Annotated in this window: 54 protein-coding genes and 1 tRNA gene (2 of these 55 only partly in view); 31 read left to right on the forward strand and 24 right to left on the reverse strand. The window is 67.4% G+C overall.

Translation table 11 applies throughout. The features are described from left to right. A protein-coding gene (gene hrcA / locus GGR33_RS01935; protein ID WP_183501682.1) for a heat-inducible transcriptional repressor HrcA crosses the window boundary here: on the forward strand, positions 1-620 show its 3' portion. It extends 475 nt beyond the left edge of the window; the window shows 620 of its 1,095 coding nt (coding positions 476-1,095); its start codon lies beyond the left edge, outside the window; it ends in the stop codon at positions 618-620. Here hrcA and GGR33_RS01940 read toward each other — a convergent pair. After that, a complete protein-coding gene (locus GGR33_RS01940; protein WP_183501683.1) occupies positions 617-1,441 on the reverse strand; it encodes a helix-turn-helix transcriptional regulator in 825 nt (274 codons plus the stop codon). The two genes, hrcA and GGR33_RS01940, sit on opposite strands and share 4 nt — an antisense overlap. Before the next feature lie 100 nt (positions 1,442-1,541). Between GGR33_RS01940 and GGR33_RS01945 the strand changes: the two genes are divergently transcribed. Beyond that, complete coding sequence (locus GGR33_RS01945) at positions 1,542-2,438, forward strand: SDR family oxidoreductase (RefSeq protein ID WP_183501684.1); 897 nt, start codon at positions 1,542-1,544, stop codon at positions 2,436-2,438. Between the two features lie 51 nt (positions 2,439-2,489). Here the strand turns inward: GGR33_RS01945 and GGR33_RS01950 are convergent, their stop codons facing one another. From GGR33_RS01950 to GGR33_RS01965, 4 genes are all read right to left on the reverse strand, one after another. After that, positions 2,490-4,661, reverse strand: a complete 2,172-nt coding sequence (locus GGR33_RS01950) for a malate synthase G (RefSeq protein ID WP_183501685.1) — start codon at positions 4,659-4,661, stop codon at positions 2,490-2,492. Positions 4,662-4,990: 329 nt separating this feature from the next. Next, the gene (locus GGR33_RS01955; protein WP_183501686.1) at positions 4,991-5,785 is read right to left on the reverse strand and encodes a DUF1236 domain-containing protein; all 795 of its coding nucleotides are present in this window, start codon (positions 5,783-5,785) and stop codon (positions 4,991-4,993) included. A gap of 231 nt (positions 5,786-6,016) precedes the next feature. Further along, entirely contained in the window at positions 6,017-6,397 is a 381-nt protein-coding gene (locus tag GGR33_RS01960; RefSeq protein WP_183501687.1) for a DUF6180 family protein, read from the reverse strand. Between the two features lie 111 nt (positions 6,398-6,508). Next, the gene (locus GGR33_RS01965; protein ID WP_343068372.1) at positions 6,509-6,937 is read right to left on the reverse strand and encodes a VOC family protein; all 429 of its coding nucleotides are present in this window, start codon (positions 6,935-6,937) and stop codon (positions 6,509-6,511) included. Between the two features lie 201 nt (positions 6,938-7,138). On the opposite strand from GGR33_RS01965, the gene GGR33_RS01970 reads away from it, so the two are divergent. Continuing rightward, positions 7,139-8,500: an MFS family transporter gene (locus GGR33_RS01970; RefSeq protein ID WP_183501689.1), complete on the forward strand. Its 1,362-nt coding sequence runs from the start codon at positions 7,139-7,141 to the stop codon at positions 8,498-8,500. Between the two features lie 63 nt (positions 8,501-8,563). On the opposite strand, the gene GGR33_RS01975 is transcribed toward GGR33_RS01970, so the two are convergent. Then, positions 8,564-9,388, reverse strand: coding sequence for a 3-oxoadipate:acetyl-CoA acetyltransferase (locus GGR33_RS01975; RefSeq protein ID WP_183501690.1), 825 nt, complete (start codon positions 9,386-9,388; stop codon positions 8,564-8,566). Positions 9,389-9,697: 309 nt separating this feature from the next. On the opposite strand from GGR33_RS01975, the gene GGR33_RS01980 reads away from it, so the two are divergent. Continuing rightward, positions 9,698-10,309 (forward strand): glutathione S-transferase family protein, encoded by a 612-nt coding sequence (locus GGR33_RS01980; RefSeq protein WP_183501691.1) that lies wholly within the window; start codon positions 9,698-9,700, stop codon positions 10,307-10,309. 19 nt (positions 10,310-10,328) lie between these two features. On the opposite strand, the gene GGR33_RS01985 is transcribed toward GGR33_RS01980, so the two are convergent. The 4 genes from GGR33_RS01985 to GGR33_RS02000 form a co-directional block, all read right to left on the reverse strand. Beyond that, positions 10,329-11,408, reverse strand: coding sequence for a tartrate dehydrogenase (locus GGR33_RS01985; protein WP_183501692.1), 1,080 nt, complete (start codon positions 11,406-11,408; stop codon positions 10,329-10,331). Positions 11,409-11,469: 61 nt separating this feature from the next. Then, positions 11,470-13,287: a chloride channel protein gene (locus GGR33_RS01990; protein WP_183501693.1), complete on the reverse strand. Its 1,818-nt coding sequence runs from the start codon at positions 13,285-13,287 to the stop codon at positions 11,470-11,472. Between the two features lie 104 nt (positions 13,288-13,391). Further along, positions 13,392-14,432: an NAD-dependent epimerase/dehydratase family protein gene (locus tag GGR33_RS01995; protein ID WP_183501694.1), complete on the reverse strand. Its 1,041-nt coding sequence runs from the start codon at positions 14,430-14,432 to the stop codon at positions 13,392-13,394. A gap of 115 nt (positions 14,433-14,547) precedes the next feature. Next, positions 14,548-16,185 carry an inorganic phosphate transporter gene (locus tag GGR33_RS02000; RefSeq protein ID WP_183501695.1) on the reverse strand — a complete coding sequence of 546 codons (1,638 nt, stop codon included), beginning with the start codon at positions 16,183-16,185 and terminating at the stop codon, positions 14,548-14,550. Positions 16,186-16,619: 434 nt separating this feature from the next. Between GGR33_RS02000 and GGR33_RS02005 the strand changes: the two genes are divergently transcribed. Next, positions 16,620-16,853 (forward strand): hypothetical protein, encoded by a 234-nt coding sequence (locus GGR33_RS02005; RefSeq protein WP_183501696.1) that lies wholly within the window; start codon positions 16,620-16,622, stop codon positions 16,851-16,853. Positions 16,854-16,876: 23 nt separating this feature from the next. Here GGR33_RS02005 and GGR33_RS02010 read toward each other — a convergent pair whose 3' ends face one another. Then, positions 16,877-17,515: a hypothetical protein gene (locus GGR33_RS02010; protein ID WP_183501697.1), complete on the reverse strand. Its 639-nt coding sequence runs from the start codon at positions 17,513-17,515 to the stop codon at positions 16,877-16,879. A 330-nt stretch (positions 17,516-17,845) separates the two neighbouring features. Between GGR33_RS02010 and GGR33_RS02015 the strand changes: the two genes are divergently transcribed. Then, positions 17,846-19,399 carry a CYTH and CHAD domain-containing protein gene (locus GGR33_RS02015; protein WP_183501698.1) on the forward strand — a complete coding sequence of 518 codons (1,554 nt, stop codon included), beginning with the start codon at positions 17,846-17,848 and terminating at the stop codon, positions 19,397-19,399. 125 nt (positions 19,400-19,524) lie between these two features. Further along, positions 19,525-21,408: a CHASE3 domain-containing protein gene (locus GGR33_RS02020; protein ID WP_284211943.1), complete on the forward strand. Its 1,884-nt coding sequence runs from the start codon at positions 19,525-19,527 to the stop codon at positions 21,406-21,408. 99 nt (positions 21,409-21,507) lie between these two features. Here the strand turns inward: GGR33_RS02020 and GGR33_RS02025 are convergent, their stop codons facing one another. Next, entirely contained in the window at positions 21,508-22,320 is an 813-nt protein-coding gene (locus GGR33_RS02025; protein WP_183501700.1) for a TrmH family RNA methyltransferase, read from the reverse strand. A gap of 142 nt (positions 22,321-22,462) precedes the next feature. Here GGR33_RS02025 and GGR33_RS02030 point away from each other — a divergent pair. From GGR33_RS02030 to GGR33_RS02090, 13 genes are all read left to right on the forward strand, one after another. Then, positions 22,463-22,537 (forward strand) — tRNA-Glu (locus GGR33_RS02030). A 479-nt stretch (positions 22,538-23,016) separates the two neighbouring features. Continuing rightward, positions 23,017-23,367 carry a gamma-butyrobetaine hydroxylase-like domain-containing protein gene (locus tag GGR33_RS02035; RefSeq protein WP_183501701.1) on the forward strand — a complete coding sequence of 117 codons (351 nt, stop codon included), beginning with the start codon at positions 23,017-23,019 and terminating at the stop codon, positions 23,365-23,367. Between the two features lie 72 nt (positions 23,368-23,439). Continuing rightward, positions 23,440-25,182 carry a fumarate reductase/succinate dehydrogenase flavoprotein subunit gene (locus GGR33_RS02040; RefSeq protein WP_183501702.1) on the forward strand — a complete coding sequence of 581 codons (1,743 nt, stop codon included), beginning with the start codon at positions 23,440-23,442 and terminating at the stop codon, positions 25,180-25,182. Positions 25,183-25,223: 41 nt separating this feature from the next. Beyond that, positions 25,224-25,457 carry a 4Fe-4S dicluster domain-containing protein gene (locus GGR33_RS02045; RefSeq protein WP_015952121.1) on the forward strand — a complete coding sequence of 78 codons (234 nt, stop codon included), beginning with the start codon at positions 25,224-25,226 and terminating at the stop codon, positions 25,455-25,457. 8 nt (positions 25,458-25,465) lie between these two features. Then, positions 25,466-26,431, forward strand: coding sequence for a HEAT repeat domain-containing protein (locus GGR33_RS02050; RefSeq protein WP_183501703.1), 966 nt, complete (start codon positions 25,466-25,468; stop codon positions 26,429-26,431). A 316-nt stretch (positions 26,432-26,747) separates the two neighbouring features. Then, on the forward strand, positions 26,748-27,446 hold the full coding sequence (locus tag GGR33_RS02055; RefSeq protein WP_246412726.1) for a Crp/Fnr family transcriptional regulator: 699 nt from the start codon (positions 26,748-26,750) through the stop codon (positions 27,444-27,446). A gap of 226 nt (positions 27,447-27,672) precedes the next feature. Further along, positions 27,673-29,037, forward strand: coding sequence for an ABC transporter substrate-binding protein (locus GGR33_RS02060; protein ID WP_246412795.1), 1,365 nt, complete (start codon positions 27,673-27,675; stop codon positions 29,035-29,037). A 4-nt stretch (positions 29,038-29,041) separates the two neighbouring features. Then, positions 29,042-29,944 (forward strand): ABC transporter permease, encoded by a 903-nt coding sequence (locus GGR33_RS02065; RefSeq protein WP_183501705.1) that lies wholly within the window; start codon positions 29,042-29,044, stop codon positions 29,942-29,944. A 50-nt stretch (positions 29,945-29,994) separates the two neighbouring features. After that, complete coding sequence (locus GGR33_RS02070; protein ID WP_183501706.1) at positions 29,995-30,855, forward strand: ABC transporter ATP-binding protein; 861 nt, start codon at positions 29,995-29,997, stop codon at positions 30,853-30,855. A 140-nt stretch (positions 30,856-30,995) separates the two neighbouring features. After that, positions 30,996-31,334: a ferredoxin FdxA gene (fdxA, locus tag GGR33_RS02075; protein ID WP_183501707.1), complete on the forward strand. Its 339-nt coding sequence runs from the start codon at positions 30,996-30,998 to the stop codon at positions 31,332-31,334. Between the two features lie 27 nt (positions 31,335-31,361). After that, positions 31,362-32,135 (forward strand): ferredoxin--NADP reductase, encoded by a 774-nt coding sequence (locus GGR33_RS02080; protein ID WP_183501708.1) that lies wholly within the window; start codon positions 31,362-31,364, stop codon positions 32,133-32,135. 81 nt (positions 32,136-32,216) lie between these two features. Next, entirely contained in the window at positions 32,217-32,639 is a 423-nt protein-coding gene (locus tag GGR33_RS02085) for a hypothetical protein (RefSeq protein ID WP_183501709.1), read from the forward strand. Between the two features lie 405 nt (positions 32,640-33,044). Further along, entirely contained in the window at positions 33,045-33,644 is a 600-nt protein-coding gene (locus GGR33_RS02090) for a hypothetical protein (RefSeq protein ID WP_183501710.1), read from the forward strand. 28 nt (positions 33,645-33,672) lie between these two features. Here the strand turns inward: GGR33_RS02090 and GGR33_RS02095 are convergent, their stop codons facing one another. Both GGR33_RS02095 and GGR33_RS02100 read right to left on the reverse strand, forming a co-directional pair. Then, complete coding sequence (locus tag GGR33_RS02095; RefSeq protein ID WP_183501711.1) at positions 33,673-35,058, reverse strand: sensor histidine kinase; 1,386 nt, start codon at positions 35,056-35,058, stop codon at positions 33,673-33,675. Then, positions 35,042-35,722, reverse strand: a complete 681-nt coding sequence (locus GGR33_RS02100) for a response regulator transcription factor (protein ID WP_183501712.1) — start codon at positions 35,720-35,722, stop codon at positions 35,042-35,044. The genes GGR33_RS02095 and GGR33_RS02100 overlap by 17 nt, the downstream gene beginning before the upstream one ends. 403 nt (positions 35,723-36,125) lie before the next feature. Here GGR33_RS02100 and GGR33_RS02105 point away from each other — a divergent pair, with 403 nt between their 5' ends. From GGR33_RS02105 to GGR33_RS02120, 4 genes are all read left to right on the forward strand, one after another. Next, the gene (locus tag GGR33_RS02105) at positions 36,126-38,315 is read left to right on the forward strand and encodes a TonB-dependent receptor (RefSeq protein ID WP_246412728.1); all 2,190 of its coding nucleotides are present in this window, start codon (positions 36,126-36,128) and stop codon (positions 38,313-38,315) included. A gap of 214 nt (positions 38,316-38,529) precedes the next feature. Then, entirely contained in the window at positions 38,530-39,588 is a 1,059-nt protein-coding gene (locus tag GGR33_RS02110; protein ID WP_183501713.1) for an ABC transporter ATP-binding protein, read from the forward strand. A 39-nt stretch (positions 39,589-39,627) separates the two neighbouring features. Next, positions 39,628-40,680, forward strand: coding sequence for an extracellular solute-binding protein (locus GGR33_RS02115; protein ID WP_183501714.1), 1,053 nt, complete (start codon positions 39,628-39,630; stop codon positions 40,678-40,680). A gap of 5 nt (positions 40,681-40,685) precedes the next feature. Then, on the forward strand, positions 40,686-42,356 hold the full coding sequence (locus tag GGR33_RS02120) for an ABC transporter permease (protein WP_246412729.1): 1,671 nt from the start codon (positions 40,686-40,688) through the stop codon (positions 42,354-42,356). 64 nt (positions 42,357-42,420) lie between these two features. On the opposite strand, the gene madM is transcribed toward GGR33_RS02120, so the two are convergent. Together madM and madL are read right to left on the reverse strand one after the other, a co-directional pair. Next, on the reverse strand, positions 42,421-43,188 hold the full coding sequence (gene madM / locus GGR33_RS02125; protein ID WP_183501715.1) for a malonate transporter subunit MadM: 768 nt from the start codon (positions 43,186-43,188) through the stop codon (positions 42,421-42,423). Between the two features lie 5 nt (positions 43,189-43,193). Further along, positions 43,194-43,670: a malonate transporter subunit MadL gene (gene madL / locus GGR33_RS02130; RefSeq protein ID WP_183501716.1), complete on the reverse strand. Its 477-nt coding sequence runs from the start codon at positions 43,668-43,670 to the stop codon at positions 43,194-43,196. 229 nt (positions 43,671-43,899) lie between these two features. Here madL and mdcA point away from each other — a divergent pair, with 229 nt between their 5' ends. The 7 genes from mdcA to GGR33_RS02165 all read left to right on the forward strand — a co-directional run bounded on the left by mdcA (position 43,900) and on the right by GGR33_RS02165 (position 50,333). Next, positions 43,900-45,546 (forward strand): malonate decarboxylase subunit alpha, encoded by a 1,647-nt coding sequence (gene mdcA, locus GGR33_RS02135; RefSeq protein ID WP_183501717.1) that lies wholly within the window; start codon positions 43,900-43,902, stop codon positions 45,544-45,546. Positions 45,547-45,695: 149 nt separating this feature from the next. Then, a complete protein-coding gene (gene mdcC / locus GGR33_RS02140; protein ID WP_183501718.1) occupies positions 45,696-46,004 on the forward strand; it encodes a malonate decarboxylase acyl carrier protein in 309 nt (102 codons plus the stop codon). Positions 46,005-46,007: 3 nt separating this feature from the next. Beyond that, complete coding sequence (locus tag GGR33_RS02145; protein WP_183501719.1) at positions 46,008-46,925, forward strand: biotin-independent malonate decarboxylase subunit beta; 918 nt, start codon at positions 46,008-46,010, stop codon at positions 46,923-46,925. After that, positions 46,912-47,625 (forward strand): biotin-independent malonate decarboxylase subunit gamma, encoded by a 714-nt coding sequence (mdcE, locus tag GGR33_RS02150; protein ID WP_183501720.1) that lies wholly within the window; start codon positions 46,912-46,914, stop codon positions 47,623-47,625. Before GGR33_RS02145 ends, mdcE begins: the two co-directional genes overlap by 14 nt. A gap of 193 nt (positions 47,626-47,818) precedes the next feature. Continuing rightward, positions 47,819-48,502: a malonate decarboxylase holo-[acyl-carrier-protein] synthase gene (mdcG, locus tag GGR33_RS02155; RefSeq protein ID WP_284211944.1), complete on the forward strand. Its 684-nt coding sequence runs from the start codon at positions 47,819-47,821 to the stop codon at positions 48,500-48,502. Next, positions 48,499-49,422 (forward strand): triphosphoribosyl-dephospho-CoA synthase MdcB, encoded by a 924-nt coding sequence (gene mdcB / locus GGR33_RS02160; RefSeq protein WP_183501721.1) that lies wholly within the window; start codon positions 48,499-48,501, stop codon positions 49,420-49,422. Before mdcG ends, mdcB begins: the two co-directional genes overlap by 4 nt. Further along, positions 49,416-50,333 (forward strand): malonate decarboxylase subunit epsilon, encoded by a 918-nt coding sequence (locus GGR33_RS02165; RefSeq protein WP_284212210.1) that lies wholly within the window; start codon positions 49,416-49,418, stop codon positions 50,331-50,333. The genes mdcB and GGR33_RS02165 overlap by 7 nt, the downstream gene beginning before the upstream one ends. Positions 50,334-50,456: 123 nt before the next feature. Here GGR33_RS02165 and GGR33_RS02170 read toward each other — a convergent pair whose 3' ends face one another. The 8 genes from GGR33_RS02170 to GGR33_RS02205 form a co-directional block, all read right to left on the reverse strand. Then, entirely contained in the window at positions 50,457-50,741 is a 285-nt protein-coding gene (locus tag GGR33_RS02170; protein ID WP_183501722.1) for a hypothetical protein, read from the reverse strand. Positions 50,742-50,795: 54 nt separating this feature from the next. Beyond that, positions 50,796-51,146: a lysozyme inhibitor LprI family protein gene (locus GGR33_RS02175; protein ID WP_183501723.1), complete on the reverse strand. Its 351-nt coding sequence runs from the start codon at positions 51,144-51,146 to the stop codon at positions 50,796-50,798. A gap of 10 nt (positions 51,147-51,156) precedes the next feature. Next, positions 51,157-52,125, reverse strand: a complete 969-nt coding sequence (locus GGR33_RS02180) for a hypothetical protein (RefSeq protein ID WP_183501724.1) — start codon at positions 52,123-52,125, stop codon at positions 51,157-51,159. Positions 52,126-52,155: 30 nt separating this feature from the next. Beyond that, entirely contained in the window at positions 52,156-53,010 is an 855-nt protein-coding gene (locus GGR33_RS02185; RefSeq protein ID WP_183501725.1) for an OmpA family protein, read from the reverse strand. Positions 53,011-53,110: 100 nt separating this feature from the next. Next, complete coding sequence (locus tag GGR33_RS02190) at positions 53,111-54,091, reverse strand: trypsin-like serine peptidase (RefSeq protein WP_183501726.1); 981 nt, start codon at positions 54,089-54,091, stop codon at positions 53,111-53,113. Between the two features lie 79 nt (positions 54,092-54,170). Next, positions 54,171-55,325 (reverse strand): hypothetical protein, encoded by a 1,155-nt coding sequence (locus GGR33_RS02195; protein ID WP_183501727.1) that lies wholly within the window; start codon positions 55,323-55,325, stop codon positions 54,171-54,173. A gap of 60 nt (positions 55,326-55,385) precedes the next feature. Continuing rightward, complete coding sequence (locus tag GGR33_RS02200; RefSeq protein WP_183501728.1) at positions 55,386-55,898, reverse strand: hypothetical protein; 513 nt, start codon at positions 55,896-55,898, stop codon at positions 55,386-55,388. Further along, positions 55,895-56,134, reverse strand: the 3' portion of a protein-coding gene (locus GGR33_RS02205; protein ID WP_183502146.1) for a hypothetical protein. 1,176 nt of this gene lie beyond the right edge of the window; the window shows 240 of its 1,416 coding nt (coding positions 1,177-1,416); the start codon falls outside the window, past its right edge — the gene reads right to left on this strand; it ends in the stop codon at positions 55,895-55,897. The genes GGR33_RS02200 and GGR33_RS02205 overlap by 4 nt, the downstream gene beginning before the upstream one ends.

A 56,134-nucleotide genomic window follows, 5' to 3' on the forward strand; every position in this document is an offset into this window, starting at 1 on the left:
TGCGCCTCGACCCCGCCCGCGCCCTCGTGGTGTTGGTCTCGACCGACGGCAGTGTCGAGAACCGCCTCGTGGACCTGCCGCCGGGCCTGCCGGCCGGCGCCCTGCAGGAAGCTTCGAACTACCTGAACGCCCGCTTGCACGGCCGCACCCTCGATATGCTGCGCAGCGAGATCGAGGCCGGGCGCCAAGCGATGAAGCGCGAGATCGACGCGCTGACCGAGCGTCTCGTCGATGCCGGCCTCGCCACGACGGTCGGTTCCTCGGAAGCGCGTCAGCTGATCGTGCGCGGCCAGGCCAACCTCCTCGACGACCTGCGCGCGGCGGAGGACCTGGAGCGCATCCGCCTGCTCTTCAACGACCTCGAGACGCAGAAGGACGTGATCGAACTCCTGTCGCGCGCCGAGGGCGGCGACGGGGTGCGGATCTTCATCGGCTCGGAGAACAAGCTGTTCTCTCTCTCCGGCTCCTCGCTGATCGCCGCGCCCTTCCGCGACGGCGACCAGAAAATCGTCGGCGTCGTCGGCGTGATCGGACCGACCCGCCTGAACTATTCGCGGATCGTGCCGATGGTCGACTATACCGCGCGGGTGGTCTCGGGGCTGCTCGAACGCGGGCGTTAGGACGCTCCTGCGACAAGCTTTCTGATCTCGCTGGCGACCCCGCCGGCCACCGGGTTGTAGACGATCATCCCGAGGTCCGGGCGGCCATCGACGGCGAAGGATGAGAATTCCAGCTCGATCGGGCCGAGGAGCGGGTGCCGCAGGCGCTTCACGCCGTCGCCGTGCGCGTGGACGTCGTTCTCCTGCCAAAGCGCCGCGAATTCGGGGCTCGCGCGCGCCAACTCGTCGACGAGGACCTGGACTTCGGAGGCCGCGCCGGCGCGGGCCGCGTCCGCCCGGAACGCGCCGACGACGAAACGCGCCAGGCCCTTCCAATCCTGCTGAGCCTCGCGGACACGCGGATCGCAGAAGACACGCCGCAGGATGTTGCGCTCGCTGAGAGGGACCTTGTCGAAATCGGTGAGCACGACCGCGGCGGCGCGGTTCCAGGCGACGACCTCCCAGGTCGCGGTCTTGATCAACGCTGGGCTGACTTCGAGCGCGTCAAGCAAGCGCTGCAGGCGGGGCTCGATACCCTGGAAAGGTGTGTAGCGAACCTCTGGAGGCCGCCCGAGGCCGAGCATGAACAGGTGCTCTCGCTCTGGCTCGGTCAGCATCAGGCCGCCGGCGATCCGGTTCAGCACGTCGGCCGAGGGCGCGCCGCCGCGTCCCTGCTCCAGCCACGTGTACCAAGTCGTGCTGATGTTCGAGCGCTGAGCGACTTCCTCTCGGCGCAGTCCGGGCGTCCGCCTGCGACCGGCAAACCCGAGAGCTGCCGGGTCGAGCTTCGCGCGCCTGTCCTTGAGATAGGCTCCAAGAAGATTCACGGCCTCTGCAGGCATCGCTCAACCTGTTAAAAATTATACCATGATAATGTCACTACTTTAACTGGATATAGGATGGGCCGATAGGGCGCTTGCGATCCATGACGGAGGACATCGCATGCGGATCTTTCTCACCGGCGCCACCGGATTCATCGGCTCGGCCATCGTGCCCGAGCTCCTGGCGGCAGGACACCAGGTTCTCGGCCTCACCCGCTCGGATGCCGGCGCACGAGCTCTCGCCGACGCCGGCGCGGAACCCCATCGCGGCGACATCGAAGACTTGGACAGCCTGCGACGGGGCGCGGCCAAGGTCGACGCCGTGATCCACACGGCCTTCGATCACGATTTCTCGAATTTCGCGGCCAATTGCGAGAAGGACAGGCGCGTCATCATGGCCATGGGCGAAGCGCTGGCGGGGAGCGACCGCCCGCTGCTGATCACCTCGGGAACCGGCATGGGCACGCCGGAGTCGGGTGGGCTCGCGACGGAAGACGTTTTCAACACAGGCCACCCGAACCCGCGTGTCGTCTCGGAGATCACCGGCGCGAGGCTCCTGGAGGGCGGCGTCAACGTCTCAGTCATGCGCCTTCCTCAGGTGCACGACACGGTCAAGCAGGGGCTGATCAGCCCGCTCATCGAGGTGACCCGGCAGAAGGGCGTCTCGGCCTATCTCGGCGAAGGCAACAATCGCTGGCCTTCCTGCCACGTCCTCGACGTCGCGCGCCTCTATCGGCTTGCCATCGAGCGGGGGGAGGCGGGAGCACGCTACCATGCCGTCGCAGAGGAGGGCGTCGCTGCCCGTGAGATCGCGGAGGTCGTTGGCCGAGGGCTGACGCTGCCAGTGGTCTCGCTTTTACCGGAAGAGGCACCGGGCCATTTCGGCTGGCTCGCGATGTTCGTCGGCCTCGACATGCCGGCATCGAGCGCGTGGACGCAGGCGACGCTCGGCTGGCAGCCGACCGGGCCCGGGCTGATCGCCGACCTCGCGGCGATGCGCTACGAGTTGCTCAACTGAGTTGTCGACTCCAAGACGGCGTTCGCGGCCGAGCTGCGAACGCCGTCTTGGTCAGGCCTCTTGCGCCTGCTTCTTCGCTTCACGACGGCGCGCGGTAAGCACCCATTCGGTGTAGCCGTTCGGCTGCTCGCGGCCCTTGAAGATCAGGTCGCAGGCCGCCTTGAAGGCCGGCCCTTCGAAGTCCGGCGCCATCGCCCGGTAGAGAGGATCGGCGGCGTTCTGGCGGTCGACGATCTTCGCCATCCGCTTCAGCGTCTCCATCACCTGTTCTTCGCTGACCACGCCGTGGTGCATCCAGTTCGCGATGTGCTGGGACGAGATGCGCAGGGTCGCCCGGTCCTCCATCAATCCGACGTCGTGGATGTCCGGAACCTTGGAGCAGCCGACGCCCTGATCGATCCAGCGCACGACGTAGCCGAGAATGCTCTGGGCGTTGTTGTCGATCTCCTGCTGGACGTCGTCGGGCGGGAAGTTCGAACTGGCGAGCGGGATCTGTAGGATCTCGGCCAGCGCCGATCGGGGCCTGCGGGCGAGCTCGGCCTGGCGGGCCGGCACGTCGATCTCGTGGTAGTGCAGCGCGTGGAGCGTTGCCGCGGTGGGCGAGGGCACCCAGGCGGTGCTGGCGCCGGCCTTCGGATGCGCGCCCTTCTGCATCAGCATGTCGGCCATGGCGTCGGGCGCCGCCCACATGCCCTTACCGATCTGCGCCCTGTCGAGCAGGCCGCAGGCGAGGCCGACATCGACGTTGTTCTCCTCGTAGCCCTTGATCCAGGCCGTCGCCTTCATGTCGTTCTTGCGGATGACGGGACCGGCTTCCATCGCGGTGTGGATCTCGTCGCCGGTGCGGTCGAGGAAGCCGGTATTGATGAACACCACCCGCTCGGCGGCCGCCCTGATGCAGGCGGCGAGGTTCACCGTGGTGCGGCGCTCCTCGTCCATGATGCCCATCTTGAGGGTGTTGGCATCGAGGCCGAGCATCGCCTCGACCCGGCCGAACAGCTCGACCGCGAAGGCCACCTCCTCCGGCCCGTGCATCTTCGGCTTGACGATGTAGACCGAACCCTTGCGGCTGTTGCGCAGGCCGGAATCGCCCTTCAAGTCGTGGATCGCGATGAGCGCCGTCACGCCGGCATCGAGCATGCCTTCGGGAATCTCGTTGCCCTCGGCGTCGAGCACCGCGTCCGTATCCATGTGGTGGCCGACGTTGCGCACCAGCATCAGCGAACGGCCGGGCACCACCACCTCGCCGCCATGCGGCGCGATGTAATGCTGATCGGGGTTGAGGCGCCGCTCCTGGGTCCGCCCGTCCTTGTTGAAGGAGGCCGTGAGGGTGCCCTTCATCAAGCCGAGCCAGTTGCGATAGACGACGACCTTGTCCTCGGCATCGACCGTCGCGACCGAGTCCTCGAGGTCCATGATCGTCGAGATCGCGGATTCGAGCAGGATGTCGGCGACGCCGGAGGCATCGAACCGGCCGATCCGATGGGTCCGGTCGATGACGACCTCGAGATGCAGGTTGTTGTGGCGCAGCAGCAGGGCCGAAGGCATGCTGGCCTTGCCGCGATAGCCGGCAAACGTCTCCGGCCGAGCCAGGGGCACCGTCTCGCCGGAATTCATGTTGCCGACCAGCGCGCCGTCCTCCACGGCATAGGTCACGACGTCGGCATGGCGGCCGCCGGCCAGCGGCACGAACCGGTCGAGATAGGCGCGGGCGCGGGTCACGACGCGGGCGCCGCGGGTGCGGTTGTAGCCCCCGCCCCGCACGGCGCCACCCTCTTCCGACACCGCGTCGGTGCCGTAGAGGGCATCGTAGAGCGAGCCCCAACGAGCGTTGGCGGCATTCAGCGCGTAGCGGGCGTTCGAGACCGGCACCACGAGCTGCGGACCGGGGATGCGGGCGATCTCGTCGTCGACGTTCTCCGTTCGGACCTGTACCGAGCCGGGATCGGGCAGTAGGTAGCCGATCTCGCGCAGGAAGGCCCCGTAGGCGGCTGCATCGAGCGGCTTGCCGGCACGCTCGCGGTGCCAGGCGTCGAGGCGCTCCTGCAAGGCGGCACGTTTGGCCAGGAGCGCGCGGTTCCTCGGTGTGAGATCTCGGACGATCGCTCCGAGGCCGCCCCAGAAGACCTCCGGTGAGATACCGGTGCCGGGAAGTGCTTCGTCGACGACGAAATCGTGAAGTTCACGCGCGACGCCGAGGCCACCAACGTTCAGACGATCCATGGTTTCGCTCGCAGCCCCGTCGAAGATCTCGGCGGCAAGGCATACCAAGCAAATTTTGAGAAGCCATCAAAGTTTTTTTGAAACAGAGCCGCAGTTCTGGCTTTTTGCATTCAAAACAGCAGGAGGATCGCAGGCCGAGCGGTAGGCGAACGAGCAATAGGCCGGCCTTTCCCGGTCATTCACCCAATTTCGTAGGCGTCCGACACCGGCATTCGACACTCCGTCCGGGTGGCTGTCGGTGACGAATGGAGCGTATCGCTGCCCGGACATGCGGAACGACGAGAGGGCAGGGCCGAAGCCCCGCCCTCTCTCGCGCTTCTTCAGGTCAATCAGGCCGGAATGACGTCGATGATCTCGTAGGTGTCGGGATCGATGATCACGATGTCGTCGCCAACCAGCACGTAGTCGTAGCCCCGATAGGCCGGGACCAGGGTGAGAATGGTCGCCGGTAGCGGGTTGAGCCGCACCGAGCGCGGAATGGCCGTGCCGACGCTGACGTTGAAGTTCACGTTGGTCAGTGGACGCGCGCCCGATCTGGTGATGGTCGAGCGGAACTCGGTGCGCTGGGTCGTGCTCAGGCTCTTCGAAGCGCCTGCAGCCTGGCCGCGGCCGCCGCGCTCGCCGCCGCCAGCACGTCCGCCGCCCTCGCCGCGACCGCCCTTCTCACCGGCTTCGCCCTTGCCTCGCTCGCCCGTTTCGCTCTTGCCCATCTTGCCGTCGCGCTCGCCCTGAGCATCGCGTCCGCCCTTCTCGCCGGCCATGCCGGGCTTGCCGCCTTTTTCGCCCGGCGCGCCGTCCTCACGGCCGGCTGCGCCGCCGCGCGCGCCGCCTTCCTCTCCGCGAGACGAAGCTCCCCCGGCGGCACCCCCACGGGCTCCCCCGCCTGCGCCGCCCATTTCACCGCCGCGCGCTCCGCCGGCAGCTCCGCCACCCATCTCGCCGCCTCCGCCGCCGCCGCGGGCACCGCCCGCTCCTCCGGCGGCGCCACCACCCGCACCACCGGCTCCCGCCCCGGCTCCCCCGCCGCCGCCCGCACCGCCGGCGCCACCGCCTTGCGCAAAGGCTGTCGTCGCACCGACTGCGATCAAGGCAGCCGTCATCGTGCCCCGAAAGAGCTTGTTCATCGCCGATGATCCTTTTCCAAGATGACGACGGCCACCTTCAGGCAACCGTTTCGAGGCTCGCAACGAAGACGTTGGAAAAACCGTTCCGAACAAAATTCTAAATAACGGGTGAGCGGCCGGCTAACTTGATCAAACTCATCGACATCTTGGTTCGTCTGGAAAGCTTTGCAGTCGATCCGGCGATGACGCCCCCGGTCCGCTGCCGAGCCAGGGGCGGGTTCCGGTCTGTCCTTACTCGCCGGCCTTCAGGGCATCGCGGATCTTGTCTGCGAAGGCGGCCGCCTCCGCCTTGCGGCCCCGGTAGTCGAGCGCCTGCACGACGTAGACCGTCTTGTCGTCGGAGGCGATGCAGTGGACGATGAAGGCGGAGCCGCCGGCCGAGGGACCGCCCGTGATGGTCACGAGCTTGCCGGCCTCGCGGTTGACCGACTGGACGTAGCCCGGCGTCTGCGTCGTGCGCTTCGTGATCTCCGCGCAGGTGTCGATGCTCAGCTTGTCCGCGCTGGCCGGCTCGACGCGGTAGTCGAAGCTGAAATCGCCGTCAGCCATAGCGGGCTGAGCGATCAGACCTACCGCGAAAGCGCCGATGACCAGTGCCGGATGTCGCTGCATGTGCTGTCGGAGCCCCGCTTTCGGTCGGTCGATGGCTTGGTGCGATACGCGCGAAGCGGCCATCTAGTGCGGGAAGCGTTGCCGTAAATCCGGCCGATGAGGCGACAGCGCTCAATAGTTCGCCCAGAGCCCGGGCGTCGCTAGTTCCAGCGCGTGTCCATCGGGATCTCGGAAGTAGAGGCTGGTCCCGCCCTTCGGCCAGGTAACCCGACTCTCGATGGGGATGCCGTGCCTGTCGAGCCGTTCGGCCCACGCCTCCAGGCTCTCGGCCGGGATCGCAAAAGCCATGTGCAGCGGCCCGGATCCGTCATGCGGTGGGACTACGCCGCCGGGCAGCGTCACCGGCGCGAGTGTGCTGCCACGCCGGAATAGCAGCAGGACGCTGCCCTGCGCGACCGGGTAGGCGACGAGCCGGCTGTCCTCGACCATCGGCTTCAGGCCGAGCACGTCCTCATAGAAGGCACGGGCGCGCGGCATGTCATCGACGTAGAGGGCTGTTTCGAGGACGCCGCCGAGTGGCGGAGTAGGCGTGGTCGACACGGCAAATCCTTCGAGCACCATGCTGATCGATGAGGCACCAGAATACTGCGTCGTCGAATGCGGGCCACAGTGCCGCAGCGATCATTTCCGCGATTGCATTCAAGATGCGGACTGCGACGGCTAAGGGCTTGTGCGGAGTGCCGGTTTGCGCAACCGTTCCGACAAAATAGCAACCGGCGCGAAGGCCGGCTTGGAGGAACGATGACCGACGCCATCTCGATCGCGCCGACCCAGCCTGACGATCCGGAAGACCGCCGCCGCCGCATCCTGGCCATCGTCGGTTCGTCTTCGGGCAATCTCGTCGAGTGGTACGACTTCTACTGCTACGCCTTCTTCGCGCTGTACTTCGCGCCGGTGTTCTTCCCGGCCAGCGACGGCACCAGCCAGCTCCTGAAATCCGCGGCGGTTTTCGCGGTCGGCTTCTTCATGCGGCCGGTCGGTGGCTGGCTGTTCGGCCGCCTCGCCGACCGGCTCGGCCGCAAGACCTCGATGATGATCTCGGTGCTGATGATGTGCGGCGGCTCGCTCGCCATCGCGGTGCTGCCGACCTACGCCACCGTTGGCGCCGCCGCGCCCGTGCTGTTGCTCATCGCCCGCATGATCCAGGGTCTCTCGGTCGGCGGCGAGTACGGCACCAGCGCGACCTACATGAGCGAGGTTGCCACCAAGGGCAGCCGCGGATTCTACGCCTCGTTCCAGTACGTCACGCTGATCGGCGGCCAGCTGCTCGCCTCACTGGTGCTCATCATCCTGCAGACCTTCATGACGAAGCAGGAATTGATGGATTACGGCTGGCGCATCCCGTTCGTGATCGGTGCCGCAGCCGCCCTGGTCGCGCTGTTCCTGCGCTCCTCGCTCGCGGAGACGGCTACCAAGAAGGACCTGGAATCGAAGGAATCCGGCACCTTCTCCGCCCTGTTCAAGCATTGGCGGGCCTTCGCCGTGGTGGTGGCCTACACCGCCGGCGGAAGCTTGAGCTTCTACACGTTCACCACCTACATGCAGAAATACCTCGTGAACTCGGCCCATATCGAGACCATCACGGCCTCGCGCATCATGACGGTTTGCCTGCTCGTCTACATGCTGATCCAGCCGATCTTCGGATGGCTTTCCGATAAGATCGGCCGCAAGGCCAACATGCTGCTCTATAGCGGCCTCGGCACCCTGATGGTGGTGCCGCTGATGACGGCGATCGGCGCCACGAAGGACCCCTACGCGTCCTTCGGCCTGATCATGATCGGCATGGCGGTGATCAGCTTCTACACCGGCATCAGCGGCATCGTGAAAGCCGAGCTGTTCCCGACCCATGTCCGCGCGCTCGGCGTCGGCCTGTCCTACGCGGTGGCCAACTCGCTCTTCGGCGGCACGGCCGAGGCGGTGGCGCTCTACCTGAAGGAGGTGGGCATGGAGAGCACGTTCTTCTGGTACGTGACCGGCATGCTTGCCATCGGCTTCATTGCCTCCGTGATCATGCCGAACCCGAAGAAACACGGCTATCTCGACGGCGACGGCACCGTCGAGGAGGCGCTCGGCCACAAACCGGGGAAGGTGGCCATCGCCTGAGGCGATCCGGCGGCGGTCCAAAAGATCAAAGGAGCGGCCTCCGCGGGCCGCTCCTTTTTTGTCTCAGTGCAGCCCCAGCATCCCCCGCGCCTCGCGGGGCGTCGCCGGGCGGGCGCCGTGCTGGGTGCAGAGCTCCACTGCGACGCGGACGAGATCGGCATTCCCGTCTGCGAGCTGTGTCTTCGAGAGACGGATGTTGTCCTCGAGCCCGGTGCGGACACCGTCGGCACCACGTTCGAGCGCCCAGCCCATCACCTCGCTCTGATGGCGGCCGATGCCGGCGGCGGTCCAGGTCGCCATCGGCAAAATGCGCTTCAGCTCGGCGAGCAGGATGTCGAGCAGACGCTTCTCTGCCGGTAGCGCGTTCTTTACGCCCATCACGAACTGCACGTGCGGCGAGCCGTCCATCAGGCCTTCGTCGAGCAGGCGCCGCGCGCCGTGGAGATGCGAAAGGTCGAAGATCTCGATCTCCGGGCGCACGCCGTGCTGCTTCATGCCCGTCGCGAGGTCGGTGACCAGCGCCGTCGGGTTCTCGTAGACGATCGTCGGAAAATTCACCGAGCCGGTGGAGAGCGAGGCCATGTCCGGCCGGTGCTGCAGCGAGAGGCCGCGCGTCGCCGGATCGCGTCCGCGTCCGCCGGTCGAGAACTGCACGATCATGTCCGGGCAATACTTGCGCACGCCCTCCTGGACCTGCGCGAACAGGTTCGGATCGGAGGAGGGCGACTCGTCCGGGTTGCGGACGTGGATGTGCACCAGCGAGGCGCCGGCCTCGTAGGCCGCATGCGTGGACTCGATCTGCTCGGCGGGCGTGACCGGCAGCGTCGGGTTGTCCTTCTTGCGCGGCACCGATCCGGTGATCGCGACGGCGACGACGACGGGTCTCATGGGCGTATCTCCTGCTGCTCGGGATCTAACGCCGGGGCCGCCGGCCGGGAAGCCGCGAGGGGCGGAGGTGCCGATCACATCCGCCGGCGCTCGGCGGCTGGAGATACGTGGCGACCGTTATTTCGGAATTGGCAGAACCAACAGAAACGAGCCGAGCGAGGCGGTAAAATCGGCGCCAATCGAACGCGGCAAGAGGCACTGTTCCGATTGGCGCAATGAATCATTGCCAGACATCGCTCTTATCGTTGCGATACGAAACGTTCAGTCTCTTCGCACTCGACGTACCGTCGCCCGATTTTGGAGACCGTCATGAAGCTTTATTTCGCGCCGCTCTCGGGCCACGCGCACAGGGCGCATCTGTTTCTATCTTTGGCGGGCATCCCGCACGAACTCGTCACGCTCAATCTCGCCCAGGGTGAGCACAAGACGGAGAGCTTCCTGAAGCTCAACCGGCTCGGACAGGTGCCGGTGCTGGTCGACGGGGATGTCGTCATCCCGGATTCGATTGCGATCATGGTCTATGCCGCGAAGAAGTTCGGGAAGACCGACTGGCTGCCGGAGGATCCGGCGGAGGCCGCCACCGTGCAGCGCTGGCTGTCGATTTCCACCGGTCAGATCTTCAACGGACCCTGCATGGCCCGGCTGATCACCCTGTTCGGAGCAAAGTCCAACCCTCCGGAGGCGATCGAGCGCGCGCACGCGATCCTGAAAGTCATCGACGCCGAATTGGCGGATCGCGACTGGATCGCGCTGTCACGTCCGACCGCAGCCGATGCCGCCTGCTACAGCTACATCGCCAACGCGCCTGAGGGGAATGTCGACCTGTCCGGCTACGCCAACGTCCTGGCCTGGCTGAAGCGGGTCGAGGCGCTGCCGGGCTTCGTCCCGTTCCAGCAGAGCCGCGTCGGCTTGAGGGCCTGACGCGGTCCCAAGATCGCCGTCAGCCCAGAGCCTGGACGACGGCCTCGCCGCAGCTCTCGGTATCGGCATTGCCGCCGAGGTCGCGCGTGCGCAGCGTCCGTTCGGCGAGCACGCGCTCGATCGCGGTAACGATCTCGGCCGCGGCATCCTTCTCGCCGAGATGCTCCAGCATCATCGCGCCCGACCAGATCTGGCCGATCGGGTTGGCGATGCCCTGGCCGGCAATGTCCGGGGCCGAGCCGTGCACGGGCTCGAAGACGGACGGATGGTGCCGCTCGGGATTGATGTTGCCCGAGGGCGCGATGCCGATCGTGCCGGTGCAGGCGGGGCCGAGATCGGACAGGATGTCGCCGAACAGGTTCGAGGCGACGACGACGTCGAACCGATCCGGATTCAGCACGAAATGCGCGGTCAGGATGTCGATATGGTATTGATCCCAGCGCACATCCGAGAAGTCGCGCGAGATCGCGTGAACGCGCTCGTCCCAGTACGGCATCGTGATCGAAATGCCGTTCGACTTCGTCGCCGAGGTGAGGTGCTTCTTCGGGCGTGACTGGGCGAGGTTGAAGGCGAAGCGCAGGATGCGGTCGACGCCGTAGCGCGTCATCACCGTCTCCTGCATGGCGAATTCGCGATCGGTGCCCGCGAACATGCGCCCGCCCGCATTCGAGTACTCGCCCTCGGTGTTCTCGCGGACCACCCAGAAGTCGATGTCGCCGGGCTTGCGGTCGGCGAGCGGGCATTTGACGCCCGGCATCAGGCGGACGGGTCGCAGGTTGGCGTACTGGTCGAACTCGCGGCGGAACTGGATCAGCGAGCCCCAGAGCGAAATGTGGTCGGGCACGCGCTCCGGCATGCCGACGGCGCCGAAGAAGATCGCGTCGTGGCCAGAGATCTGGGCCTTCCAGTCCTCCGGCATCATGCGGCCGTGCTTCTCGTAGTAATCGCAGGAGGCGAAATCGAACCAGTCCTGCTGCAGGCTGAAGCCATGGCGCTTGGCCACCGCCTCCAGCACTCGCACGCCCTCGGGCACGACCTCCTTGCCGATACCGTCGCCGGGGATCACCGCGATGCGGTAGCTGCGTGACGATGCGGCCATGGTCGGTCTCCGAAGTCGCTCCTGTCCCCCATGCGCGAAGTCGCGCCGCGAGGGCGTCAGGTCAAGACGTTTCGCCGACGACCGCCTGGCGTTGCCGGTCCAACTCCTCGGCGTAGCGGCGGAGCGTATGGCTCTCGGTGAGAAGGCCTACGACCTTGCGGCTGACCGTGCCGTCGACGACCACGAGCGCCTCGCTCTCGGTGCGGTCGAAGGTGGCCATCGCCTGCTTGGCGTTCATGTCGGCGAGCAGCAGGTCGTCGACGTGGCGCACGAGCTCGGAGAGGTGACCGGCGCCGTCCTCGCGGGCGCGGGCATGGGCCTCCGGGACCTGGACGATCCCGGCATAGCGCTCGCGGGAATCGGTCATCACGACGCGCGAGGGCGAGCCGAGGGGATGCTCGCGCAGGAAGACCTCGAACGGCGTGTCGACGGGGACGGTCTGCACTTCCTTGCGCATCAGCCGGCCCACCGTAAGGTTGCGGATCCAGCCGATATCGTGGGCGCTGCGAATGCTCTCACCGCGCAGGTGGAAACGCCAGGTTGCGAAGGAGTAGCCGAAGATCTTCCGCACGGTCAGCGAGGAGGCAATCACCGCCACCAGCACGAGGCCGGCGAGCGGGAAGCTGCCGGTCATTTCCAGAGCCAGGAAGGTCATGGTCAGCGGGCCGCCGACGATGGCTACGGCGAGGGCCGCCATGCCGACGATGGCGTAGGCGGTTGCCGTCATGTCGAAGGCGTTGATGCCGGGCGCGAGCACGTAGAACAGCTTCCCCGCGAGCGCGCCGAGCAAGAGCGAGGCGAAGAACAGGCCGCCGCGAAAGCCCGAGCCGATCGAGATGGCGGAAGCCGCGGCTTTGGCCGCGAAGAGGCTTGCAATGCTGAAGGCGCTGAACGCGGCCGCCGTCTCGGAGAGGTGGAAATGCAGGGCGCCATGGCCGCCCGAGAGCACCTGCGGCGTGCCGACGAGGGCGAGTGCGCCGGTGCAGAGGCCGCCGAGGGCCGGGCGCAGGGCGGTCGGCAGCGCGATCCAGCGGAATCCCTGCTCGACCAGCGTGACCCCGCGCATGATCGCGATGCCGCAGCCAGCGCAGATCAAGCCGAGCCCGAGACAGGGCAGGGTGTCCGCTGCGGTGATCCCGGGATGCACGGCACCGACCAGCGCCCTGACGTCGACGAAGGCCGCCTGCGAGACCAGGGCCTGCGCGACGAGGCTGCCGCAGAAGGCGGCGACCACCACCGGCGCCAGGGTGGCGATGGTGTAGGTGCCGATGATCAGCTCGTAGGCGTAGAAGGCGCCGGTCAGCGGCGAGCCGAAGGCGGCGGCGATTGCGGCGGCCGAGCCGCAGCCGACGAGGGTGCGCAGGTCCGAGCGCCTGAGGCCGAAGGCGATCCCGGCGCGGGAGGCGATGCCGCCGGCGATCTGGGTATAGCCCGCCTCGAGGCCGACCGAGGCACCGCATCCGTTGGAGATGATGTTCTGGACCGCGACATAGACCGAGTCGCGCAGCGACATCCGCCCGCCATGCAGGGCATTGGCCTCGATCGGATCGATCAGGGGGCGCCGGGCCTGACCGCCGCGCCGCCGCGCTACGACGTAGGTCAGCAGGCCGAAGACGGCGCCACCGATCGTCGGCCCGGCCAGCGCGACCATCGTCGGCAGCTCGGCCATGGCGCTGAGCCGGCTGCCGTGCGGGATCTGAAAGAGAACTTCGCGCAGAAGCTGCGTTGTCGCGCTCATCGCCGCGACGGCCGCGCCGCCGATGCAGCCGATGATCGCCGCGAGCGCAACGAGGCCCGCTTCGCTGCCGCGCACCAATGCGCGCAGCCGTTCCGGGACCGTCACTTTGGTCCGCGCGGCGGGAGCCGGCGCCGGAATCATGTGCGGGAAACGTCCATTCTGGGTTGGGCGGCGCTGCCAGCCATGCGCAGGGGAGTATCGGGCATCAGGATGGAGTCAATGCCAGGACGTCGGGAGCATGCGGCTCAGCGCGCCGGCGTGGCGATGGAGGCGGCGTCCGTCGGGTAGAAGTCGCGATACCAGCGCACGAAGGCCGGGATCCCGGTCTCGATCGGCGTTTCGGGCACGGTGCCGATCAGCGCCTGAAGCAATTCCGTGCTCGCCCGCGTGGCCGTGACGTCGCCTGGCGGCAGGGGCATGGGAATGCGCTCCGCGGACCGGCCCAAGGCCTCTTCCAGCACGTCGATCATCCGGCCGAGCTGCACCGGCCGTCCGCCGCCGATATTGACGAGGCGGTAGGGCGCGACCGGGCTTAGCGTGTCGGACTCGCCGACCGGGCCGCCCTCGCTAGGTTTCGGCGGCACGCAGTCCATCAGCCGCACCAGGCCTTCGACGAGATCGTCGATATAGGTGAAGTCGCGCTCCGCCGTGCCGCCGGAAAACACCTCGATCGGCTGGCCCGCAAGGATTTTCCGGGTGAACAGGAACAACGCCATGTCCGGCCGGCCCCAGGGCCCGTAGACCGTGAAGAAGCGAAGTGCTGTCGTCGGAACACCGAACAGGTGCGCGTAGGAATGCGCCATCGCCTCCGTGGCGAGCTTGGTGGCCGCGTAGAACGAGACCGGCGTCACCGCTCGATCGATCTCCCGGAACGGCGAGGTCGCGCCGCCGCCATAGGCCGAGCTGGTCGAGGCGAGCAGCAGGTGGCGCACCGGATGGGCCCGCACGGCCTCCAGCAGGTTCGCGGTGCCGACGATGTTCGCTTCGACATAGGCGCCCGGATTCTCGATGCTGTAGCGAACCCCGGCCTGGGCCGCGAGATGGACCACGATCTCGGGCTGCACGCGGGCCAGCGTGTCGAGGAGCGCGCCGGGCGTCTCGAGCCGGGCCTCCACCCCTTCGAAGGAAGGGAAACCGGCGAGGTCGGCGTGGCGGGCGCGCTTCAGGCCGACGTCGTAATAGTCGGAGAAGGCATCAAAGCCGGTGACGCTGTGCCTCTCGCTCAGCAGGCGGCGGCTTAGGGCGTGGCCGATGAAACCGGCCGAGCCGGTGACGAGGACGCGCATTCCGGTGCCGCTCCGACGCCGCGGGAGATGGCTTTTCATCCCTCACGTCGCGGCCAAAAGCAAAGGCCCCGGGGCGCGAACCCCGGGGCCTTCGTGTCTCAATGGGCGTCGATGCTTAGAAAACGTGGCGCAGGATGAAGAACAGGCCGCCGGCCAGCGTGATAGCGGCGGGCAGGGTGAGCACCCAGGCCAGCGCCATGTTGCGGACGGTGGAGGCCTGCAGGCCCGAGCCGTTGGCGGCCATTGAGCCGGCGACGCCGCTCGACAGGATGTGCGTCGTGGAGACCGGCAGGCCGTAGAGCTCGGCGAGGCCGATGGTGCCGGCGGCGACGAGCTCGGCCGAGGCGCCCTGAGCGTAGGTCAGGTGGGTCTTGCCGATCTTCTCGCCGACGGTGACGACGATGCGCTTCCAGCCGACCATGGTGCCGAGGCCGAGAGCGAGCGCCACGCAGACCTTGACCCAGGTCGGGATGTAGCGCGTGCCGTCGTTCAGCAGGGCGCCGTAGGACTTCAGCGTGCCCTTCTCCTCGTCCGACAGGGTGGCGCCGGAAGCTGGGAGGAGGCGGACGGCGTCGGAGGCGAGGTACATGTCGTTACGCACGTTCGAGGTCGCGGCAGCCGGGACCTGACGGATCGAGCCGTAGTTCTTCACCGAGTTCGCGATGTCGGTGGAGAGCGTCGACAGCGCAGCGAAGACGTCCGGCGTGTTCAGCTGCTTGGACTTCAGTGCTTCGCCGACGATTTTGCGAGCCGACTCTGCGTCGGCGGCGACCGAGGTGCCCTTGGCATGGCTCGCGAACAGGGTGCTCGCCGTCTGCGACTGCTGGACGAAGGCCGGGGTGGTGGCATCCGACATGGTGCGGTTGAGGGCGTAGGCGGTGGGCGCCGCGCCGATCAGGATCAGCATGATCAGGCCCATGCCCTTCTGACCGTCGTTGCCGCCGTGGAAGAACGAGACCAGCGTGCAGGTCAGGATCAGCAGGCCACGGATCCAGAGCGGGGGAGGGGTCTCGCCCTTCGGAGCCTCGTAGAGGTCCTTGCGCTTCACGGTGTATTTCAGTGCGAGCAGCAGCAGGGCCGCGAGCACGAAGCCGCAGATCGGCGAGAACAGCAAGGCCTGGAACACCTTGAAGGCCTGGCCCCAGTCGACGCCGGAGGTGCCGTCGCCGCCACCCATGAGCTGGTTGGCGAGGCCGACACCGAGCACCGAGCCGATCAGCGCATGCGAGGAGGAGTTCGGCAGGCCGAGGGCCCAGGTGCCGAGGTTCCACAGGATCGCGGCGATGAGCAGCGAGAAGATCATCGCGTAGCCCGCGCCCGAGCCGACCTGGAGGATCAGCTCCACCGGCAGCAGGGTAACGATGGCGTAGGCGACCGCGCCGCTCGACAGCATCACGCCGAGGAAGTTGAAGGTGCCCGACCAGACCACCGCGACCATCGGAGGCAGCGAGTGGGTGTAGATCACGGTGGCCACCGCGTTTGCGGTGTCGTGGAAGCCGTTCACGAACTCGAAGCCGAGCGCGATCAGGAGGGCGATGCCGAGGAGGACGAAGGCGCTGACGGCCAACGGCGATTCGCCGACGGCGTTCATGTCACTGACGAGGCTGAAGACCGCGTAGCTGAGGCCGGCGACCAGAATGAGAAGGAAGACGATGATTCCGGCTGGATGCGTGCCATGATCCAGGCGCGGACCGCCTTTGCTCTCAGAGTGTTGGGCCGCCAGTGGCGGTGGTGCTGCAATTGCGTCCGACATGATAGCCTACATCCCCTTGGGAAGACGGGCGATGCCTACAAGGGGCAGATATCAGTTCCGTGACGAAAACAGCTTCTGAACTCTTTTGCCGGGGATGAAAACTTTACGCGAATCGTGCTCGCAAAGACAGGGGCCGATCCGATACTCGAACGTCGGCTCACGGGGCTGCCATGCACATGGTGCGGCTCTTCGCCACTTTCCTCTGTGTGCACCGCACTCTTCCGCAACCGGGACTTGTTTCCCGAGCGAAGAATCCCAGCTATGACAGTAGCATGACTCCTGCGCGCCGGTTCTGCCGGTAGGGAGCCGTTAGGGTTCCGCGGCATTCACCAAGAACGCCGCAGATTCCCGTAACCGGCTTGGGGCAGGACGTACATTGTACGCGCCGCCGGATCGCCGGGGGCATTCCGGCACACCCCAAGAGTCCCAAGTTCATGAACCAGCTCGTCCGCATGTCGCAGATTAGCGAGGCCGATCCGATCGCGGAGCCGTCCTCGAAGTTGCGCGTCCCCTTCGCGCAGTCGGGCGCTTTCGTGTGCAAGTTCATCATCGGCGAGCCGAGCGATCAGGCCGTGTGCTGCGGCGCGCCTGTCGCCGACGGCAAGAGCTGGTGTGCCTTCCACCGCCGCATCGTGTTCGAGCCGGCGCGTCCGGGCCGCATCCGCTGATCCGCTGAGGAGACGCAGCGGTCTCAGTCGAGATCGCCTGGGCCACCACTGTCGAACGGTAGCAGAGGCTGGAAACGGGGTCCTTCGGGAGCCCCGTATGCCCGAATGCGCGTGAGCGTATAGCCGGCCTCGCGGGCGCGCGCCTCGCGACTCACCCGGTTCTCGTCGATCAAGTCGCCCCATCCCGCCAGACGCCGACGCGATCCGTACTCGGCGGCGTAGGCGAAATGCCGCCCCGATCTCCGTGCGATCCGGCGGTTCGGCCGATCGGCGACATGCACTCGCCGCCGCGCGATCACCATCGGGCGCTCGACCATCCGCGGCCGAACAACGGTGCGGCGGGTCTGCATCGCAAAATTGGATGCGGCAGGCTTGCCGGTCTCGACCGGTTTCACGCCGAGCGTCGTGGCTGCGCGTTCCGCGGGCGTCGCCTCCGGCTTCCGGGCGGATTGCGTGTCCGCAGGAGCCTTTTCCGCAATGGGCGCCGGAGTGCCGGGCTTGGCCTCGGCGGGCTTTGTCTCGGCGGGCTTCACGCCCTCCGCACCGCGCGCAGGCGGGTCCGTCCAGGAGGGGGGGGCCTGCGTGGTTTGCGCCAGGGCGGGAGCCGCCAGCAGCAGGCCGAACAGAAGGCTGACCGCTCCGCATCGCGTCACGACCGACATGGCCTTCCTCCCGACGATAGGGCGCGAGCTCCGAGCCTGACCGTCACGGACGGTTCGGCGCAGCACTCGGGCGGGAAACAAGCTAGTCGAATCCTAACCGCGAGCCCCGCTTTCGTCCATCGCATCGGGCCTCGTCCCGCATGAATTTCACGTATCCCTGCGCGCCGAGACGAGCGCCGAGACGCGGTCGTTTCCGGTCAAGAAAGGGAGCCTCGCGAAACGGCCGCGGTCCCGTTACAGATCAGATGACATTGCAGGCAGGCGAATCGATTGCAGCGGCGTTTAGGCCGCGCGACGGCCCGCGCACGCAAACGGAGAACGGACAACGGCATGAAGGCGCCGCGCGAGATCGAGCTGAAGCTGGTATGCGATGGGCCTGACCTCACGCCGCTTGCGGGCCATCCTCTGCTTCAGGCGGAGGACGCCGCGACCAGCCTCCTCGATACCACCTATTTCGACACGGCCGGCCGGGATCTCCACGCCGCCGGTCTCTCGTTGCGCCTGCGCCGCGAGGGCGATCGCACGATCCAGACCCTGAAATCGGCGGCCCCCGCCGCCATCGGCCTGTTCGACCGGGGCGAGTGGGAGTGGGACGTCGCGGGACCGGAGCCTGACCTCGCCCTGCTCGCCGACACGCCCGCTGCCGCCGTTCTCGACGACGCGAAGTCGTCCGCGCTGTCGCCGCTCTTTCGCACCGTGGTCGAGCGCAGCCGGCGGTCCATCCGGCACGGTGCGTCCAGCATCGTCGCGACGCTCGATACCGGCCGCGTCGAGACGGAGGCCGGCGATGCACCGCTCTGCGAAGTCGAGCTCGAGCTCGGGGACGGCAGCGCAGCCGAGCTATTCGCCTTGGCCAGCGCGCTCGGCGAGAGCGCGCCGCTTCGCCTCGGCGTTCTGAGTAAGGGCGAGCGCGGCTACGCTCTGATCGACGAGCGCCTGCACAAGCCGAGCAAGTCCGGCTCCTTCGCCCTCGATCCCGAGGTTAGCGCGGGCGAGGCCTTCGCCGCCGTCGCCAAGGCCTGCCTGCGGCACCTGCGCCTCAACGAGGACGTGTTTCGCCACGGTCGCGCGCCGGAGGCCCTTCACCAGATGCGCGTCGCCCTGCGGCGGCTGCGCTCGGCCTTCTCCCTGTTCAAGTCGCTGCTGGAGCAGGACGAGAAGGCCGAAGACCTGCGCGCGGCGATCAAGCGCGTCACCGAGCCGTTCGGCACCGCGCGCAATCTCGACGTCTTCCTCGGCGAGACGTTGCCCGGCGAGATCGAGCGGCGACCGGGCGAGGCCGGCCTCGACGAGCTGCGCGAGCGCCTCTCCGCCGAGCGCGAGGAGGCCTATGCGGCGGTCTTCGCGATTCTCGACGGGTCGGCCTGGCGCGGCCTGATCATCGACCTCGTCGTCTGGATCGAGACCGGCGCCTGGCGCGCCGGGCAGGGTGGGGATCGCCCAGCCCGCGACTTCGCCGCCACTGTGCTGGAGCGCCTGCGCCGCCGCCTGAAGAAGCGCGGCCATCACCTCGCCCGGCTCGAGCCCGAGGAGCGCCACCAAGTCCGGATCGTCGCGAAGAAGCTGCGCTACGGCGCCGAGTTCTTCGGTCCGCTCTTCCCCGAGAAGAAGGCCGCCAAGCGTCACAAGGCATTCGTCGGGGCGCTGTCGGATCTCCAGGACCATCTCGGAGCCCTGAACGACCTCTCCACCGCCCACCAGATCGCCGACCGCCTCGTGGCGGCCAGGGGCGGTGAAGCGGGAGAGCCGCCCTCGGGCGCGGCCCTCTTTGCGGCCGGCCTCACCACCGCCGACGCGGAGGCCGATGCCCGCGCCGGCAAACTCGTGGAGAAGGCGGATGCCGCTCAGGAGGCCCTCGTCGACATGAGGCCGTTCTGGCGCTGATCCGCCATGCCGGGCGACCACATCCCTAGCTTGAGATATTCGGACGAGGCCGCTACCCCTTCTTTCCGAATGCGCCCCGGATCGGCGGCGCCAGAGGTCTCATGCCCGAGATCGGGTCGCCTGCCGTGAGTGCCCGCCTCCGGCGTTCGACGGCAAAGGCTCTCGCGCCCCTGGTCGGCGGCTTCGCTCTGCTCGCCGCGATCGTTCTCGCGACGGCGTGGCTCGTGGTTACCCAGCAGCAGAGCGACAACGAGCTGCGCCGGCTGCTCGACGTGCGGGGCGACATCGTCAGCCTGTTCTCAGGTCTCCAGGACGCCGAGACCGGCCAGCGCGGCTATCTGCTGACCGGGGATGTCGGCTACCTCGCCCCCTACACCACCGCCATCGAGGCCCTGCAGAGCCGGTTCGACCGCGTCCGCGCCGGCCTCGCCGAGGAGCCGGACCAGGCCGCCGACCTCGCCGCCTTCGGCCGGACGATGAAGGACAAGCTCGCCGAGCTCGGCGCCACCGTCGAGATGCGCAAGGCGGGGCAGGTCGAGGCCAGCCTGCAACGCGTCCGTACCGGGCTCGGCAACGCGCTGATGGAGCGTGCCCGGGCGCTCGCCGACAAGCTCGACGCCCGCACGCGCCAGCACATCCTCGACCTGCGCCGGTCCGCCGCCGCGATGGCCTTGGTCGTCGAGGTCGCTATCGCCATCGCCGTCGGCCTCATCGTCGCGCTCGCGGCCTTCGTCGTCTCCGATGCGCGCCGCCGCAACACCCGCTTGACCAACGCGTACGAGGCCCTGCGCGAGAGCAACGGTGCCCTGGTCGTCGCCAACGCCAACCGCGACCGGCTGGAGGCGCAGCTGCGGCAGGCCCAGAAGATGGAGGCGATGGGCCAACTCACCGGCGGCCTCGCCCACGACTTCAACAACATGCTGGCGATCGTCGTCGGCAACCTGAACATGCTCAAGCGCCAGGCCGATCGCGGCGAGCCCGCGACGGGTCGGCATTTCGAACGCTACGTCGAGCAGGGTCTCGAGGGCGCGAACCGCGCCGCGACCCTCACCCACCGGCTGCTTGCCTTCGCCCGCAAGCAGCCACTCGCCCCCGAGTCGATCGAGCCGAACCGCCTCGTCTCCGGCATGTCGGAGCTGCTGCGCCGTACGCTCGGGGAAACCGTCCAGGTCGAGACGGTGCAGGCGGGAGGCCTCTGGCGCAGCCGCGCCGATCCGCACCAGCTCGAAAGCGCGCTGCTGAACCTCGCCATCAACGCGCGCGACGCCATGCCCTCCGGCGGCCGGCTGACCATCGAGACGGCCAACGCGCATATCGACGAGGGCTACGCCTCCGACAATCTCGGCATCACGCCGGGCCAGTACGTGATGATCGCGGTGACCGATACCGGCACCGGCATGACGCCGGACGTCGCGGCCAAGGCGTTCGAGCCGTTCTTCACCACCAAGGAGGTCGGCCAGGGCACCGGCCTCGGCCTCAGCCAGGTCTTCGGTTTCGTGCGCCAGTCCGATGGGTACGTGAAGATCTATTCCGAACTCGGCACCGGGACGACGGTGAAGATCTACCTGCCGCGCCTCGCCGGCCCGGCGGAGGCCGTGGCTCCAAAGGCAGCAGGCCGCGCCGCGTCAGTGCCCGAGGGGCGTCCGAACGAGATCATCCTCGTGGTGGAGGACGAGCCGGCGGTGCGCCGACTCACCGTCGAGGTGCTGCGTGACCTGAACTACACGGTGATCCATGCCGAGGGCGGCGCCGCGGCACTCCGCCTGCTCGATGCCCATCCGGAGATCGCCCTGCTCTTCACCGACGTGGTGATGCCGGAAATGAACGGGCGTCAGCTCGTCGACGCCGCCCGCCAGCGCCGTCCGGAACTCAAGGTGCTCTACACCACCGGCTACACCCGCAACGCCATCGTGCATAACGGCGTGATCGACGCGGACGTGAAGCTGATCGGCAAGCCCTTCACCCTCGAAGGCCTCGCCCACAAGGTCCGCGAGGCGATCGCGGCCTAGCGCCGTATCCGACCTGATTGCATCGGGCCGGCGGCTCTAGGTCTTTGAGTTGACGCGCTTTCCTTCGACGAACCGGCATCCACTTCGTCGGAAAGTGCTCTAGCCACTCCGGCCTCGCGTCAGCGCATAGAGGCTGATCGCGGCAGCATTGGAGACGTTCACGCTGCGGATCGCACCCGTGAAATCGATGCGGGCGAGCACGTCGCAGCATTCGCGGGTGCGCTGGCGCAGCCCCTTGCCCTCGGCACCGAGCACCACGACCATGCCCTCGCCGGTCTTCACGCCGTCGAGCGGCGTGTCCGCTTCGGAATCGAGGCCGATCCGGGTGAAGCCGCGCTCACCCAACGCGATCAGCGCTTCGGCAAGATTGCGCACCACGATCAGCGGCACGTGCTCCAGGCCCCCCGAGGCGGATTTCGCCATGACGCCGGTGGCGTTCGGCGCATGGCGCGCCGTGGTGACGATGGCCGTGACGCCGAAGGCCGCGGCCGTGCGCACGATCGCCCCGACATTGTGCGGATCGGTGATCTGGTCGAGCGCCACGAGCAGCGCGTCCTGCGGCACCGAGTCGATCCCTGGCGCCGGCAGATGCTCGGCTTCGAGATAGAGTCCCTGATGCACTGCGTCGGGGCCAAGCAACGCGTTGATGGCGCTCGGCTTGACCAGCTCCGGCTCGATGCGGAGCGTGCCCAGTTCCTCTCTGAGACGCGCCGCCCCGTTCTCGGTGGCGAGCAGCCGATGCAGGCCGCGGGCCTCGTTGGCCATCGCCTCGTAGACTGGGTGCCAACCATAGAGCACGACATGGTCGAGCCCCTCCCGGGCCGCCGGCCCGGCCGGCCGATGGCCCTGGGGCCGGTACCGGAACCGGCCGGGGCCGGAAGACCGGGGCGGGCCGTCGCGTCGGGAAGTCATGCACCGCTCGTGAAATTGAACTCGTCCGGCCTCAGACCGGCATCCGCCCGCCGCGTCAAGCCGCCCTCCCCTGCATCGACTTGCACGGAAGACCGTTGCCGTGACCGCCCGAGCCGACTATAGACCGACCCGCCTAGCGCAAGCGCCCTTCGTCTATCGGTTAGGACGTCAGCCTTTCACGCTGAAAAGGCGGGTTCGATTCCCGCAGGGCGCGCCAATTTTCCTGCCGTCCAGAATAGAAGCGCGAATACCGCGTTGAAGCAGTTGGTTTGCTTCTCGTGAGATCGCGCTTTTGCGAACGGTCCTCCGGGCGCTGGCTGTGAGCTTCCGTAGGTTGTCCATCCCGTCTGAACCGAGGGCGCTGGAGTTGCGAGGCTTCAGCCGTCTCGGAGAGACCGGATGACCATCCTTCGGAGTGCGCGTTTGACGCCGTCGGGTCGAAAACGGCGGGGTGCGGCTGTCCAGGAGGAGGCTTGCCCCGGAGACCGACGGGAAACTCGAACGCTTCGTCCAGACTGGCCTGCGCGAGTGGGCCTATGACACCGCCGACCAGCGCCACCCAATCGCTCGCACCAAAGCTCCGAACGCCCACCCGATCCGCTTTCGAACTCATCCGGCAACTAATTGCTATCAGCCGCCCAGTCGGCTGGCTCTAATCGACCTGCTTCCCAGCACCCGTCGATGATGGACGCGCCGATGAGACTCCCCCCCGAGCCGCCATTCGATCCCGAAGCAATCCCGACCGATGCCGTCGTCTCGCGCGGCGGCCGCGATCTGCGCCTGACCTGGGCGAATGGCGAGGAGGCCGTTCTGCCCGCCGAGACGCTGCGGCTGCGCTGCCGTTGTGCCTGGTGCACCCGGGATCGGCTCCAGGATCGTTTCCCGGTCACCTTCGAGGCCATCGCCGTCACCAAGATCGATTCGCTCGGCGGCTACGCCGTGAATCTCGGCTTTTCCGACGGCCATGCCCGCGGGATCTTTCCGTGGGTCTACCTGCGCGACCTCGCCCGCGAGACCGCCGAAGAGCGGACGCCCCAGGCGGCCTGATCGTCCCCCCCCTTTCTCCTCCCTCTCCGAGTGCGCGGCCCCTGGCCTGCGCCCGACCAGCGAGTGCCCACCATGAGCGACAGCAGCCCCAACGTCGAAATCATCGAGACCGACCTCCTCGTCATCGGCGGCGGCACCGGCGGCCCGATGGCCGCGATCAAGGCCAAGGAAGCCGACCCGAAGCTGCGCGTGCTGCTGATGGAGAAGGCGAACGTGAAGCGCTCCGGCGCGATCAGCATGGGCATGGACGGCCTGAACAACGCCGTCGTGCCGGGCTACGCGACGCCCGAGCAATACGTGAAGGAGATCACCGTTGCGAATGACGGCATCGTCAACCAGAAGGCGGTGATGGCGTATGCCCAGGGCTCCTTCCCGATGATCCAGTACCTCGACAAGCTCGGGGTCAAGTTCGAGAAGGACGGCTCGGGCGAGTACAACATGCGCAAGGTCCACCACATGGGGACCTACGTGCTGCCGATGCCCGAAGGGCACAACGTCAAGAAGGTGCTCTACCGCCAGCTGCGCCGCCTCCAGGTCGCCGTCACCAACCGCTACATGGCGACCCGGCTCCTGAAGGACGCGGACGGCCGCATCGCCGGTGCCATCGGCGTCAACACCCGCACATCCGAGTTTCTGGTGATCAAGGCGAAGGCCGTGGTGCTCGCCTGCGGCGCCGCAGGGCGTCTCGGCCTGCCGGCCTCGGGCTACCTGTTCGGCACCTACGAGAATGCTGCCAATTGCGGCGACGGCTACGCCATGGCCTACCATGCCGGCGCGCAGCTCGCGAACCTCGAATGCTACCAGATCAACCCGCTGATCAAGGACTATAACGGCCCGTCCTGCGCCTACGTGACCGGCCCGTTCGGCGGCTTCACCGCCAACAACAAGGGCGAGCGCTTCATCGAGTGCGACTACTGGTCGGGCCAGATGATGCTCGAGTTCTGGCGCGAGTTGCAGGGCGGCAACGGCCCGGTCTTCCTCAAGATGGACCACCTGCGCGAGGAGACGATCTCGGAGATCGAGACGATCCTGCACTCGAACGAGCGTCCGTCGCGCGGCCGCTTCCACGAGCGCCGCGGCACCAATTACCGCCAGCGCGCCGTCGAGATGCACATCTCCGAGATCGGCTTCTGCTCCGGCCACTCAGCCTCGGGCGTCTGGGTCGACGAATACGCCCAGACCACCGTGCCCGGCCTCTACGCCGTCGGCGACATGGCGGCCGTTCCGCACAATTACATGCTCGGTGCCTTCGTGAATGGCGGCATCGCCGGCGCCCATGCCGCCGCCTATTGCGCCTCGACGACGCTTGCCGCCTACGACGAGGCCGACGTCCTGGCCGAGCAGGAGCGCGTGATGGCGCCGACCCGCCGCGAGGACGGCATCACCCCCAACGAGATGGAGTTCAAGACCCGGCGCTTCGTGAACGACTATCTGGAGCCGCCGAAGGTCACCGCCAAGATGGAGCTCGGCCAGCGCCGCTTCGCGGAGATCCGCGAGGACCTCGGCCACCTCGTCGCCCGCGACCCGCACGAATTGCTGCGCGCGCTGGAGACCCAGACCATCCTCGACTGCGCCGACATGGCGGCCCACGCCTCGCTGTACCGCACCGAGAGCCGCTGGGGCTTCTACCACCTGCGCGTCGACCACCCGGAGACCGATCCGAACTGGGCCTGCCACACGGTCCTGTTCAAGGACGAGAAGGGCCGGATGGCCAGCGCCAAGCGCGAGGTCGACCCCTTCATCGTCCCCGTCGCCGAGGAAGAGATGAGCGCCTACCACCAGCTCCGCATCAAGACGCCGGCCGCCGCCGAGTAGCGCGCCGCGACGGCCCCCTTCCCAGGAATCGGAGAGATCCCATGCCCATCATCACCCAGGCAAAGAGCGCCGCGGTCGTCATCGACGACGACAAGTGCATCGCCGAGAAGGGCTGCCGCGTCTGCGTCGACGTCTGCCCGCTCGACATCCTCGCGATCGATGAGACTCGGCAGAAGGCCTACATGAAGTACGACGAGTGCTGGTACTGCATGCCCTGCGAAGTCGACTGCCCGACGAATGCAGTGAAGGTCAACATTCCCTACCTGCTGCGCTGAGGTCGACCATGGCACCGGTATTCGAAACCTTCGACGACGACCTCGACGATCTCGCCGAGCGTGCGGCCAGCCCCGATGCCGGCATCCGCCGCGTCGCGATGATGGAGCTGGCCGAGGCGGTCGGCGCCGAGGCCAAGGTCCTGCTGCTCAAGGGCCTCGCCGACGACGACGCCACCGTGCGCGCCGCCGCCGCCAAAGCGCTCGACGAGCATGACGGCCCCGACGTGGTCGAGGGCCTGGTGGCCTCGCTCGAGGATGCGGACGAGGACGTGCGCCGCACCGCCGCCGAGACGCTCTCCGAGAAGAAGGAGCCGGCCTGCGGGCCGCTGCTCATCGAACGGGCAGAGCATACTGATCCCTTCGTGCAGGCAGCGGCGCTCCGGGCGCTCCGGGAATTGGTCATTCCCGATGCCCTCTCCGCGGCCTTGAAGGCCCTGCAGAGCACGGCTCCGGAAGTGCGCCGCGAGGGCCTCGGCGTCATCGGCTACCTCAAGGCCGAGGAAGCCCTGCCGGCGCTTCTCGCGACTGCACGGGACTCCGACGCGACCGTTCGCCGGGCCACCATGTCTGCCCTCGTCTTCCTGCGCTCGGGCGGCCCCGGCGTCTCGACGCTGCTCGCCGGCCTGCAGGACGAGAATTGGCAGGTCCGCGAGGAGGCCGCCGTCTCCATCGCCAAGAGCCGGCTGCCCGAAGCTGTCGAGCCGCTGATCGCGGCGATGGCCGACCCGGTCTGGCAGGTGAAGACCAAGACCGCCAATGCGCTGGGCCGGATCAAGTCGACCGCCGCCATCGACGTGCTCGGTGCGGCGCTGGAATCGGAGATCAGCAACCTTCGCAAGGAGGCCGCGGCGTCGCTCGGCGAGATCGCTCATCCCCGCGCGCTGACCTACCTGGAAAAATCCTTCGACGATCCCGATCCGGATGTGCGCAAGCTGATCCGCTGGGCGATCGGACGCTGCCAGGCCGAGGCGTAGCGCAGAACGTTTCTTCTCCCCGATGTCGGGAGAAGAGTACGGGGCTCCACGGGCGTGTCGACCGATAGAGCGACATCCCTTTTTGACCTCCTGCACGACCTGCGGCGTCAGTCTCAAGTGACTGACGCCGTTTCCTTTTTTGGCGCCCTCAGTAGCCTGCGCGACCCGTCTAGTTTAGAGCTGGTACAGGCTTTGCTGCGCTGCCCTCGGTCACAGGCGAGGTTCAGCGATGCAGCCCATCCCCGTTCGGACGGAGACGGCCCACCTCTCATCGGGACTGTCGCTTCCGACTTGTTTCGGAGGCACGACGAGCCCGATGGAAGCCTTTCCTCAGCCCGCAGGTCCGCGGCCCCTGCTGGAAGGGCTCAGTGAATCCGAACGCAATCAGGTCCTGGAAAGAGGGCGCCGCCGCGTCCTCTACCGAGGCGCGACCTTGTTCACCCAGGAGACGCCGAACGACGGCATCTGGCTGATCGAGACTGGCCGCATCCGCGTCTTCTACGCCGCGCCGACCGGCCGCGAAATCACCCTGGCCTATTGGTATCCCGGCAACTTCGTCGGCGGCCCGGAGGTGTTCGGCACGGGCACCCACAGCTGGTCGGGCATGGCGGCGAGCAATTCCACGGTGCTGCACCTGCCGGGCACGGCCCTGCGCCAGCTCGTGACCAAGATCCCGTCGCTGGCTTTCGGCATCATCGATGGCCTGACCTTCAAGGGCCGCTGCTACTCGGCGCTTGCCCAGATGCTGGGCACTCGTTCGATCACCGATCGCCTCGCCTTCCTGCTGATGCACCTTTCGGGGCTCTACGGCGTCGAGGAGGATGGCGGCATCCTGATCGCGGCCGATTTCACCCATGCCGATCTCGCGCACATGGTCGGCGCCACGCGGCAGTGGGTCACGATCAGCCTCAAGCGCTTCGCCGAGCAGGGCATCGTCTCGACCAAGCGCTCGCAGATCCTGATCCAGCGTCCCGATATCCTCGCGCGCATGCCCGGAGGAAAGGACGACGCTTAATTCGAATGCTTCTCGCTCAAAAGTGCGTCACGTCCGCGGGCGGCGAGACTTTTTGAGCAACTAATCGACTCGACTTCGACCTCTCCATTTGATCGTGATCCGACAAGCGCCCGATCATGACCTCGATGTCGAAGCGACATTGCACAGGACGGAGCGCATGATGACGTCGACTTGGGTTGGACGAAGCGCAGCCTCGGCGATCGCGCTCCTGGCAGCCGCCGGCGCGATGATCGCAAGCCCCGCCATTGCCGAGACGGCCCTCACCGTGGGCATCGGCACGCAGGACACGACGACCAACACCGCCACGGTCGGCGTCGTGATCCGCCAGCTCAAGCTGATCGAGAAGCACCTGCCGAAGACCGGCAAGTATGCCGACATGAAGATCAGCCTCGACTGGCAGAACTTCACCTCCGGGCCGCCGGTCACCAACGGCATGATGGCCGGTAAGCTGCAGTTCGGCGCGATGGGCGACTATCCCCTCGTCGTGAACGGCTACACCTTCAAGAACAACCCCGAGAGCCAGTCCGAACTGATCTCGGTCGCCGCTTACAACCTCTACGGCTCCGGCAACGGCATCGTGGTCAACAAGGAGACCGACAACTTCTCCTTCGACGACCTCAAGGGCAAAGTGGTCAGCGTCCCCTTCGGCTCGGCCGCGCACGGCATGGTGCTCAAGGCGCTGCAGGACAAAGGCTATCCGCAGACCTTCTTCCGGCTGGTGAACCAGAGCCCCGAGGTCGGCTCGACCAACCTGCAGGAGAAGAAGATCGACGCGCATGCCGACTTCGTGCCCTTCGCCGAGCTGCTGCCGTTCCGCGGCTTCGCTCGCAAAGTGTTCGATGGCGTCGAGACCAACCTACCGACCTGGCACGGCGTCGTGGTGCGCACCGACTTCGCCAAGCAGTACCCCGAGATCGTCGACGCCTATCTTCAGGCGGTGCTCGACGCGCAGGCCTGGGTGAAGGCCGATCCGAAGCGCGCCGCCGAGCAGATCGCGGCCTGGACCGGCACCGACAAGGAAGTCGTCTACATCTTCCTCGGCCCGGGCGGGATCATGACCATCGACCCGACCATCAAGCCGCAACTCACGGACGCCGCCAAGGAAGACGTGAAGGTCCTACAGAAGCTCGACCGGGTGAAGGAGTTCGACGTCTCCACCTGGGTCAACGACAAGCCGCTCCGCAAGGCCTTCGCCGACCGTGGGCTCGACTACGACAAGCAACTCGCCAGCACCGCGAACTACGAGGTCTCCGGCGAGGACGGCTTCTGCAAGAAGCCGATCAGCGATCCGCGCAAGGCCGGTGAGATCTGGGTGAAGGGTGGCGACATCCTCCCCTATTCCAGCGCGGCCTGCACGCTCGGCGCGGTCAACGATCTCAAGGCCAAGGGCAAGGAGATCAACGTCGCCTATGTCTTCGACACCTCGCGCGGCATCAAGCTCTTCGCCAAGGAGGCCTTCTACGCGGTGGGCGGCAAGGGCGAGATCGCGCCGTACCTGCTGAAGCGGGACGCTGAGGCGGCGGCAGAAAAATCCGGAGCGAAGGTGATGCCCTACGACGAGGCCATCAAGGCCGCGGTGACGGGGGGCTGATCCGATGGAAGCCGCGCTTCGCAAACTCCCCGACACGGCGGCCCTCCCGGAGCCTGCCGTCGCACCGACGGCGGCGACCAGTCCGGCCGTGGCCAACGCTTTGCGGAAGGATCAGCTCGCCCGCTGGTTTCGCCTGCATCGTAGCCAACTGCGCGGGGCACTTCTCGGCCTGATCTCGCTCGCGATCTTCGTCGCGGTCTGGCAGCTGCTGACGGTGAACCGCGCCACCTTCTACGTGCGCTTCACCAACGTCCCGAGCCCGGAGGACGTGCTGGCGCGTGCGATCGTCGCCTTCCACAACCCGATGTTCGGCGACCACATCTGGATGAGCTGCCGGCGCATTCTCTACGGCTTCACCCTGGCCAGCGTGGTCGCGATCCCGCTCGGCCTGCTGATGGGCCGCTTCCAGATCCTGCGGGAGATCGTGTTTCCGATCTGCGAGGTGACGCGGCCGATCCCGGCCATCGCCTGGGTGCCGATGGCGATCATGCTCTGGCCGACGAACGAGGAATCGATCGTCTTCATCACCTTCCTCGGCTCGTTCTTCCCGATCCTGATCAACACGCTGCAGGGCATGGCGACCGTCGATCCGGTGCTCGTGCGGGCCGCGCGCTGCCTCGGAGCCAAGGAGGCCTCGGTCTTCCGCGAGGTCTACCTGCCGGCCTCGCTGCCGCAGATCTTCACGGGGCTGACCGTCGGCATGGGCGTCGCCTGGGTTTCGCTCATCGCCGCCGAGATGATCTCCGGCCAGTTCGGCATCGGCTACTTCACCTGGGAGGCCTACTCCCTGGTCCAGTACTCCGACATCGCACTCGGCATGATTACGATCGGCGTCCTCGGCCTCGCATCGAGCTTCGCCATCCGCCTGCTCGGCCGTCTCGCCATGCCATGGGGCGCGGCCCGCTAAAGGCCGCTCCCGACCCAACACAGTCGATCCATCCGCTGAAGGGACACGCCATGGCCGGGACGGCTCGGGGCCTGATCGAGGTCCAGGACTTCTGCCTGCGCTACGAGACCATGGAAGGCGCCGTCGAGGCCGTCTCGGATGTCTCGCTCAACGTCCAGCCCGGCGAGTTCGTCTCGATCGTCGGCCCATCGGGCTGCGGGAAGTCGACTCTGCTCAACGCGCTCGCCGGCTTCCTCACCCCCTCGGGCGGCAAGGTGACGGTGGACGGCGAGGCGATCTCGGGGCCGAGCGCCGATCGGGGCATGATCTTCCAGCAGTACTCGCTGTTTCCCTGGAAGACCGTGCGCGAGAACGTCGAGTTCGGGCTCAAGATGAGCGGCGTGTCGCGCAGTGAGCGCGAGCGCCGCGCCCGCACCCTGCTCGGCCTCGCCGGTCTCTCCCAGTTCGAGAACCATTACCCCGATCGTCTGTCCGGCGGCATGAAGCAGCGCGTCGGCATCGTGCGGGCGCTCGCCACCGGCCCGCGCATCCTGCTCCTCGACGAGCCGTTCGGGGCGCTCGACGCCCAGACCCGGCTGATCATGCAGCAGATCCTCACCAACATGTGGCAGCGGCTGAAGATCTCGGTCCTGTTCGTGACGCACGACATCGACGAGGCGATCTTCCTGTCGGACCGGATCTACGTGATGACCGCCCGTCCCGGCACCATCAAATCCGAGATCGTGGTGCCGCTGCCGCGGCCGCGCGAGCCTTCGATGACCCTGTCCTCGGAGTTCCTGGGCCTGCGCCGCGGGCTGATGTCGCTGATCCGCGAGGAGAGCATCCGCGCCATGGGCGGCGAGGTCAGCCTCGACTCCCTGAAGGGCCTCGCGATCAATCTCGAAGGACAAGATCTCGCGACAGTCCTCTAAGGCGCTTTCCGACGGCGTGGATGCCGGCCTGTCGACGGAAAGCGCGTGACATCAAAGATTGGGAGGTGCCGGGCCGACACGATCGGGCCAATGAGCGCTCTCGCCATGCCGGCATCCCATCAAAGCCAACAGGTTTCCACATGGCCTACGCCGTCACCGACAATTGCATCCGCTGCAAATACACCGATTGCGTCGAAGTCTGCCCGGTCGACTGCTTCTACGTCGGCGAGACGATGCTCGTCATCAATCCCGACGAGTGCATCGATTGCGGTGTCTGTGAGCCGGAATGCCCGGCCGACGCGATCAAGCCCGATACCGAGCCGGGCCTCGAAGGCTGGCTCGCCCTCAACGCCAAGTACGCCGCCCTCTGGCCGAACATCAGCGAGAAGCTCGACCCGTTGAGCGATGCCGCCGAATGGGACGGCCGCACCGGCAAGCTCGAAACCGTCTTCGGCGTCGCTGATCCGGCCGCCGCCTGATCTCATCCAGACCTCACAGGTGACATCATGAGCAAGTATCTCGAAGAGCGCGTGCTGTCGGTCCACCACTGGACGGACACGCTTTTCTCTTTCCGCACCACGCGCGATCCTTCGTTCCGCTTCCGCAACGGCGAGTTCACGATGATCGGGATCGAGGTCGAGGGCCGGCCTCTGCTGCGCGCCTATTCGGTGGTCTCGGCCAATTACGAGGAAGAGCTCGAGTTCTTCTCGATCAAGGTCGCCAACGGCCCGCTGACCTCGAAGCTCCAGCACCTCAAGGTCGGCGACCCGATCATGGTCGGCAAGAAGCCGACCGGAACGCTAGTGCTCGACAACCTGCTTCCGGGCAAGAACCTGTATCTCCTCGGCACCGGCACGGGGCTGGCGCCCTTCATGTCGATCATCAAGGACCCCGAGACCTACGAGCGCTTCGAGAAGGTCGTGCTGGTCCATGGCTGCCGGCAGGTGCAGGAGCTCGCCTATGGCGAGACCATCACCGAGGCGCTGCCGAACCACGAATTCCTCGGCGAGGTGATCTCGGCCGGGCTGATCTACTACCCGACCGTGACCCGCGAGCCCTTCCGCAACCGCGGCCGCATCACCGACCTGATGGTCTCGGGCAAGCTGTTCGAAGATATCGGCCTGCCGAACATGTCGATCGAGAACGACCGCTTCATGCTCTGCGGCTCGCCGGAGATGATCCGCGACACCCGCGAGCTACTCACGGGCCTGGGCTATGAGGAAGGCAACCACGGCGAGGCCGCCCACTACCTCATCGAGAAGGCCTTCGTGGAGAAGTGAGTCCTCCGCTCAGCGCCACTTGCAGCAAACCGCATAGGACGACAGGCTTCGTAGGAAAAATGAGCGCAGCCGATGATTCGAATGCTGATCCTCGCGGCAGCGGCCATCCATATTGTTGGCATGTCTCCGGCTGAGGCGCAGTCGAAGGCCGCGGCTTATCTCGTTAAGCAGGCGATTGCAGATGGGTGCGAAGGCCGGCCGGGCACAATCGGACTTTCTGGCGCAATCGAACGAGACCGCGACGGCGACGGACTGCCGGACCTGATCATCGCAGAGGACGAGATTCACTGCTCGGGCGAAAGCGCCCGCAGTATCAAATGTGGCATGCAGGTCTGCTCGGTGACGTTTTACCTGCGGCGCCGCCCAATCCTCCAGAAGGTTCACGATATGCTGGGCTCTGGTGTCTCGGTTGGGAACGAGCGCATTCCAAAAATCTCCATGTATGCCCATGGTGGCCGTCGAGGTTCGGTCCATTGGAACGGTCGGGGCTTCGCGTACCTCTAACGGCAACCGGAGCGTCGCGCCGTTCCGGGCCGCCCGCGCTACAGACCACCAACCGAGGACCATTCCGCCGAAACTTTGCGAGGAGACAGACTTCGACTGCCCGTGGCTCACATAGACGTGCTGTGTAAGCCGAAGGTCGTGTCGAACCGGGAGCTGAAAGCGGCGGCTCGCTCCACGCAGGCTGTCACGGTGCAGGTGATTGTTCAACTTTCGATAGTATTCCCCATGCATGTCTGCGATTTCTGGAAAATACTTATAATTTAGAATTGATAAAAACATTGATTTTTATCAATGTTTGCAGACTTCAAAATTCTACTTTGTTCTGACATAGACGGATGAACGGCGATGCCGTCGTCGGAGCCACTCGCCGACGCGTTCACGAAAAGGCAGACCGCTCCACCACCCATGTCGAAGGCCACGTCCACACAGACGAAGGTGCGCATCTCCTCTGATTTGGTGGAGAACGACACGGGCGACCCGGTGGGTCGGGAGCGCCCGCAGCGTCGCCGCATCCGCTGGGTGGCCAAGCCGCGGCATTCGAACGCCAGAAGCTTCGACACCGTTCTGCCCCTGTCGACCCGGGCCATCGCCTGCCTGGCACAACGCCTCCCGAGACGGCGCGGCCGGGATGGGGATCTCGAAGAACTGCTCCTGTTCGGAGGCCAGCTCTCACCCTCGAAGATGCTCCGGATCGCAGGGGGCTGCACGAGAGCGGAGCTTTTGGCGACGCGTGGCGTCGGCGTCGGCACGGTCGACGAGATCGAGCGATGGATCGAAGCCCACGGCTACCATTTCCGCCCGGAGCCCACCGGCGTTACGGCCGCGCTCGGAAAGGCCATCGAGCACCTCGAGGCGCTGGTCGAGACACGCGCGGAGGATGCCTACTTCCAGGCATTCCTGGCGCTCCCAGCTCTCAAGAAGGCTCTGCGGGCGGCGCCCGGGAAGCGGACACATCTCAGAAGCGTCTATCGGACCGCCCCTGCAGGACCTGCCGAGACGGACTGAGCGGTTCCGGGCCACCGAACAGTCTCCGTCACCGCCCCGGCTGCAGGCCGTCGGGCAGGGCAGCGAGAACGATGGTCACCCGAAGACCGGGCGCATTGTCGGAGAGCACGATCGGCGCGTCGTGCAGTTCGGCGACCGCGCCGACGAGGGTCAGACCCAGACCGTTTCCAACGGCGCCGCGGCTTTTGTCGACGCGGTAGAAGCGACGGAAGACCTTCTCCCGCTCCTCGGGCGGAATGCCCGGCCCGTCATCGGTGAACGTGATCTCGGCCCGTCCCGCGGTCGCGCTCAATTTGACGTCGATCGTCGCGCCGGCCGGCGTGTGCTGAAGTCCGTTCTCGCAGAGATTGGAAAACAGCTGCGTCAGGAGTTCCCTGTCGCCCTTCACAAACACGCGGTCCTCGATGCTGCAGACGAGGCGGCGATCGCTGTCCTCGATGGCGGGGGCGTAGGCTTCGGCAACCGTCCGCAGGGTCGAGGACAGATCCACCGAACGAAAGCCGGCCCGCCGGGCTCCAGCCTCGATCTGTGCGATGCGGAGAAGCCCGGAGAACACGTCCAGAATTTCGCCGATCTCCGCGGTGGCCCGGTCGATCGCTTTCCGAAAGTCCGCTTCGGTCGACGGCCGGCTCGCAGCCTGCTGCAAGCCGTGTTGGAGACGGGTCAGCGGCGTCCGAAGGTCGTGGGCGATGTCGTTGGAGACCTGCCGCACGTTCTCGATGAGACCGGAGATGCGGTCGAGCATCCGGTTCAGGGTCCGCGCGAGCCTGTCGAAATCGTCCTTCGTCCCTCCGACGTCGATCCGTCGGCCGAGATCGCCTGCGATGATCGCCTCGGCGGTCCTGTTGATGGCATCGACGCGTCTCAGAAAGGCTCCCGACAGAAGGGCGCCCAGCGCAACGCCGAGAACGGCCGACGCAAGGAGGGCCATCCCAAAGACCCGCCGGATCATGGCCCGGACGGCCCGAACGCCACTGAGATCATCGATGACGATCAGCCTCGTCCCGTCGCCTAAAGTCTGGGCGACCGCAACGACCGTTCTACTGGATCGATCCGCGCCGATGTCCTCGAATTCCTGGGCGCGGGTCTCCGCCTTCGTCTTGAACGATGCGAGACTCGCATCGCCCGTGATGCGGCCGTCCGTTTCGATGATCGCGTAGTGGCGACGGACCTCGCCCCGCTGCAATCGGCCCGCCAAGGCCGCATCCAGATCGGCGCGGCCGCCATGGACGAATTCGTCGACCAGGGCACCGATCTCGCCGTCGGCCCAGGAGCGAACCTGCCCGCGGAGGGCGTCGGAGACGGCCACTTCTACCAGCCAACCGATGGCGGCGACCGAGATCACGAAGGCGACCGTGTAGTAGAGCGCGAAGCGGAAGCCGGTGCTCCGAACGAGATTACGAAGATCGATCACGCAGGATGTACCCCGAGCCACGGACCGTTTCGATCAGCCAACTGTCGAAGTCGCGGTCGACCTTGGCGCGAAGGCGGCTCATATGCGTCTCTACGAGATTGGTCCTCGGCTCGAAATGAAATTCCCAGACGTTCTCCAGGAGCTGGCGTCGGGTGACCAGCGATCCCGCATTCCGCATAAGGTAGGCGAGCAGTTGAAACTCCCGCGCCTGTAGCTCGACCGTCTGGCCCGCGCGCTTCACCCGACGGGCGACGAGATCCATTTCGAGGTCGCCGACGCGCAGCACCGTTTCGACCTGGGCGAGGGGAGGGCGTCGCGCCAGGGCATTCAGGCGCGCGAGAAGCTCCGGAAAGGCGAACGGTTTGACCAGGTAGTCGTCGGCACCGGCCTCGAGCCCTTCCACCCGGTCGTCGATGCCCGACATCGTGGTCAGGAACAGCAACGGTGTCCGAACCGAGGATGCCCGCAGGCGTCTCGCAATCTCGAGCCCGTCGAGGCCCGGCAGCATCCTGTCGATGACGACGACGTCGAAGGCTGCCGTACGAGCACGCCGCAGGCCTTCGTTTCCATCGGCGACATGATCGACGAGGTGACCCGCCTCGACCAGCCCCTCGACGATCAGGTCCGCAGTCCGGCGATCGTCCTCGATGAGCAGGATTCTCACGGCTCTACTCGTGAATACGCGGCTCTGTGGACAACGAACTTCGACATGTTCTCAAGTGTGATGACGTGCGTCGTGTCTTTGACGCCACAACGCACGTGGCGAGCAGCAATGCCCGTTCTCAGTCGCAAAATATACAACCTGTGATAGAATAATGTTACTATTTATTGCCTTACGAGTTGACCGGTCAAGCAAGTATAATACTGATCGAAATTGGAGTAATTCCAGATTGTGAACATTGGGTCTTGGTAATTTGACCCTTCACCGATCGCCCGGCCTAGACATCATTCATCGGAAACCTGCGCGAAACGTCGCGGGACATCTTTGGTCGAACGGTTGGGGGTTGGTAATGGAGAAGAGTGCAGCGCGCGGGCGCTCTCGCGTCCTTTTGGCGCTTCTGGGATCCATGGCGACGATCGGAATGGCGGCCGCCGAGCCGGCACGGGAATCGAAGAGCGGACGGAGCGGCCCGGAACCCGAAACGACGGGCGCCGTGCAGGCCTTCGCAGCCCCCGGCGCGGCGACGCTGGAAGAGATCGCCGTCGCCGGCGATCTGTTCGGCAATCCGGGCGCACCGAAGGCCGGTCCGCAGGGCGGTGTCTCGGTCGGCTACCTGCAGAAGCAGACGCGCACGGCGTCGAAGACGGCCACCCCGCTGATCGACACGCCCAAGTCGGTCACGGTGGTGACGCAGGAGCAGATCCGGGACCAGAACTTCCAGAACCTCACGGATCAGCTGCGCTACGTGCCCGGCTTCATTCCGGCGCAGGGCGAGAACAACCGCGATCAGGCGATCATCCGAGGCCAGAGCACCAGCGCCGACTTCTTCGTCAACGGGATGCGCGACGACGTCCAATACTTCCGCGACGTCTACAACATCGAGCGCATCGAGGTGCTGAAGGGCCCCGATTCGCTGATCTTCGGCCGCGGCGGCGGCGGTGGCATCGTCAACCGCGTGTTGAAGGAGGCCGACGGTCTGCGGGTCCGTGAGATCGTGGCCGGCGGCGGACAGTTCGGCGACAAGCGCGTCGCCGTGGATGTCGGCGATCGGATCAGCGACAGCGCCTTCTTCCGCCTCAACGGCATGTTCGAAGACAGCGGGACGTACCGCCAGTTCGGAGAGCTGACCCGCTACGGCTTCAACCCGACGATGACCTTCCTCATCGATCCGCAGACGACCCTGAAGCTGTCCTACGAGTATTTCCACGACGACCGTTTCCCCGATCGCGGCATCCCATCCCAGTTCGGCCGTCCCTACAACTATCGGAACAACATCCGGACCTTCTTCGGCGACCCCTACGGCAACTTCACCAAGGTCGACGCCAACATCGCCACGGCGACCCTCGACCACAAGTTCGACAGTGGCGTGGAGATGCACAGCCAGCTGCGTTTCGCCGACTACAACCGCTTCTATCGGAACACGTTGCCGGGTGGCCCGGTCAACGCGGCCGGAACGGCGGTGTCCATCACCGGCTACCGGAACGAGACCGATCGTACCAACTACTTCAGCCAGAACGACTTCACCTACAAGTTCAACACCGGCTCCCTCAAGCATACGCTGCTCGGCGGATTCGAGCTCGGCTACCAGGAAGGCCTCGTCTTCCGTGAGACGGGTCTGTTCGGCTTTGGCAACAACCTCGTATCCAGCGTCACAGTGAACCCGCTCGCGCCCGTCACCCGTCTGCCGATCACCTTCCGCAACAACGGGACGACGGATGCGAACAGCCGCTACGATCTCGGTCTGGCTGCCGTCTACGCGCAGGATCAAGTCGAGATCACCGATTGGCTCCAGGTGGTGGGCGGCCTCCGCTACGACCATTTCGATTTCTCTTCGACCGACCAGCGCACACGTGTCACCCAGTCGCGCACAGACGACCTCGTCTCGCCCCGCGCCGGCATCGTTCTGAAGGCTCTCCCGAACCTGGCCTTCTATGGCAGCTACAGCGTCTCTTATCTGCCGAGCTCGGGCGATCAGATCGGCGCCTTCACGCCCGGTCTCGTGATCGCCAAGCCGGAGGAGTTCGAGAATACCGAGGTCGGCGTGAAGTACGACGTCAACCCGAGGCTCCAGCTCACTGCAGCCGCCTACAACCTGGATCGCAGGAACCAGCGGCTGGCGGACCCGAACAATCCTGGCTTCTTCATCCTGTCGGGCAAGACGAACACGCAGGGCATCGAGGTCGGCGCGAACGGCTACGTCACCGACTGGTGGCAGGTCGCGGGCGGCTACGCCCTCACCGATGCCAGGATCGACAGCGCAACGTCGGCAACGATCGTCAAGGGCAACACGGTCGGTCTCGTGCCGTTCAACTCGTTCTCGCTCTGGAACAAGTTCGCCGTCACCAACGAATTCTCGATCGGCATCGGCTACATCTACCAGACCCACACCTTCGCGAGTTCTGACAACACGGTCCGCCTGCCCGGTTACAACCGCTTCGACCTGGGCTTGTTCTACACGTTCAACGAAAACCTGCGGGCACAGCTGAATATCGAGAACATCTTCGACCGCGGCTATATCTACACGGCCGACAACAACAACAACATCACGCCCGGCGCACCGCGGACGATCAGGGGGCAGCTGATCTGGCGGTTCTGAGCGTCCGGATGGACCAGCATCCGCCCCATCCTCCGTAGGATGGGACGGATGAGAGACGGCCCTTCGAACGTTCAGACGTCGTGGGGCCGCTCGTTCGGCACCGGCAGGAGCGCTTCCGTCGCCGTCCCGCATATTCCTCCGACGAGCCCTTTCCGACCGGGCACGATGGTCAACCGGACCGCGTCGCCCCCGGCATCCCAAGCACGCAGGGTTCATGCTCGCACCGCAGCCGGGTCCCCGTCTCGAGCTCCGCGCGGTCTGCCGCCGTTTCGGCCATGCGATCGCGGTCGACGACGTCTCGATGTCGGTGATGTCCGGCGAGATCCTCGCCATCCTCGGCGCGTCCGGATGCGGGAAGACGACGCTGCTCCGGATCATTGCCGGCCTGGAGAGCGCCGGATCGGGCAGCATCCATATCGACGGCCATCGGGTCGCGGGCGAGGGCATCGACGTGCCGCCCGAAGCCCGCGGCGTCGGCCTGATGTTCCAGGACTACGCGTTGTTTCCCCACATGAGCCTTCTCGCCAACGTCTGCTTCGGGCTGCACGGGATTCCACGCCGGCAGGCAAGGGCGATCGGGCTCGACCGCCTGCGCGAGGTCGGCCTCGACCATCGCTCCGACAGCTATCCGCATGCCCTCTCGGGAGGCGAGGCGCAGCGTGTCGCCCTGGCGAGGGCGCTCGCCCCCGGGCCGCGGCTGCTGCTGCTCGACGAGCCCTTCTCGAATCTCGATCAGGACACGCGCGACAGGGTCCGGACCGACACGATCGAGCTTCTTCGCAAGAGCGGCACGACGGCGATGGTCGTCACCCACGATCCGTCGGAAGCGCTGCGGATCGCCGACCGGATCGTGTTGATGCGGGCCGGCCGGGTCGTTCAGGTCGGTACGCCCGAAGAGATCTATCGCAGTCCGGCGACACCGTTCGCGGCCGCCGCCCTCGGCGTCGTCCTTGCGTTACCCGGTAACGCGCGCGGCGACACGGTCGACACGCCCCTCGGATGCATTCCCGCCGGTCATTCGACGGCAACCCCCAAGGTTTGGGTCTGGCTCCGGCCGGAAGCCATCCGGATCGGGCCGTCGGGGAGCGGCACGCCTGCCCGGGTGCTTCGACGCGACTTCGACGGCGCGGGGCGCCGCCTGCATCTGGCCGTCGACGGGCTCGACGCGCCCCTCGTCCTATCGATCCCCGCCGGCGACGCAGCCGTTCTGGGGGACCGGATCGGTCTCACGCTGGACGCAGCGGAGCCCTGCCTCGTCACCGACGCGGACTGACATGTCGCGACCGACCCACCGCACCAGACAGGAGCTACGATGACCCGACCCGATTGCGTCACCCGGCCGCGCCGCCGCTCTCCCCTCGATCTTCGCGCGGCGCTCGCCATCTGCCTCTCGCTTGCGGCGACAGGCGTCGGCGCTGCCGAGCTGAACCTCTACACGACGCGCGAGCCCGGTCTGATCCGCCCCCTGCTCGATGCCTACACCGCCAAGAGCGGCACCAAGGTCAACACGGTCTTCGTCGAGAAGGGCCTGGCCGAACGCGTCGCCGCCGAGGGCAGCCGATCCCAGGCCGACATCCTGATGACGGTCGACATCGGCAACTTGATCGAGATCGTCGACAAGGGCCTGTCGCAGCCCGTGCGCTCGACGATCCTGGAGGCGGCCGTGCCGGCACAGCTCCGCGATCTCGACGGCCACTGGTACGCGCTCTCGATGCGCGCCCGCGTGCTCTACGCGGCCAAGGATGCCCCGGTGGAGACCGCCACCTACGAGTCGCTCGCCGATCCGAATTGGAAGGGCAAGATCTGCATCCGCTCGGGCCAGCACCCCTACAACACGGCGCTGGTCGCTGCCTTCCTGACCAGGCACGGACCCGAAAAGACCGAAACTTGGCTCAAGGGCCTCAAGGCCAACCTCGCCCGCAAGGCAGCCGGCGGCGACCGGGACGTCGCCCGCGACATTGCCGCGGACCTCTGCGACATCGGCGTCGGCAACTCCTACTATGTCGGCCTGATGAAATCCGGACGCGGCGGCCCGGAGCAGCAGAAATGGGCCGACGCCATCAAGGTCGTGATGCCAGCCTTCGAGGGCGGCGGCACGCATGTGAACATCTCGGGTGCGGTCGTCGCGAAGTCCGCCCCGAACCGTGACGAGGCCGTCAAACTGCTCGAATACCTCGTCTCCGACGAGGCGCAGGTGGTCTATGCCAAGACCGATTACGAGTACCCGGTGAAAGCTGGCGCCACGATCGATCCGCTGCTCGCCAGCCTCGGCAAGCTGACCATCGACACGACCCCGCTCGTCGAGATCGCCCGCAACCGCAAGGCGGCGAGCCTGCTCGCCGACAAGGTCGGCTTCGACAACTAAGCTGCATGCCTTCGATGGGGGTCGTCGCCGGCCGTACGGCGGCCATTCTGCTCGCGGCCGGCCTTCTGGCGCCGGTCCTCTCGCTCGCGGTCACCGCAGCCCAGGGAAACGGCGAGAACTGGCCGCATCTCTTCGCCTACGTGCTGCCGCAAGCGGTCTGGGACACCGTGCTGCTGCTGACGGGGGTGGGCGTCGTGGTGGTCGCGGTCGGCGTTGGCACGGCCTGGCTGGTGACGGCTTTCGATTTCCCCGGCCGGCGCTGGCTCGACGCCGCCCTGATCCTGCCGCTGGCGATCCCGACCTACGTCGTCGCCTACGCCTATCTCGACCTGCTCCATCCCCTCGGCCCGATCCAGGGCGGCCTGCGAACCCTTCTCGGGGTGACGCGACCGCGCGATCTCGCCTTCCCGGAATTGCGATCCCTGCCGGGCTGCATGCTGCTCCTCGGCCTCGTCCTTTATCCCTACGTCTATCTGCCGACGCGGGCGCTCTTCCTCATGCAGGCACGCAGCATGATCGAGGCTGCGCGGACCCTGGGAGCGCCGCCGGCGCGGGTGTTTTTCCGCGTCGTCGTACCGATCGCACGGCCCGCCATCGCGTTGGGCGCGAGCCTCGCCCTGATGGAAGCGCTGAACGATGTCGGGGCAGCGGAATTCCTCGGCGTCCGGACGCTCACGGTTCAGGTCTACGCCACCTGGGTGAACCGGTCCGACCTGCCCGGTGCCGCGCAGATCGCCCTGGCGATGCTCACGGGCGTGATCGCGCTGCTGGCCCTGGAACGCGCCGGACGGGCGATGCGGGGCCATGCCGGTTCGGGGCAGCGGAGCCCGCCGATGAGTCGGACGCGGCTCCAAGGCGGCAAGGCCTTCGGCGCCATGGCGCTCGGATGGCTGCCGGTGCTGTTCGGGTTCGCGCTGCCGGCAGGCTACCTGGCCGAGGCCGCGATCCGGCGCGTCCTCGCATCCGGCCTCCCGCCGACGCTCGGCCGGGAGATCGCACAGACCATGTTGTTCGCCGGTGGCGCGACGCTGGTCACGGCCGTGCTCGGTGTGTTCATCGCGGCGAATCCGGGCCGATGGCTCAGCCGGATCGCCGGTATCGGATACGCGTTGCCCGGCACCATCCTGGCTATCGGGCTGATGCCGCCGCTGGCTCTCATCGACTCGGCATCCGCCCATCTGCTCGAGGCGACCATCGGAGCCACTGCGGGCCTTTTCGGCGTAGGAACGGCCGCGGCCCTGGTGGCTGCCTACGTGATCCGCTTCCTGACCATCGCAACGGGCGCGACGGAGGCGGGGTTCGGCCGCATCCCCCCGTCCCTCACCGATGCGGCACGCATGCTTGGATCGGGTCGAATCGGCGCCTTGGTCCGAGTCCAGCTTCCTCTCGCGTGGCCGGCGATCCTGAGCGGCGGCCTGTTGGTCTTCGTCGACTGCGTGAAGGAGTTGCCCGCGACTCTCCTGCTGCGCCCCCTGAACGTGGAGACCCTCAGCACGCACCTGTACGGCGAGGCCGCCCGCGGGACCTACGAAGACGGGGCCGTCGCGGCCCTCTTGATCGTTCTGGTGGCCCTGCTCCCGGTCCTGCTTCTGCTGCGAACGAGCGGCGATGTCGCTCGGCGCCCGATGGCAGCCATCGGGCATGACGCTCCGGATGCGAGGGACGTCATGTCATAGTCCGGCGCGGAATCGTCTCACGCCTCGTCGCCCTCGTGGCCGCCCCGGAACGCTTCGCCGACCCTCAAGCGCCGACGATCGCCCGCACCGTCAGGAACAGAATCGACGGCCCGACGAGGCAGCCGATGCCGGTGTGGAAGGTCGCGGTGAGCGCGCCGTAGGGCACGAGCCGCGGGTCGGTGGCGGCCAGTCCTCCGGCGACGCCGCTGACCGTGCCCATCAGGCCGCCATAGGCCATGGCCGAGCGCGGGTTGTTTAGGCCGATGAGCTTCGCCACCAGCGGCGTTCCGACCATCACTATCACCGCCTTGGTGACGCCGGTCGCGATGGAGAGCGCCATGACGGTCGAATCCGCGCCGATCGCTGCACCCGTCACCGGGCCGACGATGTAGGTGATGGCTCCGGCCCCGATCGTCGTGATCGAGACGGCATCGTGGTAGCCGAAGGCCACCGCCGTCAGCGTGCCGACGATGAAGGGTAGGATGGTACCGAGCGCCAGCGCGATCACGCCGAGCAGTCCGGCGCGTCGGGCCTCGACCACGTCCACCTCGAAGGCCGTGGCGACGATGGCGAAGTCGCGCAGCATGGCGCCGCCCATCAGGCCGATGCCGGCGAGCGCCGGGATGTCGGCGACGCCCTTCTTGCCGCCCGTATAGAGCCCGGCGACGTAGGCGAGCACCAGCCCCAGCACGATGGCGATGGCCGAACCGTGGACCCGGCCGGCGGTGAGGTGCTTGGCGACGAAGTTTGAGAACAGCATCAGGCCGCCGACCACCGCGAAGGCGGCGACCAGGCTCTGTTCGACGAAGACGTGTTCGATCATGTGCAGCATGGCGCTCACTCCTTCGCAGCGGAGGCGGCGGGGATCGCGGGAGGCGGCGCGGGTCGAGCTTCCGGCTCGTCACTGGCTCCTCCGCCGACGATAGAGCCGCCATGCGCGAAGGCCTCGCTCGTCGCGTCGCCCGGGCTGAGTCGGCTGAGCAGGGCGACGGCGCCGAAACACAGTACCAGTGAACCGGTGGCGGCGATGAGCACGATCGGACCGCCGCTCGCCGCGGCAACCACGTTCTGCTGCGCTGCCATGGCGACGACGATCGGGATGTAGAGGCCCGCCCAAAACTCGACGCCGAAGACGATGCCCTTTCCGAGTCGGCCGTGGTTCTTCAGCCAGACGCGCGCCGCAATCAGCAGAATCATGGCGATGCCGACACCGCCGACATTGGCCTTCACGCCGAGCGCGACGCCAAGGAGATCGCCGAGGAACACGCCGATCAGCGTGCATACGGCGAGAAGAGCGACACCGAGGATGATCATGAGCGGAGTGCCTCCCGCTTGCGATCAATCGGGAAGCCGGGCCACGTGTATGCGCAATCCATGATGCATCTCCTTCCTGTATTCGTTTTGCTCTTCTTGATTCGTTTCAGTATGCAGGATATTGACAGATCCGCAAGTTGGCATACTTAGTGGCCATTGAAGCCGGCATCTGAATGCTGAAAGCGCGGGACCGACCCTATCGGTGTACGCAAACGCCCGGAGGCAGCGCATGACGGACTGGCGCAGCGAGAAGACGGCCCGCGACGCGCGCATTGCGGCCGGCCGCGCCCACGCGCAGGGCAAGGTGGTTCGGGCCGAGGCCGTCGTCGACCTGCTCGAAGCCGTGCTGAAGCCCGGCGACCGGGTCTGCCTGGAGGGCGACAACCAGAAGCAGGCGGATTGCCTCGCCCGCGGCCTCGCCGCCTGCGACCCGGCCAAGATCCACGACCTGCACATGGTCCAGTCTGGCATCGTGCTTCCCGAACATCTCGACGTGTTCGAGACGGGGATCGCCAAGCAGCTCGACTATTCCTATTCCGGTCCGCAGGGCAGCCGCATCGCCAAAATGCTGTATGGCGGGCAGATCGAGCTCGGGGCGGTCCACACCTACCTCGAACTCTTCGCGCGCTACTTCGTCGACCTCACGCCGAACGTCGCGCTGATCGCGGGCGTCTCGGCCGATCGCGAGGGCAACCTCTATACAGGGCCGAATACCGAGGACACGCCGACGGTGGTCGAGGCCACCGCCTTCAAGAACGGCGTGGTGATCGCCCAGGTCAACGAAATCGTCGACAAGGTGCCGCGCGTCGACATTCCCGGCGACCGGATCGACTTCGTCATCGAGGCCGACAAGCCGTTCTACGTCGAGCCGCTTTTCACCCGCGACCCGGCGGCGATGACCGAGACGCAGATCCTGATCGCGATGATGGCGATCAAGGGGATCTACGCCGAATACGGCGTGCGCCGGCTCAACCACGGCATCGGCTTCGGCACGGCGGCGATCGAACTGCTGCTGCCGACCTACGCCGAAAAGCTCGGGCTCAAGGGCAAGATCGCCACGCATTGGGCGCTCAACCCGCACCCGACTCTGATCCCGGCCATCGAGTCGGGCTGGGTGAAACAGGTCCATTGCTTCGGCTCGGAAGTCGGCATGGACCGCTACATCCGCGAGCGTTCGGACGTGTTCTTCACCGGCGCCGACGGGAGCCTGCGCTCCAACCGCGCCTTCTGCCAGACGGCCGGGCTCTATGCCTGCGACATGTTCATCGGCGCGACCCTGCAGATCGACCTCGCCGGCCATTCCTCGACGGTGACGCAGAACCGAGTCGCGGGCTTCGGCGGCGCGCCGAACATGGGCTCGGACCCGCATGGCCGCCGCCACCCCTCCGAGACCTGGATGAAGGCCGGCCACGAGGCCGAGGTCGTGGGCGATCCTGCCCTGATGCGCGGCCGCAAGCTCGTGGTGCAGCTCGTCGAGACCTTTGGCGACAAGCTGGTGCCGACCTTCGTCGAAAAGCTCGACGCGCTGGAGCTCGCCAAGAAGACTGGGCTCGAACTCGCGCCGGTGATGATCTACGGCGACGACGTCACCCACATCGTCACGGAGGAGGGCATCGCCAACCTCCTGCTCTGCCGCAACGCAGACGAGCGCGAGCAGGCGATCCGCGGTGTCGCCGGCTATACCGAGGTCGGGCGCGGGCGCGACCGGGCCATGGTTCAGCGTCTGCGCGAGCGCGGCGTGATCAGGCGGCCGGAAGACCTCGGCATCGAGCCGCTGGATGCAGACCGCTCCCTTCTCGCGGCCAAGTCGATCAAGGACCTCGTCCACTGGTCGGGCGGCCTCTACGAGCCACCGGCCCGGTTCCGGAACTGGTGAGCCATGCCTTTTCCGTCATTGCGAGCGCAGCGAAGCAATCCAGAGCCACACTCGCCGACGGTTGCCCGTTGGCCTGGATTGCTTCGCTGCGCTCGCAATAACGGGATGACCATTTGAACCCGAGAGACGCCCGAACGGAGTCGTCGCCCATGGAAACCCTTCACTTCCGCCACAGCACAAAGAAGCCGGCAGCCGGCTCCAAGCCCATGGCGGTCATCGGCGTAGTCGCCTCCGGAAATCTCGAAATCCTGCTGGAGCGGGTGCTGCCGCCCGATGCCTGTGAGGTCGCCATCGAGACGCCGATCGGCGGGTTCGGCGACGTCTGGGAAGCGGTGGTGGCGGACTTCGTCGCCCGCGCCCAGCCCGGCGGCCTGCGCATCAGCATCAACGATGGCGGGGCGCGCCCCGACACGGTCTCCCTGCGCCTCGCCCAGGGCGCCCGGCTGATGGAGGCGTAAGCCATGAGAATCGTCACCGATCCCGGCTCGCAGAGCTGGTACGAGGCCAGCGCCCGTCAGCGTGTCGCAGGTCTCGTCGACGAGGGCAGCTTCGCGGAATTCTTGGGTCCGGCCGAGCGGGCGATGAGCCCGCACCTGCCGCTCTTCGACCTGCCGCGCGCCTTCGACGATGGCATCGTCGTAGGACGGGCCCAGCTCGACGGCCGGCCGGTGCTCGTCGCCTCGCAGGAAGGCCGCTTCATGGGCGGGGCCTTCGGCGAGATCCACGGAGCGAAGCTCGTCGGCCTGCTGCGTGCGGCTATCGAGACGAAGCCAGCCGCCGTGCTGATCCTGTTCGATACCGGCGGCGTGCGCCTGCAGGAGGCCAATGCCGGCGAGACCGCGATCGCCGAGACCATGCGCGCCATCGCCGATGCGCGCGCCGCAGGCATCCCGGTGATCGGTCTGATCGGCGGCCGGGCCGGTTGCTATGGCGGCGGCGGACTCATCGCCGGCACCTGCTCGCGGCTCGCAGTCTCGGAATCCGGTCGCATCTCGGTTTCCGGTCCTGAGGTGATCGAGACCAACAAGGGTGCCGAGGAGTTCGATTCGCGCGACCGCGCCCTGGTCTGGCGCACCATGGGTGGCAAACATCGCCGGCTGACCGGCGGGGCGGATGCCTATTGCGCTGACACCGTCGCAGCCTTTCGCGAGGCGGCGATCCGGCTGATCGGCGCGGCGCCCGCCTTCGACCTTGCCATGCTGGAGGCCGAGCAATCACGTCTCGAAGCCCGCGTAAAGCGCTTCGGCGATTGCCGCGACGCCACCGAGATCTGGGCGCGTCTCGGGGTCAACGATCCCGACGCCGTGCCGGCGATGACCGATGCCGCCTTCGCGGAGACCGTGGCCAACGTGACGGAGGCCTCCCATGACGCTCGCTGATATCCTGGCCTCACTCTTTCCGCATGGCCATTCCGTTACCGTCGCGGAAGGCCTCGTCACGGGACAGGGCAGCCTCGACGGCAAGCCGCTCCACGTCGTCGGCATCGATGGCGACACGCCGCTCGGCGTCGAGGGCGCGCTGGCGCTCTCCGCCGCCGTACTCGACGTGGTGCGGGCCGGCGACCGGTCGCCGATTCTCGTCGCGATCGATTCCGACAGCCAGCGCATGAGCCGGCGCGACGAGCTGCTCGGCCTCAACGAATGCCTCGCCCATCTCGCTAAGTCGCTGCTGCTGGCCGACCGCCTCGGCCACCCCACGATCGGGTTGATCTACGGCCACTCGGCGGCCGGCGCGTTCATTGCAACGGCGCTCGCGACGCGGGTGCTCGCGGCTTTGCCCGGAGCGAACCCCAGCGTGATGGACCTCCCTTCGGTGGCCCGCGTCACCAAGCTCCCGCTGGAGAAGCTGCAGGAGATGGCGAAGTCGACCCCGGTCTTCGCCCCTGGCCTCGACAACATGGTCGCCGCCGGCGCGGTGCATGTCGTGCTCGATGCGGAGAAGCCGCTCGACGGACAGATCCGCGCCCTGATCGCCGAGATGCCAAAAAGCGACGTCCGCGATCGGCTCGGCCAAGAGCGAGGTGGACGGCCGGTGGCGCGCGATATTGCCGAGCGCGTCGCCCGGCAGGCGCGAGGCTGAGATGAGCGGGAGAAGCGTCTCCTCCCACCCATCACCTCCCGCTGAGTCCCACCCACCACCTCATCCTGAGGTGTTGCAGAGCAACCTCGAAGGAGGGCCCCAGGGATCGCGCGACAGGCTGGAGCCGTCCTTCGAGGCTCGGCTGCGCCTCGCACCTCAGGATGAGGGACAGGGTGGGAATAAGGACAAGGCGGTGGATGGAAAATCCGCCGCGCCACTCGGCGCCTACCGCCGCCACGACCTCGTCCGCGTCGACCCCGCCGCCTGGGCGGCCATGCTGCGCCAGCGGCCCGACCTCGACGGCGTCCCGCACATCGCCGGCTGGGCTACTGCCGGCCGCCCGCTCATCCTTCGCCGCTACTTTGCGGGCGAGGCGCGCGACCTGGTCCCGCTCGGCCTGCCGCTGCCCCCAGCCGACGGCAAGCGACGGCTTTCTTTCGCGTTTCTGCCGGACAAACTGACGCTCCATCCGCCCGTGGCCCCCGCCGATGCCCGCGCCGCCGCGCCCGAAGCCTGGCAGCTTACCCTCGACGCTCTGATCACCCTCGGCGCCTCACACGGCCTGACGCCACGCCCGTTCGGCAGCCTGCTCTGGCAGGCCGCGACCGGGCTCACCTACCTCGCCGCCACCTCCGACCTCGATCTACTCTGGCCGCTACCTACGCAGACGATACCGGCCGGCTTCCTCGTCGCGCTCGCCCGCATTGCGGACGCTGCCCCGATGCGCCTCGACGGCGAGTTGTTGCTGTCGGACGGTGCTGGTCTCCACTGGCGCGAACTGCTGGACGCCCCGGATACCGGCGAAGTCCTCGCCAAGCACATCGACCGCCTGGAGATGCGCCCGGTCGCGGGCCTGCGGGGAGGTGCCGCCGCATGAGCGCCGCAACCGCTCTCCGCATCCAGTCGGCCACCTGCGAAGCAGCCTTCATCGCCCGCTGCGCGGTGGAGGCCCTGCGGCTCGAACTCGACACCTATCCCAAGCCGGGCCTCGTCAGCCTCGTCGACAGCGGCAGCCACGACGACATGGACGCCGCCACCTTCAAGGCCAGCGCCGCCGCCCTCGAACCCTATTTTTGCGAGTTGGCAGAAGCCGGCGCGCGCGGCCTCGGCATGGACGGCCTGCGCCGCATCGGCCTCGCCGCCGAGGCCGCCATGCTCGCGGCGACCGGCGGCGTGAACACCCATCGCGGCGCCATTTTCGGCCTCGGCCTGCTCGCCTCCGCCGCCGGCGCCCTCGGAGCCGGTGTGTCGTCGATCCGCCCCGGAGCGCTCGGCGCCCATGTCGCCCGCACCCATGCCCAGGGCATCCTGAACGGGCCCGTCCTCCTGCATGCCCCCGGCGCCCGCGCCCGACGTCGCCATGGCGTCGGCGGAGCCCCGGCCGAAGCCGCAGCCGGATTCCCGACCGTTTACCGAATCGGCCTGCCGGCCCTCCGGCACCGCCTGGCCCTCCGGCCCGACGACCCCGAGGCCGCCCGAGTCGAAGCCTGCTTCGCGCTGATCGCCGCCACCGAGGACACCAACCTGCTTCACCGCGGCGGCCCGGACGGCCTCGCCTTCGCCCGGCGCGCAGCTGCCGCGTTCCTGGCCCGTGGCGGCGTCGGCCAACCCGATTGGCGGCAGGCCGCCGAGTCGGCCCATCGCGATTTCGTGGCTAGGCGGCTCAGCCCCGGCGGCGCAGCCGACCTGCTGGCCATGACGGTGTTCGTGGCACGCCACGAGCATGCCGGGCGCCCCCGCGCTTTACCCCTCGGGCATGCCGGGACCGGCCCCTCTGGAAAGCCCGCGTCGTGCTAGCGCTGTTGTGCACCGGTCAGGGGGCGCAGCATCCCGGAATGTTCAACCTCACGAAGGATTTGCCGGAAGCGCAGCCCATCTTCGAAGCCGCCACGCCACTTCTCGGCGCCGATCCGCGCGACCTCGTCGCACGACCGGATGCCGACCTCCACGGCAACAGGACCGGCCAGATTCTGTGTTGCACCGCCGCGCTCTCAGCCTTCAAAATCGTCGAAAAATCAAAGCCTTCGCGCATGATCGTCGCGGGCTACAGCATCGGCGACCTCGCCGCTTGGGGCTGCGCTGGGCGCCTCGAGCCAGCCGCCATCTTGCGCCTCGCCGCCATCCGAGCGGAGGCCATGGACGCCGCCTCCGGCGAGGGCTACGGCCTCGCCGGAATCCGCGGCTTGAGCCTTGGTTCCGTTACGAAAATGGCCGAGCGCCACGGCTGCCATCTCGCCATCCGCAACGCTCCCGACAGCGCAGTGGTCGGCGGTTTGCGCACGGCCCTCGACGCACTCTGCATAGAAACCACCGCCGCCGGCGCTCAGCGGGCTATCCTGCTCCCGGTCCACACCCCGTCGCACACCCCGTTGCTCGCGCCCGCAAGCCAGAGCTTTGCCCAGGCCCTCGCCCAAGAGACCCTGCGGCGACCACCTCCAGGCGCTCCGCGACTCGTTCAAGGACTTGATGGAACGACGGTTTTCGACCCGGTCAAAGGCCTCGACAAGCTCGCGCGCCAGATTTCCGAGACCATCGACTGGGCCGCCTGTCTGCAGGCCTGTCGCGAATTCGGCGCGACATCCGTGCTGGAACTCGGGCCCGGCCACAGCCTCGCGACCATGGCCCGCGACGCCCTTCCCGAAGCGCGCGTCCATGCGCTGGAGGACTTCCGCTCCGTCGAAGGCGTCGTCGCTTGGGTTGGGGGATAATCGCGGGCCAGCCTAAGCGAATCGCGGATTTCCCACGACTTCAGTGTTCGGAGGGCTCGATCGCTGCAAAGCCGTAGGCCTGGCCGATCGATGTCCGGCCCGAACGCCAGCGGTCCACCTGGATCAGCGGCCACCCGAGCAGCGCTGCCAAGTCCGGCGGTAACCCGGATCACCAGGCCGGCCGTAGCACCATCCTGCTGCGGAGAGCCGCGCGTCGATGGTGTCGCGCCGGGCGCAGGCATCCTGGGTGGCCGGGTCGTCTCCGTGCCCGCCGCGACAGGCGCTGTTGGCCGCCGCCCAGTCTCGAAGGAGCGCGGCCGGCTCCGCGGGTTGTGCGCTCGCCGACGATAGGGATGCCCAGAGCGCGGCGACGGCGAGAGCCGAGGCCTGGGGACGCGTGATCGTCATGGATGCCTCCAAGCGGAGTTCTCACAAGGTGGGTGCCGGGGTGGCCGCAGAACGTCAGCTCATGTCGCCGAGATCGGAGAGCTCCACTGGCACCTCGCCCTCGCAGCGAGCCTTCACATAGACTTCCCAGGCTTTCTGCGTCCGCTCCAGCGTGGCCAGCGCGGCTGGGCGCGCATCATCCGAGATCATCGTGCTCGCTCTCAGGGCCTCTCGCGCCTTGTGGAGGGCCGAGCGGACGTGGGCTTCGCTGCGCTCGGCGAGCTTCGAGAGACAGAGCACGAGATCGTCGGCGTTCCGGCACTGGCCCGGCGTCTCGCCGGGAATATCGCTGAGGGCCGGCGCGGCCGAGGCCATGCCGCCGAGACCGAGAAACAGCATGGCGGCGAGGCGGGGCCGGCGGATCATCGGCGCGGCCTCAGCGAGTCGCGACGCGGCTGAGCACGAAGGTGTTGCCTGAGAACTGGACCTGACCCGGCGCACTCATGTGCTCCAGCATCAGCCGCAGGTTGCGGCCGAGACGGGCGGAGTCGGAGCGGGTCTCGTACCAGTATTCGGCGCTGGCCGCGCCCGAGCGCACCGGGCGGTGGTGCTCGTAGCAGCGGAAGGCCGACATATACTCCTCGGCCGCCTGCACCTCCTGCGAGGAGAAGCCGTTGAATTTGACCACGTAGGCGGTCGGCAGGCCGGCGCAGCTTTCGCCGCCGGGAGCCGCCGCGACGGCGCCACCTGCCACGGGCGCATCGGGAGCCGCGGTCAAGGCCGATCCGGCATCGGCGCCTTTGCGAGGCGCGACGAAGCCGTCGAGCTTCGTGGTGAGGGCCGAGGCGACGTCGGCGGCGATCGTCTTGGATTCGGCGCCGACCTTTTCCAGCAGGCATTCGCGGTCGCAGCCCTGGGGCAGCGGCGGAAGCTGCACGCCGGCCACCTCGAAGGAGCCGATGGACTGGCCGGTGCGGACGTTCAGCAGACGGCCGGGGATTCGCACCTCCGGCCGCACGATGTCGGAATAGGCCGACTTCGAGGCCGAGGCGTAGATCTGGAAGATCACCACCACATCGAGCGGCGGATTCTGCACCGAGCGGGCGACGTCGATCAGTTCGGCATCGCGGCGACGCACGCGGTTGGGCTGGGTGATGCCCATCGCCACTGCGGTCTCGTCATAGACGTTGTAGCCGTGGAGATTCATTGTCTCGGTGAGCTCGGTGATGACGCGCTGGAAGATGCGGTTGCCGCGCGGCACCGTATCCTCGTCGGCATCCTCGCCCATCACGACGATGTTGGGTTTGGCCTGGGCCAGGGCGGGCGCCGGGCCGGCCAGGACGGCGAAGCCGAACGAGACGAATGCGAGGGCGGCACGCAAAGCCGCGGGTGTGACGAACGACATCTGGGGCTCCTTCGGTAAATCGTATCTGGATCAGTCGGCGCAGGGCGGCGGGGTCGGCGCCGCGTCGAAATCGTCGAGGTCGAGGGCGACGCGCAGGCGCGGATCATGGGCCTGCAGGGCGGCGCAGGAGCGCATCGAGGCCGGCAGGATGAAGCGGAGCGCCCCGCTGCGGGCCGGTGGCGCGATCAACGTGACCTCGACGCGGCGGTTCACCCGCGAGAGCGGTGCGGACGGCTCCTTCAGCCGGGTCGGACCCCAGCCATGGACGCGCAGCCGCTCCGGCGCGATGCCGTAGCCCTCGACGAGATGGGCCTTCACGGCCCGCGCCCGAGCGAGCGAGAGACGTCGGTTATAGGCGGGGCCTCCTGCCGCATCGGTATGGCCGGCGATGAGGAAGCCGTAGCCGGCGAGATCAGGCGCGCGCAGGGCCTCGCCGAGCGGCTGGAGCTGCATGCGCGCCTCGGGTGTCAGGCGGGCGCTGTCATAGGTGAAGAACACGGTGAGATCGATCGTCCGAGCCGGGTCGATCCGCACGCTCGGGCCGCCATCGTTGGGAGCAACGGCCACCGGTGCGGGCGGGGCGCCCGGATTGCCGTCGGCGAAGGGGGCGAGCGAACGGATGATCGCCGTGGCGCTCGGATTGATCGCCGCGGCCTCGGCGCGCTCGGCCGCCTCGTTGCGGGGGGGAGCCGCCTCTTCGGCAGGCGCGGCGGGTGCGGCAGGCGCAGGGCGCGCGCCAGGCACCTCGGTCAGCGGATTGGCCCGAACCGGGCTGATGGGCGCCAGGGCGAGGCCGGCTGCGAGGATCAGGCCGATCCGTTTGCCGACCGGAAGCGGCGCTGCTGCGCGCAGCGCGCGTCGCGACGGCTGGTCTTGGGTCCGCATGGGTCGCCCCCTCTTCGGTCTTGGGCGTTCAAGCCCCTCACACCCGATCCATGGGTGGCCCAGAGCCGTTTTCGTCGGCCGGTGGATTCTTTCTTCGGGATCAGCGCCCGCGCAGGACGGCGTTCATGCCGGCGGGATCGAGCGGCGCCGAGGCCGGCGGACCCGAGGGCGCGGCGGCGGCCGGCGCAGCAGAAGGCTTGCCGGGATCGGCGGCGGCGACAGGGCGGCCCGGCTGGCCGGCGATCTCCGCGAGGATGCGGCTCTTGCCGAGGATGGCGTTGAGGCGCGTGGCGCTGTTGAAGCTCGATGCGTCCTTCGGATCGAGGCCGCCCTCCTTGTGCAGGGCGACGGCGCCGACGGACCCTTCGAACATCAGCGAGCCGGAGGAGCCGGCGAGAGTGTCGCAGCGGTGGCGCAGGTCCGGCCCGTCGGGCTGCTCCTTCATCGCGAAGCAGCGGAAGCGGCTCATCACCTTCGGGCGCCCGAGCGGATGGTGGATCACCAGCATCGAGGGATTGCCGGCAATCTCCCCGCCGGAGAGACGGGCAGTGCCGTAGATCTCGCCGGGATGGCCGGCGACGCGGGCGAGCGCGTAATCGAGCCGCGGGTCGAACTCGATGGGTTTGGCCTCCATCTCGAAGCGGCGCGAGCCTTTGCCGTCCAGCGTCAGGTAATCCATCAGGATCGAGACCTTGAGCGGCGTCAGCTCGCCCGATTGCGGCAGGCAATGGTGGTTGGTGAGCACGTAGTCGCCCGGCAGCAGCGTGCCGGTGCACGAGGCACCCATCTGCTGGCCGGTGCGCGTGTTCTTCAGGAGGATGTCGACGCGGCCAATGGGCCGGGCGAGGACGGCGAGGGCGTCCTTCGGATCGAGCTCGGCGACGGGCTCGAAGGCGCCCTTATTCTGGTCGACGAAGGCGGCGGCGTCGCCGGTTGTCTGGCGGAGCGGGAGTTGCGCCCTGCCGTAATCGGCGGGGTCGAAGCCGACGGTCTGGGCCTGCGCCGGTGCAGCGAGGGTCACCGACGACAGCAGGCAGGCGGCCGGCAGGCCGATGCCGTTCTTCCGGCGGTTGGCGGGCATCGTGGCGCTCCTCTCCGTCGCGGTCCTATGCCCGCGCTTGGCTGCTCGGTCAAAAGTCACGATGCGGCGCGCCCTCGGCTCAGCGTGTCAGCGCATGGACGAGGCGAGCGCCGGGAGGGCCGGCCCTCGGGATCACCTGGACGGCGTAGACGAGGTTCTGTCGGCCAGCCTCTTTCAGGAAATAGGCCTGGGCTCTGTCCGAAAGACGCACCGGCGGCAGTGATGCGCCCCGCAGTTCCGGTCCGATTTCGAGAGACGCGTCAGCCGCTTCGGCGCGGATGGCGAGGCCGCAGAGGTCGGAGGAAAGGCGGGTCGCGGCGAGCCGGCCCTCGGCTTCGAGGGCGACCGCACGGCGTTCGGGCGGGTCGGCGCCGAAGGCCACCCGGCGGCAGGACGAGCCGGGTGGCGCCCGCAATTCCTCGACCTTCACCGGTGGCAGCGACGGCTTCGGCTGGGCTTCGGCCGGGTCGGTTTTTGCCGCCGTCGCGAGGGTGCCGGTGCCATCCTTCACGGGAAGGTCCTGGGATGCCGACGAGGGCAGCCGCGCTATCCCGTAGGCACCCGCGAGGGTGACGCAGGCAAGTGCCGCGGCACCCACGGGGAACATTGACCGCCGGAACCGCGCAGCCGGCGGAGCGGCGGCCGAGTCCGCGGGCAAGGCGAGCGCTCGCAAAGCCGCCGAAACGGAGCTCGACGGCAAGATCAGGGGAGGGTGAGCGCGGCCGAGGGCTCGGATCGCGGCTTCGGCCTCGGCGCGTTCCGGACCGTCCGGCAGGAGCACCGCGAGGACGGCCTGTCGGGCTTCGGCGAAGAGGGGGCGCGAGCGCTCGATCTTGTCGAGGAGCGCGTAGTCGCCGGGGATCACCGCGAGATCGAGATCGACGGCGCCGGTCGCCCAGAGAATGAGGTCGGCCTGCGCCGGCTCGGCGGCGAGGCCATGGCCCTGCGCGGCGAGGCCGTGGGCGAGGCAGATTGGAGCCTCCCAGGAGCGTCCGGCATCGAAGGAGCCCGACAGGCGCAGCTCATGTGGCGGGAGATCAGCGCCGGTGAGGCGGGACAGCGGGCCGCCGGGGATGGCGAGACGAGCATAGTCGCCCGACCAGGGCAGGGGGCGATAGTCGCCATCGGCGAAGGCGGCCGAGGCCGGCAGGCCCGGACGCGGCTTGAGGGCACGCAGCCGAAGCGGACCGTTGGTGGTCGGCACCACGACGAGGATTCTTTTTTGGAAGCTCACGTGCTGCCGCCCTCGATGGGCATGAGCGAGATCACGCGGCGGCCTCCGAAGCGGTGAGCCTCACAGCAGAAACACCGCGCAGGCCGGCTCACTCAGCATCCGGCCGAGTTCCACCGCCTCGGGCACGGCCGGATCGAGGGCGAGCAGGATGGCGCCCTCGACGGGGGCGCCGAGCTCGAGCCGCACCGTGTCGTCGCCGAGCCAGGCCTCGATCACGCGGGGCACCTTCGCCTCCACGCCGCGCAGGACGAGGAGCGGCGGCGCATCGTCCTCGGCCGGCAGGATCTCCAGCTCGAAGGCGCCGAGCCGCCGTCTTGTGATGGCGCCGTCGGAGGCGGCCGCGGCGAGTGGGGCATGGGCCAGGGCCTGGGCGCCAAGCATCGCGCGGTAGCGCCGGGCCGTGTCGGGATCGGTGCGCAGCGCCCGCACCACGGAAAAATCAACGGGCTGGCCCGGCTCGCGTGTCGCGTGCGCCCAGAGCGCGGCATGCGTGACGGCATTCGGCGGCGGGTTCACGCGCAGCAATCCGCGGGCGGCATGGATCTCGGCGAGCATCTGGGCCTCGTCGCTCATGCGGCGGCCTCCCCGGCATAGGCTTCCGCGAAAGCTTGCGCGAAGATCACCCGGTCTGCGGCGAAGGCCGGTTCGAGCGGGCGCTGGCGGGCGAGGGCGGCAAGAGCCTGCTCCAGGCGGCCGGTCTCCTCAGCGAGGCGAACCAAGGTCGCGTCGACGGCGGCGAAGCCTGCGGCGAGCTCGGCGCGATCCTCGAACCCAGCCCGGCGCACCCGCCGTAGATCGGCCTCTGCGGC

The organism is Methylobacterium brachythecii, assembly GCF_014196345.1.
GTDB lineage: Bacteria > Pseudomonadota > Alphaproteobacteria > Rhizobiales > Beijerinckiaceae > Methylobacterium > Methylobacterium brachythecii.

Coding starts and splice junctions, on each gene's coding strand:
- GGR33_RS01940 (WP_183501683.1), bottom strand. CDS start 1,441: ATGCCTGCAGAGGCCGTGAATCTTCTTGGAGCCTATCTCAAGGACAGG.
- GGR33_RS01945 (WP_183501684.1), top strand. CDS start 1,542: ATGCGGATCTTTCTCACCGGCGCCACCGGATTCATCGGCTCGGCCATC.
- GGR33_RS01950 (WP_183501685.1), bottom strand. CDS start 4,661: ATGGATCGTCTGAACGTTGGTGGCCTCGGCGTCGCGCGTGAACTTCAC.
- GGR33_RS01955 (WP_183501686.1), bottom strand. CDS start 5,785: ATGAACAAGCTCTTTCGGGGCACGATGACGGCTGCCTTGATCGCAGTC.
- GGR33_RS01960 (WP_183501687.1), bottom strand. CDS start 6,397: ATGCAGCGACATCCGGCACTGGTCATCGGCGCTTTCGCGGTAGGTCTG.
- GGR33_RS01970 (WP_183501689.1), top strand. CDS start 7,139: ATGACCGACGCCATCTCGATCGCGCCGACCCAGCCTGACGATCCGGAA.
- GGR33_RS01975 (WP_183501690.1), bottom strand. CDS start 9,388: ATGAGACCCGTCGTCGTCGCCGTCGCGATCACCGGATCGGTGCCGCGC.
- GGR33_RS01980 (WP_183501691.1), top strand. CDS start 9,698: ATGAAGCTTTATTTCGCGCCGCTCTCGGGCCACGCGCACAGGGCGCAT.
- GGR33_RS01985 (WP_183501692.1), bottom strand. CDS start 11,408: ATGGCCGCATCGTCACGCAGCTACCGCATCGCGGTGATCCCCGGCGAC.
- GGR33_RS01990 (WP_183501693.1), bottom strand. CDS start 13,287: ATGATTCCGGCGCCGGCTCCCGCCGCGCGGACCAAAGTGACGGTCCCG.
- GGR33_RS01995 (WP_183501694.1), bottom strand. CDS start 14,432: ATGCGCGTCCTCGTCACCGGCTCGGCCGGTTTCATCGGCCACGCCCTA.
- GGR33_RS02000 (WP_183501695.1), bottom strand. CDS start 16,185: ATGTCGGACGCAATTGCAGCACCACCGCCACTGGCGGCCCAACACTCT.
- GGR33_RS02005 (WP_183501696.1), top strand. CDS start 16,620: ATGAACCAGCTCGTCCGCATGTCGCAGATTAGCGAGGCCGATCCGATC.
- GGR33_RS02010 (WP_183501697.1), bottom strand. CDS start 17,515: ATGTCGGTCGTGACGCGATGCGGAGCGGTCAGCCTTCTGTTCGGCCTG.
- GGR33_RS02015 (WP_183501698.1), top strand. CDS start 17,846: ATGAAGGCGCCGCGCGAGATCGAGCTGAAGCTGGTATGCGATGGGCCT.
- GGR33_RS02025 (WP_183501700.1), bottom strand. CDS start 22,320: ATGACTTCCCGACGCGACGGCCCGCCCCGGTCTTCCGGCCCCGGCCGG.
- GGR33_RS02035 (WP_183501701.1), top strand. CDS start 23,017: ATGAGACTCCCCCCCGAGCCGCCATTCGATCCCGAAGCAATCCCGACC.
- GGR33_RS02040 (WP_183501702.1), top strand. CDS start 23,440: ATGAGCGACAGCAGCCCCAACGTCGAAATCATCGAGACCGACCTCCTC.
- GGR33_RS02045 (WP_015952121.1), top strand. CDS start 25,224: ATGCCCATCATCACCCAGGCAAAGAGCGCCGCGGTCGTCATCGACGAC.
- GGR33_RS02050 (WP_183501703.1), top strand. CDS start 25,466: ATGGCACCGGTATTCGAAACCTTCGACGACGACCTCGACGATCTCGCC.
- GGR33_RS02055 (WP_246412726.1), top strand. CDS start 26,748: ATGGAAGCCTTTCCTCAGCCCGCAGGTCCGCGGCCCCTGCTGGAAGGG.
- GGR33_RS02060 (WP_246412795.1), top strand. CDS start 27,673: ATGATCGCAAGCCCCGCCATTGCCGAGACGGCCCTCACCGTGGGCATC.
- GGR33_RS02065 (WP_183501705.1), top strand. CDS start 29,042: ATGGAAGCCGCGCTTCGCAAACTCCCCGACACGGCGGCCCTCCCGGAG.
- GGR33_RS02070 (WP_183501706.1), top strand. CDS start 29,995: ATGGCCGGGACGGCTCGGGGCCTGATCGAGGTCCAGGACTTCTGCCTG.
- fdxA (WP_183501707.1), top strand. CDS start 30,996: ATGGCCTACGCCGTCACCGACAATTGCATCCGCTGCAAATACACCGAT.
- GGR33_RS02080 (WP_183501708.1), top strand. CDS start 31,362: ATGAGCAAGTATCTCGAAGAGCGCGTGCTGTCGGTCCACCACTGGACG.
- GGR33_RS02085 (WP_183501709.1), top strand. CDS start 32,217: ATGCTGATCCTCGCGGCAGCGGCCATCCATATTGTTGGCATGTCTCCG.
- GGR33_RS02090 (WP_183501710.1), top strand. CDS start 33,045: ATGTCGAAGGCCACGTCCACACAGACGAAGGTGCGCATCTCCTCTGAT.
- GGR33_RS02105 (WP_246412728.1), top strand. CDS start 36,126: ATGGCGACGATCGGAATGGCGGCCGCCGAGCCGGCACGGGAATCGAAG.
- GGR33_RS02110 (WP_183501713.1), top strand. CDS start 38,530: ATGCTCGCACCGCAGCCGGGTCCCCGTCTCGAGCTCCGCGCGGTCTGC.
- GGR33_RS02115 (WP_183501714.1), top strand. CDS start 39,628: ATGACCCGACCCGATTGCGTCACCCGGCCGCGCCGCCGCTCTCCCCTC.
- GGR33_RS02120 (WP_246412729.1), top strand. CDS start 40,686: ATGCCTTCGATGGGGGTCGTCGCCGGCCGTACGGCGGCCATTCTGCTC.
- madM (WP_183501715.1), bottom strand. CDS start 43,188: ATGCTGCACATGATCGAACACGTCTTCGTCGAACAGAGCCTGGTCGCC.
- madL (WP_183501716.1), bottom strand. CDS start 43,670: ATGATCATCCTCGGTGTCGCTCTTCTCGCCGTATGCACGCTGATCGGC.
- mdcA (WP_183501717.1), top strand. CDS start 43,900: ATGACGGACTGGCGCAGCGAGAAGACGGCCCGCGACGCGCGCATTGCG.
- mdcC (WP_183501718.1), top strand. CDS start 45,696: ATGGAAACCCTTCACTTCCGCCACAGCACAAAGAAGCCGGCAGCCGGC.
- GGR33_RS02145 (WP_183501719.1), top strand. CDS start 46,008: ATGAGAATCGTCACCGATCCCGGCTCGCAGAGCTGGTACGAGGCCAGC.
- mdcE (WP_183501720.1), top strand. CDS start 46,912: ATGACGCTCGCTGATATCCTGGCCTCACTCTTTCCGCATGGCCATTCC.
- mdcB (WP_183501721.1), top strand. CDS start 48,499: ATGAGCGCCGCAACCGCTCTCCGCATCCAGTCGGCCACCTGCGAAGCA.
- GGR33_RS02170 (WP_183501722.1), bottom strand. CDS start 50,741: ATGACGATCACGCGTCCCCAGGCCTCGGCTCTCGCCGTCGCCGCGCTC.
- GGR33_RS02175 (WP_183501723.1), bottom strand. CDS start 51,146: ATGATCCGCCGGCCCCGCCTCGCCGCCATGCTGTTTCTCGGTCTCGGC.
- GGR33_RS02180 (WP_183501724.1), bottom strand. CDS start 52,125: ATGTCGTTCGTCACACCCGCGGCTTTGCGTGCCGCCCTCGCATTCGTC.
- GGR33_RS02185 (WP_183501725.1), bottom strand. CDS start 53,010: ATGCGGACCCAAGACCAGCCGTCGCGACGCGCGCTGCGCGCAGCAGCG.
- GGR33_RS02190 (WP_183501726.1), bottom strand. CDS start 54,091: ATGCCCGCCAACCGCCGGAAGAACGGCATCGGCCTGCCGGCCGCCTGC.
- GGR33_RS02200 (WP_183501728.1), bottom strand. CDS start 55,898: ATGAGCGACGAGGCCCAGATGCTCGCCGAGATCCATGCCGCCCGCGGA.